Raw genomic sequence first — 56,382 nt, 5'->3', positions numbered from 1 at the left:
GCCGCTACTGCGGCGGAACCGGGAGGTGGTCGTGGAGCAGAGGCTGCTTGATGGCTTCTATGGCATCTGCCGCTTCAACCACCTGCAGCCGCCCTTCAACAATCCGGGCATCCGCCGCGCCGTCGCCATGGCGGTGGACCAGCGCGACTACATGCGCGCGGTGGCCGGCAACGAGAAGGACGGCTGGGAAGCCTGCGAGGGCGTCTTCACCTGCGGCACCCCGCTGGCCAACGAGGCGGGCAGCGAGATCCTGAAGGTGCGCAACATCGACCGCGCCCGCGCCGCGCTGAAGGAGGCCGGCTATGCGGGGGAGAAGGTGGTCCTGGTCGCCCCCGGCGACTATCCGCAGATCAATGCGCTCTCGCTGGTCACCGCCGATTTGCTGACCCGGCTCGGGATGAACCTCGAACTGGTCTCGACCGATTGGGGCACGCTGGTGCAGCGGCGGGTGAGCAAGGAGCCGGTGGAGAAGGGCGGCTGGAGCATCATCCACACAACCTCCTCCGGCCAGTCGCTGGCGCTGCCGGTCTACCACCTTTTTCTGCGCGCGAACGGCGCGAATGCCTGGTTCGGTTGGCCAAGCGACGCGGAGATTGAGCGGCTGCGCGGCGAGTGGCTGTCGGCGCCCGACCTGGCGACGCAGAAGCCGGTGGCCGAGGCGCTGAACCGCCGTGCGATGGAGGTGCTGCCCTATATCCCGCTTGGCTTTTACTGGCAGCCATCGGCCTGGCGCCGCAATGTGACCGGGGCCTTCCGTGCCCCGGCGACGGTGTTCTGGAACATGTCAAAGGCTTGATGCACGAGCTTCGGCAGCGCTAGGGACACGGTGCGCGGCGGCAGGGACCGCGGCGCTGCCGGAGATTAGAGCCATGCGCCGCCGCACCCTGCTGCAAGCCTCACCAGCCCTGCTCGCGTCGCCTGGTCTGGCTGCGGCGCAGAGCAGCGCGCGGACCCTGCGCTTCGTGCCGCAAGGCAACCTAGCGAATATCGACCCGATCTGGACCACCACGGTGATCGCGCGGAACCACGCGCTGATGGTCTACGACACGCTCTTCGGACTAGGCCAGGACTTTAAGCCGCGGCCGCAGATGGCGGCGGCGCACGAGGTCTCGGACGATGGCCTGACCCATCGCATCGCGCTGCGCGCCGACCTCCGTTTCCATGATGGCGAGCGCGTGACGGCGCGCGACTGCATCGCCTCCATCGCCCGTTGGTCGAAGCGGGACGTGCTGGGCCATCGGCTGAGCGCGCTGCTGCAGGAGATGCGCGCCACCGCCGGCGATCGCTTCGAGATCATCCTGAAGCAGCCCTGGCCCGGCTTGGTCTGGGCGCTCGGCAAGCCGTCCGCCAATCTGTGCGCCATCATGCCGGAATGGGTGGCGAAGACCGACGCGTTCCAGCAGATCACCGATTATACCGGCTCCGGCCCTTTCCGCTTCGTCGCCAAGGAATGGGTCCCGGGCAGCATCGCAGTCTACGAACGCCATGGCGCCTATGTGCCGCGCGACGAACCGGCGGATTTCCTCGCCGGCGGCAAGCAGGTGCATTTCGACCGGGTCGAGTGGCGGATCATGCCGGACCCGGCCACCGCCGCCGCGGCGCTGCAGAACAACGAAATCGATTGGTGGGAAACGCCGCTGGCGGATCTGCTGCCGGTGCTGCGCAAGCACAAGGAGATCACGGTGGCGGTGGTGAACACCGCCGGCGCGCTCGGCATGCTGCGCTTCAACCATCTGCACCCGCCCTTCGACGACCCAGCGATCCGACGCGCGCTCTTCCCGGCGATTGACCAGACAAGCTTCATGCAGGCCGCGCTCGGAGAAGACGCGGCATTGTGGCAGGTGCCGGCCGGTGCCTTCACGCCAGGCACGCCGCTGGCGAATGAGGCGGGTCTTGAGGCACTCACCAGCCCGCGCGACCTAGCGGCAGCGAAGCGCGCGCTGCGGGCGGCCGGCTACGATGGCCGCAAGGTGGTGCTGCTGGTCCCGACCGACTTCCCTCTGATCAACGGATTGGCTGAGGTCGCGGCCGATACGCTCCGTAGGATCGGCTTCAATGTCGACGCGCAGTCAATGGATTGGGGCACGCTGGTGCAGCGCCGGGCCAAGAAGGAAGCGCCGGAGCAGGGCGGCTGGAACATTTTCTGCACCACCTGGGAGGGACTCGATGTTTCCGTCCCCGGCAGCCACCAGCCGCTACGCGGCAACGGAGGGGATGGTTGGTTCGGTTGGTCCGCCAGCCCGAAGCGGGAGGCGCTGCGCGACGCCTGGTTCGCCGCGCCCGACCCGACGACTGAGAAGCAGATTGCCCGCGAGTTGCAGTCCCTGGTCTGGGAGGAGGCGCCTTTCGTCCCGCTAGGCCTGCTGCGACCGCCAATGGCCTATCGCCGGAGCCTGACCGGGGTGCTCACGGGCGGGCCGGCGCTGTTTTGGAACGTCCGCCGGGGTTGAACAGCGGGAATGCTGGCACGGGGCATGCAAGCTCGGCCACGGGATGTCGGGCCGGTCACCGCCCGGGCAGCCATGCGCCCCCGAAGGGTGCTGGCGCGCTGCCCAAAACTGAGGCAGGTTGGCCCGAAACCGGGCGCCTCAGCGGTTTGCCGGACGGGGCTGGGAGAGAGAGACCATGGATCGCAGGAACTTCTTAAGGGCCGGTACGGTGGCTGGCGGTGCGGCGATGTTCGGCGGCATGCCAGCACCCGCGCTGTCGCAGGGCGCCAGCGCCCGCACCCTGCGTTTCGTTCCGCAGGCAAACCTGGCGAATTTCGATCCGATCTGGGGGACGCAATACGTCGTCCGCAACGCAGCCGTCCTGGTCTGGGACACTCTTTATGGCTTCGACGACCAGCTTCGCCCGCAGCGCCAGATGGCCGAATCGGAGCAGGTTTCGGCCGATGGCCTGACCTGGGAGTTCCGCCTGCGGCCCGAACTGAAATTCCATGATGGCAGCCTGGTCCTGGCCAAGGACGTCGTCGCCAGCCTGACACGCTGGTCGGCGCGCGACTCGATGGGTTTGATGCTGAAGGCGCTGCAGCAGGACCTGATCGCGGTCGACGACCGCACGGTCCGCTGGGTGCTGAAGAAGCCCTACCCGAAGATGCTGATGGCGCTCGGCAAGAACTCCACGCCGATGGCTTTCATCATGCCGGAGCGGATCGCCAAGACCGATCCGTTCACGCAGATCACCGAATATGTCGGCTCCGGCCCAATGCGCTTTAAGCGCGACGAATGGGTCCCCGGCGCCAAGGCGGTGTTCGAGAAGTTTGCCGATTATGTGCCGCGCGAGGAGCCGGGCAGCTGGCTGGCCGGTGGCAAGCGCATGGGCGTCGACCGGATCGAATGGATGGTGATGCCCGATCCCGCTACCGCATCTGCAGCGCTGCAGAATGGTGAGGTTGACTGGTGGGAGAACCCTATCACCGACCTGGTCCCTCAGCTCAAGCGCAATCGGAACATCCGTGCCGATATTGCCGACCCGCTCGGCAATATCGGCACCTTCCGCATGAACCATCTGACCACGCCATTCAACAACCTGAAGGCGCGACAGGCGGTCATGGCGGCGCTGAGCCAGGAAGACTACATGCGCGCCCTGGTCGGCGACGACGACGCGATGTGGAAGAGGCTGCCGGGCTACTTCACCCCCGGCACGCCGCTCTACACCGAAAATGGCGGCGAAATCCTGAAGGGTCCGAACATGGACCTCGCCAAGCGGCTGCTGGCGGAGAGTGGCTATAGCGGCACGCCGGTCACCTGCGTCGTCGCGCAGGACCAGCCGATCACCAAGGCGCAAGGCGACGTGTCCGCCGACCTGCTGAAGCGGATCGGCTTCAACGTCGACTACGTGGCGACCGACTGGGGCACCACCGGGCAACGCCGCGCCATGAAGAACCCGGTCGGGCAGGGCGGCTGGTCCATGTTCCACAGTTGGCATGCCGGTGCCGACTGCATCAACCCGGCGGTCTACATCGCCATCCGCGGCAATGGCGACAAGGCTTGGTTCGGCTGGCCGGACGTCCCGGCGGTGGAAGCCGAGGTGACCAACTGGTTCGAGGCGCCGGACCTGGCGACGGAGAAGGCGGCGATCGCCCGGCTGAACAAGGCCGCGGTGGACAATGCGCTCTATGTGCCGACCGGCTTCTTCCTCGGCTACCAGGCCTGGCGGTCGAATGTCTCGGGGGTAGTAAAGGGACCACTGCCCTTCTTTTGGGGCGTGTCGAAGTCCTGACGGTAAGAAAGTAGCGCAATGTTCGCCTATGTGATCCGCCGCGTTCTGGCGACCATCCCGGTGATGGCGCTGGTCGCATTGTTCGTTTTCTCTCTGTTGTACATCGCGCCCGGCGACCCGGCGGCGGTGATCGCCGGCGACCAGGCGACCCCGCAGGATGTGGAGCGGATCCGGGCCTCGCTCGGCCTCGATCGTCCCTTCCTGATCCGCTTCGGCGAATGGGTCTGGAACATCCTGAACGGCGACATGGGCGTCTCGATCTTCACCAACCTGCCGGTCACGACGATGATCCAGCAGCGGATCGAGCCGACGCTGTCGCTGATGATCCTGACGCTGATCCTGGCCGTCAGCATCGCCGTGCCGATGGGCGTGGTGGCGGCCTGGAAGCAGGGCACGCTGATCGACCGTGCGGTGATGGGCTTCGCGGTGCTGGGCTTCTCCGTCCCGGTCTTCGTCGTCGGCTATCTGCTGGCCTATGTCTTCGCTCTGGAACTCGATTGGCTGCCGGTTCAGGGCTATACCGCCTTCAAGGTCGGCTTCTTCCCTTGGTTGGAGAACCTGATCCTGCCGTCGGTCGCGCTGGGCGGTGTCTATATCGCGCTGATCGCCCGCATCACGCGGGCGACCATGCTCGAGGTGCTGCAGCAAGACTACATCCGCACGGCGCGTGCCAAGGGCGCCGGACAGTCGAACATCCTCTTCCTGCATGCCCTCAAGAACGCGGCCGTGCCGATCGTCACCGTGATCGGCATTGGCATCGCGCTGCTGATTGGCGGCGCGGTAGTGACGGAGAGCGTCTTCGCCATCCCCGGCCTCGGCCGGCTGACGGTGGATGCAATCCTGCGCCGCGACTACCCGGTCATCCAGGGCGTCGTGCTGCTATTCAGCTTCGTCTACGTCCTGGTGAACCTGCTCATCGACCTCGCCTACACCCTGTTTGACCCGAGGATCCGGTACTGATGGCCTCTGCGACCGTCCTGTCCCCGATCGAGGCCGCGGCGCCCGAGGGCTACGCCGCCGCCGCCCCGCTGCCGGACGTGCTGCCGCCGGTGAAGCCGCGCAAGGGCTTCATCGGTTTCCTCCGCCGCAACCCAACCATGGCGATCGGCGGCTTTCTCCTGCTGCTGATGCTGTGCGTCGCGGTCTTCGCGCCGCTGCTCTGGACCGTCGATCCGACCGCGCTTGCCCCTGCGAAGCGGACACGGGAGCCGTCTGCGCTCTATTGGTTCGGCACCGACATGCTGGGCCGCGACGTCTATTCGCGCGTGTTGTTCGGCGCCCGCGTCTCGCTGCTGGTGGGCTTCTCGGTAGCCATCCTGGCTTCCGTCATCGGCATGGCGATTGGCATGATCTCCGGCTATGTCCGGCTGGCCGACAGCATCATCATGCGGGTGATGGACGGGCTGATGTCCATCCCGCCCATCCTGCTGGCCATCGCGCTGATGGCGCTTACCCGCGGGTCCGTGCAGAACGTCATCATCGCCATCACCATCGCCGAGATCCCCCGCGTCTCGCGGTTGGTGCGCGGCGTGGTGCTGTCGCTGCGCGAGCAGCCCTATGTCGAGGCGGCGGTCGCCGCCGGGACCCGCACGCCGATGATCATCTGGCGCCACATCCTGCCCAATACCCTCGCGCCGATCACGGTGCAGGCCACCTATATCTGTGCCGCGGCGATGATCACCGAGGCCATCCTGTCCTTCATCGGTGCCGGCACGCCACCGATCATCCCTTCCTGGGGAAACATCATGGCGGAGGGCCGGGCGCTCTGGCAGGTTAAGCCCTACATCGTCTTCTTCCCGGCGATCTTCCTGTCCATCACCGTGCTCGCGGTGAACCTGCTCGGCGATGGCTTGCGTGACGCGCTCGACCCCCGCATGGCCAAGAGGCTCTGATCCGATGGCACTTCTCGAGGTCGACAACCTGCAGACCCATTTCCGCACGCCGGACGGGGTCAATCGCGCCGTGGACGGCGTCACCTTCCACGTCAATGCCGGCGAGACGCTGGCGATCGTCGGCGAGAGCGGCTGCGGCAAGTCCGTCACCGCCATGTCGATCCTGCGGCTGATCCCGGAGCCGCCTGGCAAGATCGCCGGTGCCATTCGCTTCGAAGGCCGCGACCTGCTGAAATGCTCGGACCGCGAGATGCGCGACATCCGCGGCAACGAAATCAGCATGATCTTCCAGGAACCGATGACTTCGCTGAACCCGGTGCTGACCGTGGGGCGGCAGATCGGCGAGACGCTGCGACTGCACCAGGGCCTCTCGGCCCAGCAAGCCGAGGCGAAGGCGGTCGAGATGCTGACCCTCGTCGGCATACCGGAGCCGGGGCGTCGCGTGCGGGAATACCCGCACCAGCTCTCGGGTGGCATGCGGCAGCGGGTGATGATCGCCATCGCCCTGGCCTGCAACCCGAAGCTGCTGATCGCGGACGAGCCCACCACCGCGCTCGACGTCACCATCCAGGCGCAGATCCTGGAGCTGATGCGCGACCTGAAGCACCGCGTCGGCGCCGCCATCGTCCTCATCACTCACGACCTCGGCGTAGTGGCGGAGGTCGCGGAGCGGGTGATCGTCATGTATGCCGGCCGGAAGGTCGAGGAGGCGGCGGTCGGGCCGCTGTTCAACAGCCCGAAGCATCCCTACACCCAGGGCCTGCTCGGCTCGATGCCGAAGCTCGGCTCCTCGCTGCATGGGACCGAGACACGGCTGGCCGAAATCCCCGGCCTGGTGCCGAGCCTGAAGCAGAAGATCCCCGGCTGCGTCTTCGCCGGCCGCTGCCCCAGGGTGACCGATCTTTGCCGCCAGGTGGCGCCGGCGCTGGAGGAAAAGGCGCCCGGCCATGTGGCGGCCTGCCATTACGCCATCAAGGAAGGAGCGATCGCGGCATGAGTGCGTCGGCTGCGCGGCTTCTCGAAGTCACTGGTCTCAAGAAGCACTTTCCTCTCAAGGGTGGCCTCCTCGGGGGCACCACGGGCTATGTCTACGCCGTCGACGGCGTTTCCTTCCACATTTCCCGAGGCGAGACCCTGTCGCTGGTTGGCGAATCGGGCTGTGGCAAATCCACCGTGGGGAAGGCGGTCCTGCGGCTGTTCGACATCACCGATGGCCAGGTGGTGCTCGATGGCAAACGGATCGACGACCTCTCGCCCGCCGCGCTGCGGCCCATGCGGCGCCGCGTCCAAGTGGTGTTCCAGGATCCGTTTTCCTCGCTCAACCCGCGCATGCGGGTACGGGACATCCTGGCCGAGCCGATCCGCAATTTCGGCCTGGCCAGGGACTCGAAGGACCTGGACGAACGCGTCGCCAAGCTGATGGACACCGTCCGCCTGCCGCGCGATGCCGTGAACCGCTGGCCGCACGAGTTCAGCGGCGGCCAGCGCCAACGAATCGGCATCGCCCGGGCGCTGGCGGCTGAGCCCGACCTGATCGTCTGCGACGAGGCCGTGTCGGCGCTCGACGTCTCTGTGAAGGCGCAGATCGTCAATTTGCTGCAGGATCTGCAGACCGAACTCGGCTTGGCGATGCTCTTCATCAGCCACGACCTTGCTATCGTCGAGCACATGACGCATCGCGTGGCTGTCATGTATCTCGGCAAGATCGTCGAGGTGGCACCCAAGCGCGGCCTATTCGCCGCGCCGAAGCATCCCTACACGGAGGCGCTGCTCTCCGCCGTGCCGGTTCCCACGCCGGGTGCGGCACGAACGCGCATCATCCTGAAGGGCGATGTGCCGAGCCCGATCAACCCGCCCAAGGGTTGTCGCTTCCATACCCGTTGCCCCTATGCCTTCGACCGTTGCCGGATGGAGGAGCCGAAGCTCAACCATCTGGCGACGGCCCTGGATGCAGGCCATGTCGCGGCCTGCCACCTGCACGACCGGCCCGAGGCCGAGAACCCGCTTGCCGTGGCCAAGGGGGCGGCGCTGATCGCCGCCTGAGATGGCGGCGGGGCCGGTCCTGGTCGAGGCTCGCGAACGCCGCAGCCTGTTCGGCCGCATGGTGAAGCGCGCCTTCTGGTGGTTCCAGGCCACCATGGTGCTGGGCGGCCTGGGCACCTGCGCGGCAATCGGTCCTTTCGTGACCGGCCCGGACCCCGAGGTTGCGGCCGGCGCCGGGATGTTCGGCGCCATGGCACTCGGAACGATCTGGGTCTTCTGGCCGCTGGGCACCCTGGTGCTCGGCCTGCTGGTGCTGGCAACCCGCGGCCGCAAACGGTTGATCCCGCTGCCGGGGTCCGGGTCCGGCTAAACCTGCCGCCTTCGTATCATGGGCACCGCGGCAACGCTTGACGGAAGCCTGGGGCAAGGCAACCTTTGTGCCGATACGCGGCCCATCGGCCGCTGCCACCGGGGGAGACGCGGGATGCCGCAAGTCACACTGACCGTGAACGGGACCACCCACACGGCCGAGGTCGAAGGCCGCACGCTGCTCGTGGAGCTGCTGCGCGAGACACTGCGCCTGACCGGCACCCATGTCGGCTGCGATACCAGCCAATGCGGCGCCTGCGTGGTACACGTGGACGGGGCGAGCGTGAAGTCCTGCACCATCCTCGCGCTGCAGGCCAATGGCGCGCAGGTCACCACGATCGAGGGTCTTGCCAAGGCCGACGGCGCGCTGCACCCGATGCAGGAAGCGTTCCGCGAATACCACGCCCTGCAATGCGGCTTTTGCACGCCGGGCATGGTCATGTCTGCCATCGACTTGGTGCAGAAGCATCCCGATGGCATGTCGGAGAAGGAAATCCGCGAAGGTCTCGAGGGCAACCTCTGCCGCTGCACGGGCTACCACAACATCGTCAAGGCAATCGCCGCGGCGCAGGATGTGATGCACGGCCGCCGCGCCGAACTGGCCCCCGCAGCCGAATAGGTCCCGGCGGGCGCGCCCGACGCGCCCCGTCCGGCGAATACAAAAAAAGATTGGGAACGCCCCGGGCCGTGCGGGCTGGCCGCCCTGGCAGGGCAAATCCCACGCCTGGGAGGCATTGCAATGGACGTGGTGACACCCTTCGAAGGCATCGGTGCGAGCGTCAGGCGCAAGGAGGACCTGCGCTTCCTCTCCGGCCGCGGCCAATACACGGACGACATCAACCGCCCCAACCAGACCTACGCCTATATCCTCCGCTCTCCGCATGCGCATGCGCGGATCGCCGGCATCGACTTCGCCGCGGCAAGGTCGATGCCGGGCGTGGTGGCGATCTTCACCGGCGCGGACATGCCTGACCTCGGCGGAATCCCCTGCGGCTGGCAGATCCACAACAAGGATGGCTCGCCGATGGCCGAGCCGATGCATCCAGTTCTGGCCGTCGGGAAGGTGCGCTTCGTCGGCGATGCGGTCGCCGTAGTGATCGCCGAATCGCGGACCCAGGCCAAGGACGCCGCCGAGGCCATCAACGTCGATTACGACGTTCTGCCGGCCGTGGCCGGCGTCGAAGCGGCGATCGCCCCCGGCGCGCCGAACGTGCATGACGATGTCCCCGGCAATGTCTGCTACGACTGGCATATCGGTGACTCCGCGGTGAATGCCACGGCCTTCGCCGGTGCCAGCAAGGTCATCGAGTTCGACCTGGTGAACAACCGGCTGGTGCCGAATGCGATGGAGCCGCGCGCGGCGATCGGCGACTTCGACCGCACCACGGACGAATACACGCTCTTCACCACCAGCCAGAACCCTCATGTGATCCGGTTGCTGATGGGCGCCTTCGTGCTGCACCTGCCGGAACACAAGCTGCGCGTGGTGGCGCCCGATGTCGGCGGCGGCTTCGGCAGCAAGATCTTCCACTATGCCGAGGAGGCGATCGTCACCTGGGCCGCTGGTAAGGTCTGCCGCCCGGTGAAATGGACCGCCGACCGGACCGAGAGCTTCCTCACCGACGCGCATGGCCGCGACCACGTCACCAAGGCGCGGCTCGCGCTCGACGCGAACGGCAAGTTCCTCGCGCTGCACGTGCAGACGCTGGCGAACATGGGCGCCTACCTGTCAACTTTTGCCACCAGCGTGCCGACCTATCTCTACGCCACGCTGCTGTCCGGCGTGTACACCACGCCGACCGTCTATGCCGAGGTGAAGGCGGTCTTCACCAACACCGTTCCGGTCGATGCCTATCGTGGCGCGGGCCGGCCGGAGGCGACCTTCCTGCTGGAACGGCTGGTGGATGTCGCCGCGCGGGAGACCGGGATCGACCGGGTCGAGATCCGCCGCCGCAACTTCATCCCGGCGGATGCCTTCCCCTACCAGACGCCGGTGGCGCTGCAGTATGACAGCGGCGACTACAAGGCGACGCTGGACATGGGTCTTGAAGCGGCCGGCTGGGCGGAGTTCGAGCAGCGCCGGGCCGAGGCTAAGGCGCGCGGCAAGCTGCGCGGCATCGGGATCTCCACCTATGTCGAGGCCTGTGGCATCGCGCCGTCGGCCGTTGTCGGCTCGCTCGGCGCCCGCGCCGGACTGTACGAGGTGGGCACCATCCGCGTCCACCCGACCGGCAGCGTCACCGTGCTGACCGGTACCCACAGCCACGGCCAGGGGCATGAGACGACACTGGCGCAGCTAGTCACCGACCGGCTGGGGGTGCCCTTGGCGCAGGTGGACATCGTCCATGGCGACACCGCCAAGATCCCCTTCGGCATGGGCACCTATGGGTCCCGGTCGCTGGCGGTCGGCGGCAGCGCCATGGTCAAGGCGATGGACAAAATCGTCATGAAGGCCCGCAAGATCGCCGCTCACTTGATGGAGGCCTCGGTCGAGGATGTCGAGTTCGACCGCGGCACCTTCCGTGTCGCCGGCACCGATAAGACCAAGTCCTGGGGCGAGATCGCGCTCACGGCCTATGTTCCGCACAATTACCCGATCGAGGAGCTGGAACCTGGCCTCGACGAAACCGCTTTCTACGACCCGAAGAACTTCACCTATCCCGGTGGCTGCCACATCTGCGAGGTGGAGATCGAGCCGGAGACCGGCCAAGTCACGGTGGTCAACTTCACCGCCGTGGACGATGTCGGCCGGGTCATCAACCCGATGATCGTCGAGGGCCAGGTCCAAGGCGGCGTCTGCCAGGGCATCGGCCAGGCGTTGCTTGAATCGGCGATCTATGACGAGAATGGCCAGCTGCTCTCGGCCAGCTTCATGGACTACCAGATGCCGCGGGCGGAGGACCTGCCGCCCGTCTCGGTCGCCACTCACACCACGCTCTGCACCCACAACCCTCTCGGAGTGAAGGGCTGCGGCGAGGTCGGCGCCATCGGTTCACCGCCCGCAGTCATCAATGCCGTGGTCGATGCGCTGAAGGAATACGGCGTCCGGCATATCGAGATGCCGGCGACCCCCGCCAAGATCTGGAACATTATCAACGCTGGCCATAAGCTGGCCGCCGAATAGCGGGAGTGCCTGCCGGCCGATCGCTGGAGGGCGTGAGCCCGGAAGCGTGAACCGGCCGGCGAATGACCAAGGGGAGTTCAGAGATGTACGATTTCGCCTATCACAAGCCGACTTCTGTCGCCGATGCGGTCAAGATCCTCTCCGCGGACCCGGATGCCCGGCCGATCTCCGGTGGGCAGACCCTGCTGCCGGCGCTGAAGCACAGGCTGAACAAGCCAACCTCGGTGGTCGACCTGTCCGGCATCGCCGAGCTGAAGGGCATCAAACGCAACGGTGACACGCTCGTCATCGGCGCGCTAGCGAAGCATGTCGAAGTGTCGAACAGCCCCGAGGTGAAAGCCGCAATCCCGGCACTTGCGATGATGGCCGGCACCATTGGCGACACACAGGTGCGCAACCGCGGCACGATCGGCGGCAGCGTTGCCAACAATGACCCGGCGGCGGATTACCCCTCGGCGGTGCTTGGCCTGGGCGCCACCGTCGTCACCGACAAGCGCCGGATTGCGGCCGATGATTTCTTCCAGGGCATGTTCACCACGGCGCTCGAGCCGGGCGAGCTGCTTGTGGCGATCGAGTTTCCGATCCCCGAAAAGGCTGGCTACGCCAAGATGCGCAACCCCGCCAGCCGTTACGTCATGGCCGGCGTCTTCGTCGCCAAGACGACGTCGGGCGTGCGCGTTGTGGTCAACGGCGCCGGCCCGGGGGTGTTTCGGCAGGCCGAGATGGAAAAGGCGCTCTCGGCCAGTTGGTCGGAAGCCGCGGTTGCCGGGATAAAGCAGTCGGCCGACGGGCTGAATGGCGACATCCATGGCAGCGCCGAGTACCGCGCGCACCTCGTCACCGTGATGGCCAAGCGCGCCGTCGCCGCGGCGGGCTGAACCAGGGTCGGCGTCGGCCCTGCCGGGATTTCTCCCGGTTGGGGCGGTGCTGCCCGCCACGCACAGCGCACGGGGGCAGGCCGGCGGCCAGCCGGATCATCGGGTTGGCCGATCACTTGGCTTGCCTTGAGCGCCGGTGATCACGTGTGCCGCCGCGGCATCCGGCGTGCGGCTGGGCTTTGCTCTTGCACTGGCGGACGCCGGGAAGGATGGTGCTCGCCGTGATTCCGGCAGTGCCCATCACCCGAAGCCTTGCACCAGGCTGCCCGCCACCAACCGCCAGCCATCCACCAACACGAAGAAGATTAGCTTGAAGGGCAGTGCCACCACGTTTGGTGGCAACATCATCATGCCCAGTGACATGAGCAGGCTCGCGACCACCATGTCGAGCACGAGGAAGGGCAGGAAGAGCAGGAAGCCGATCTCGAAGGCCCGCTTCAGCTCGCTGACCAGAAAGGCAGGCAGCAGGGCGCGCCAGGGGATCTGCTCGGGTGCTGCGCCCTCCGACACCGGCGGCAGTTTTGCAAGGTCGAGGAAGAGCGACAGGTCGGCATCGGTGACCTGCGCCGCCATGAAGCGGCGGAAAGGCTCGGCGGCAGCCTGCAGCCCGTCCAGCTCGCCGGTGCGTCCCTGCATCAGCGGTTCGAGGCCGGCGGTCCAGCTCTGCTCCATCACCGGCTGCATGACGAAGAGCGTCAGGAACAGTGCCAAGCCGACCAGCGCCGGGTTCGGCGGCACCCCCTGCGCGCCGATGGCGCTCCGCAACAGGGACAGGACGATGACGATGCGGGTGAAGGCCGTGGCCATCACCAGCAGCGAGGGGGCGAGTGAGAGCAGGCCGACTAGTGCGGTGAGCTGCACCAGGCGCGATGTCGCGCCCGGCTGCCCGGCGGCGCCGAGGTCGATGCTTAAGCTCTGGGCGGCGGCAGGCAGCGCGGCCCCGAGGAGCAGCAAAGCGGCAAGCGTCAGGCGCCTCATGCTACAGGCCGCTCCGGCTGCCAGCCGAGTACCACATCCTGGCCGCCGCCGGTCAGCAGCAGCAACTCGCGCCCGTCGTATCTGACCAGCACCAGGCGGCGGCGCGCGTCGAGCGCGATGATTTCAGCTACCTCGAGGCGTCGTCCGGGCCGGCCCTGCGCCTTGCCCCGGCGTAGCGCCTGGCCACCAAGCCAAAGCGGGATCGTCAGCGCGGCCAAGGCGCCGAAGGCCTTCAGCAAACTATTTGTTTCGAGGATCAAGGAGCGGCCTCCTGCCGGCTTAGGTATGAGGTCGGGGTGATGCGAGGGCGGCGCCGAGGCTCTCCACGTCCGCCAGTAGGGCGACCAGGGCGGGCAGCAACGGCCGCGCCGTCTCGACCGGCAGCATGGCAATGGCGGCACAAAGGGCGGCCGCGCCGGCATCGAGTCCGGTAAGGTCGACCTGCCGGCCGGCTTCGACCAGGGCTCGGGCGACCAGGAGGGTGCCCCGCATGGATTCGATCGCGGCGTGGGAGGTGGCGGGGTCTGGAACAGCCATCCGCGCAGTCTGGCCGCCGAGGGATTAAGGAAGCCTCGCCGCCGAGGCGGGTTTGGCCGCGCGGGATGACAGGCTTAACCCAATCTTTGCCTGTCGCCCGCCAGGATGCGGCATGGACCCGTCGCAGAGAGCCCCCGTTGCCCTCGCCGAGCGCCGGCTGGCCTGGCTGGATGCCAGGCAGCGCGTGCTGTCGCAGAACATCGCGCATGCGGATACGCCGGGCTACCGGCCGCGCGACCTGCCGGATTTTGCCAGCTTGGTGCAGCGCGGGGGCGCTCTGTCGGTCGGCCTGGCCCGCACCGACCCGCACCACTTGGCCGCGTCGCGCGATCCACGGGCGCGGGTGGACCGCATGGCGGTGGATACCACGCCGAATGGCAATGCCGTGTCCCTGGACCGGGAGGCGATGAAGGTTGCCGATACGGACAGCGCGCATGCTCTGACAATCGGGCTGCATCGCCGCTGGCTCGGGCTGTTCCGCACCGCGCTGGGCCGGACGCAATAGGAGGGGGAACGAATGGATCTTGAAAAAGCGCTGCGCGTATCGGCCGCCGGCATGACGGCGCAGTCCACCCGGCTGCGGGTGGTGGCGGAGAACCTCGCCAACCGCGACAGCACCGGCGATGCGCCGGGTGCCGATCCCTTCCGGCGCAAGACCGTCACATTTGCCGCCAGGATGGACCGCGCTCTGGCCGCGGAAACGGTGGAGGTGCGGCGGATCGGCACCGCCGCCGGCGACTTCCCCGAGGTGTACGACCCCGGCCATCCCGCCGCCGATGCGCGGGGCTACGTCAAGCGCCCGAATGTCGACAGCTTGGTCGAGATGATGGACATGCGCGAGGCGCAGCGAAGCTACAGCGCCAACCTCTCGGTGCTGGAGGTTACCCGCGGCATGCTGACCCGGACGATTGAGGCGCTGCGCTGATGCCGCCGATTCTCGCTCCTGTGCAAGCGGCCGCCGCGTACCAAGCGGCGCAGGCACAGGCCGGCGCCGGCATGGAGGGTAGCGATTTCGGCGCCACCTTGCAGCGGGCCATGCAGGATGCAGTCGATCTCGGCCGGTCCGCGGATGCTGTCAGCACCCAGGCGTTGCTCGGTCAAGGCAGCGTCACGGATGTGGTCCTGGCAGTCTCGCGGGCGGAATTGGCGCTGCAGACCGCCACCACACTGCGCGACAAGGTTGTGGCCGCCTACCAGGATGTCATGCGCATGCCAATCTAGCGTGATGGCTGACGACCCGACCACGCTGGCGCTGCGCGAGGCGCTGTGGCTGGCCCTGCACTTGGCCTGGCCGCCGCTGCTGGCCATGCTGGCCATCGGCCTCGTCATTTCCGTGCTGCAGGCCGTCACCCAGATCCAGGAAGCGACGCTCGCCTTTCTGCCCAAGGTCGTCGTGATGGCGGCGGTGCTGCTGCTGACCGGCCCGGCTATGACGGTCGCGATGCAGGGCTACGCCGCGCAGCTCTTTACCCGAATCGTAGCCTTGGGCGGCGCGACCCGGTGATCGAGCCACTGCCCGACGTGATCTTCCAGGCGGTGCTGGTGCTGGCGCGTATCGGCGGCGCGGTGATGTTGCTGCCCGGACTCGGCGCCCCGGAGGTGCCGGGAACGATCCGCCTCGCCCTGGTGCTGGCGCTGACCGCGCTGGTGCTGCCTTTGGTGCAGACCGGTCTGCCGCCGCTGCCGGCCGAATTGCCCGAGATGCTGCGGCTACTGGCGTTGGAGACCGTGACCGGTCTCTGGCTCGGCCTGCTGGCGCGGCTAATCGAACTGGCGCTGGCCCAGGCGGGGCAGGTCATGGCACTGATGGTCGGCCTCGCCAGCCCATTGCAGGCCGATCCTGTGATCGGCGCGCAGGGCACCGCGCTGTCGCGGCTTTTCGGCTTGGCGGCGACGGTGCTGGTGCTGGCGACCGGGCTCTATGCCTTGCCGCTGCGCGCCCTGGCAGAAAGCTACGCGACGCTGCCGGTGGGCGCGGCCGCGGCCGTCGTCGGCCAGGCCGCGGCGGTGGCGCAGGCCGTGGCGGATAGCCTGTCGCTGGCGCTCCGCCTGGCGGCACCCTTGGTGCTGGCCTCAATCCTCGGCCAGTTCGCGCTCGGCCTGCTGGCGCGATTGGCGCCGCAGGTGCCGGTCTTCATGGTTGCCGCGTCGGGACAGATCCTGGCCGGGCTACTGCTGGCAGCGCTGCTGCTGCCCATCCTGCTCGGCGCCTGGATCACCGCTGCGCGGGACAGCTTCCTGGCCCTGCCGGGGTTGCCCTGAGCCGTGGCCGGGGACGGCAAGGACGCCGAGGACCGTTCGGAGGCTCCGACCGCCCGCAGGTTGGACCGGGCCCGCCAGCAGGGTCAGGTGCCGCTGTCGAGGGAAGCGGTGGGCTTCGTCACGTTGCTGGCGGCAACGCTGGCCGGCTTCCTCGCGCTGCCGTCGGTGACGCTCGCCTGGCTTCAGGCCTTACGGAACCTGCTCGAGGCACCGGATCCGGGCAGCGAGGCGGCGCTCGAGCTGTTGCGGGCCGCAGCGCATGGCGTTCTTCCGGTGCTCGGGGCGGTGGCTGTGGCGGCGATCCTAGGAAGTCTGGCCCAGACTGGGCCGCTGCTGCGCGGCGAAGCGCTGCTGCCCGACCTGTCGCGGCTGAGCCCGCTCGCCGGCCTGCGCCGGCTGCTCGGTGCCGAGGGCTGGATTGAGCTGATGCGGACGCTTCTCAAGCTCGGCGTGGTCGGTGCGGCGCTCTGGCTCGCCATCGACGTCGTGATGCTGCAGGCCGCCCTGCACCAGCCGGTCGGGGCGCTGCCCGGGCTGATCGGGCGTGAGGCGCTGCGCCTGCTGCTGGTTGCGCTCGGGGCGTTCGGCGTCATGGCGGCGCTCGACGTGCTGCTGGTCCGCTGGCGCCACCTGCGGCACTTGCGCATGAGCCGCGAGGACCTGCGCGAGGAGATGCGGGAGTCCGAGGGCGATCCGCAGGTGAAGGCCCGGCTGCGGCGGATCCGTGAAAGCCGGGCGCGGCAACGCATGATGGCGGCGATCCCAAGTGCCGCCGTTGTGATCACGAATCCGACTCATTTCGCCGTTGCTCTATCCTATCAACCGGGGGTGGCCGCCGCACCGCGACTCGTTGCCAAAGGGGCGGACGAGATGGCGGCGCGGATCCGGGCTGCGGCGGAGGAGCATGGGGTGCCGATTGTCGCCAATCCGCCGCTGGCGCGTGCCCTGTTCCGGCTGGAGGTCGAGACCGAGATCCCACCGGAGCACTGGCAGGCGGTGGCCGAGATCATCTCCTACATCTGGCGGCTGCAGGGGCGGATGGCGCGTGGCTAACCGTGGCCTGCTCCGCCGGGCGGCGCGCGCGCCCGGCTTCCTCGACAGCTTCCGGCTGCTGAGCGACCCGGCGCCCGAGGGATTGGCAGTGCTGGATGCCGAAGGGCGGGTTCTGGCCGCCAATCCGGCGTTGGCCACCCTGGCCGGGCCGCTCGCAGCACTCCGGCCCGGTACGCTGGTCGCCTTCATCCTGGCGCCGGCGGCGCGGGAGGCCTTCGCTGCGGCCTTGGCGGCGGGGCTCGTCGGAGAGATCCCGGCGCCGCTCCGGGCACTGCCCGGCGATCCCGCAGCGCCGGCGGATGCCGAATGGTTGGTGCGGCTGACGCCGTTGCCGAAGACGGCGGGGCCCGCGGCGCGGCTGTTGCTGCGGGTTGAGGACCGGACCCAGGCGCGGCGGGCGGAGTCCCGGATGGCCGAGGCGGGCCGGTTCGAGACCGTGGGGCGGCTGGCCGGCGGCGTGGCGCATGATTTCAACAACCTGCTGACCGCAATAATGAGTGGTGCCGGCGCAGTGCGCGCGGCCGGCATGCCGGAAGCGGCCGCAGCCGAGCTGGTGCTGATCGAGGATGCGGCTAAGCGCGGCGCGGCGCTGGTCCGGCAGCTGCTCGCCTTCGCCCGGCAGCAGCAATTGCAGCCGCGGTTGCTGGCGCTGAACGAGGCGGTCCTGACGATCGCGCCGCTGCTGCGTCGGCTGCTCGGCCAAGCGGTCAGGCTGGAACTGGCGCTGGATGCGCCGGGACGATGGGTGAAGGCCGACCCGACGCAGCTCGATCAGGTGATCCTGAACTTGGCGGTGAATGCCCGCGATGCCATGCCGAAAGGCGGCACGCTCCGCATCGCGACCGGCCATCGGATGGTGCTGCGGCCGGAAGGGGAGGGCGCCTTGCCGCCTGGCCGCTGGGTGGTGCTTGAGGTGGGCGATACCGGGGACGGCATTGCGCCGGAGGTACTGCCGCGGCTCTTCGAGCCTTTCTTCACCACCCGGCTGGACCAGGGCGGGACGGGCCTCGGCTTGGCCACCGTGCAGGGGATCGTCGCCCAGTCGGGCGGCCATATCTCGGTGGAGAGCCGGCTGGGGCAGGGCACGACCTTCCGCATCCATCTGCCGCGTCAGGCAGCCGCGGCGGCGCCAAAGATAGGCAAGCCTGATCCGCCGGCCGCAGCACCGGTATCTGGCGCGCCGATCCTGCTGGTGGAGGACGAGGCGCCACTGCGCCTGCTCGGCACCCGGCTGCTGGAACGTGACGGTCATACGGTGCTGGCGGCAGACAGCGCCGAAACTGCGCTCGCCATGGTCGAAGCGGGACCGGAGCCTGGCCTACTGGTCAGCGACGTCGCCATGCCCGGCGCCGATGGGGTGGAACTGGCATGCCGGCTGCGGCAGCGCTGGCCCGCCATGCCGGTCCTGCTGCTCTCGGGTTATGCCGAGACTATGCTGCACCGTGACCTGGCGGCAGACGGCTTCCGCTATCTCGGCAAGCCTTTCGGCCCGGCGGAGCTGCTCCGGGAAGTGACCGCGGCGCTCAATGGGCAGGGGGAGGAGGGAGCATGACAGGCGGCGCCGATCTGAAGCGTGTTTACCAAATGTTCTTGTTTTTTGGCACCTCCGGCGCCATAGTCTCTGGCACAGTGCCCTGACGAAGAGGGCGATTCGAATAGATTCAGAACCATCTGCTGGTTGAGATAAGGCTAGGTTGCAGGCCTCATACAATGCAGTCTTGCCATAGGCATGATGGCGACGGATCTGGGACACGATCAAGGACAAGGGCAGCCAGGATGGACAAGGGAAAGGCGCTCGACGCCGCGCTCAGCCAGATCGAGAGGTCGTTTGGCAAGGGCTCGATCATGCGCATGGGTGCGCGCCAGGCGCAGGACGGCGAAATCGAGGTGGTCTCGACCGGCTCGCTCGGCCTCGACATCGCGCTCGGCATTGGCGGCCTGCCCAAGGGCCGGATCGTCGAGATCTACGGCCCGGAAAGCTCGGGCAAAACCACGCTGGCGCTGCACGCCATCGCCGAGGCGCAGAAGAAGGGCGGCACCTGCGCCTTCATTGATGCCGAGCATGCGCTCGACCCCGGCTATGCCAAGAAGCTGGGCGTCGACCTCGACAGCCTGCTGATCAGCCAGCCGGATGCCGGTGAGCAGGCACTGGAGATCTGCGACACCCTGGTGCGATCTGGCGCGATCGACGTGCTGGTAGTGGACAGCGTGGCCGCTCTGGTACCCCGCGCCGAACTGGAAGGCGAGATGGGCGACAGCCATGTCGGGTTGCATGCCCGGCTGATGTCCCAGGCGCTGCGCAAGCTGACCGGCACCGTCTCCCGCTCCAATACGCTGCTGATCTTCCTGAACCAGATCCGCCTGAAGATCGGCGTCATGTTCGGCAACCCGGAGACGACGACGGGCGGCAACGCGCTGAAGTTCTACGCCTCCTGCCGGCTCGAGATCCGCCGCATCGGCGCGATCAAGGACCGCGACAGCGTGGTCGGCAACCAGACCCGCGTGAAGGTGGTAAAGAACAAGATGGCGCCGCCGTTCCGGGTGGTCGACTTCGATATCATGTATGGCGAGGGCATCTCCAAGCTCGGCGAGCTGATCGACCTTGGCGTCAAGGCCACCGTCGTCGAGAAGTCGGGGGCTTGGTTCAGCGCTGAGGGCCAGCGGATCGGCCAGGGACGCGAGAACGCCAAGCAGTTCCTCAAGGACAACCCACAGCTGGCAAACACCATCGAGCAGAAGGTGCGGGCCCAGTCGGGAATCGTCGCCAATGCCATGCTGGTGGCGGGCGAGAACGAGGAATCCGAGGAGGCCGCCGCGGCAGAGTAACCCGGGAAGGTACGGGGAATGTCATCCCCCGTACCTTCGTTCCGATCAGGCGGCGCCGCGGCTGCCTTTAGTCTGATCGTTGGCGGGCGGCTTGCCGAACGCCGCCGGGTTGATTTCGGACTCGGCCAGCTGGCTAAGCAGCTCGTCGGTGTCTTTTTCCTCCTTCAGGGTCTGCGCCAGCAGGTCGGCGGCCTTGGTCTCGCCCATCGCCTTCAGCATGGCGGTGAGGGTGCCATAAGCCGCTATCTCATAGTGCTCGACCTTCTGTGCGGCGCCGATCAGGGCGGCGTCGAGAACGGGACCCTCGTCGACCTCGTCGATGATCTCCTCGCTCTCCTCGACCAGCCCCTCCATCGCGTTGCAGGTCTCGCCCTCCGGCTCGATGCCGAGCTGTTTGCAGACCTGCTCCAGCCGCTCGACCTGGCGCTGGGTGACGGCCAGGTGTTCGTTGAAGGCCTGCTTCAGCTTGGGATTGGTGGCGGCTTCCTGCATCGCCGGCAGGGCCTCGACCAACTGGGTTTCGGCACTGTAGGTATCCTGCAGTCCCATCGTCAGCAGGTCGCGAATGTCGCTGGCCATGACGTCCTCCTCGGATCCAGGGCGGCTGAACCGCCACGGGGCAAGGAACGGGCCGTCCCCCGCGACGGTTGCGGTCAGCCCTCGCAACGTCATGTCCCGGGCCGGCGCGCCCCTCGACGCTTCCGGCCATGCGCGCTAGAGCGATTGTGCAGGGCAGGGGGTCGCGGGTAAGGCGGAAACCGCCCTGGACTCAGGAAGATTTCGCCCCATGGGCTGGGGCTGGAGACGGGACCCCCACCGCCTATGACCAGCAGCAACGACATCCGCGCCACCTTCCTCGATTATTTCGGCCGCAACGGCCATCAGGTGGTCGAGAGCTCGCCGCTGGTTCCGCGCAATGACCCGACGCTGATGTTCGCCAACAGCGGTATGGTACAGTTTAAGAACGTCTTCACCGGCCAGGAAAAGCGGGCCTACTCACGTGCCACCACCGCGCAGAAATGCGTCCGCGCCGGCGGCAAGCACAACGACCTCGACAATGTCGGCTATACCGCTCGGCATCACACCTTTTTCGAGATGTTGGGAAACTTCAGCTTCGGCGACTATTTTAAGGAAAAGGCGATTGAGCATGCCTGGGCCCTGCTGACCCGCGACTTCGCTTTGCCAAAGGATCGCCTGCTGGTCACGGTCTACTCCGAGGACGAGGAGGCGCCAGTATATTGGAAGAAGATCGCCGGCCTGCCGGACAGCCGGATCATCCGCATCCCGACCTCGGACAATTTTTGGCGGATGGGCGATACCGGCCCTTGCGGCCCGTGCTCGGAGATTTTTTTCGACCACGGCGACAAGATCCCCGGTGGCCCGCCCGGCTCCCCGGACGAGGATGGTGATCGCTTCATCGAGATCTGGAACCTCGTGTTCATGCAGTTCGAGGAGGGCCCGCCCGGCGTTCGCGCGCCGCTGCCGCGCCCTTCGATCGACACCGGCATGGGCCTTGAGCGTTTCGCCGCCATCCTGCAGGGCAAGCACGACAACTACGACACCGACACGCTGCGAGCGCTGATCCTGGCCTCGGCCGAGGCGACCGGGCAGGATCCGGACGGCCGCTGGAAGGTCAGCCACCGCGTGGTCGCCGATCACCTGCGCGCCGGCACCTTCCTGATCGCCGACGGCGTGCTGCCTTCCAACGAGGGCCGCGGCTACGTCCTGCGCCGCATCCTTCGCCGCGCCATGCGCCACGCGCACATGATGGGCAGCCGGGAGCCGCTGCTGCACCGTCTGGTGCCGACCCTGGTCCGCCAGATGGGTGCTGCCTATCCGGAGATCCAGCGGGCCGAGGCGCTGGTCGTCGAGACGCTGAAGCTCGAGGAGATGAAGTTCCGCACCTTGCTGGAGCGCGGCCTCGGGCTTTTGTCCGAGGAGAGCGGCCGGCTCGGCGATGGTGGCACGCTGTCCGGCGAGATCGCCTTCAAGCTCTACGACACCTATGGCTTTCCGCTCGACCTGACTCAGGATGCGCTGCGCTCCGAGGGCAAGACGGTGGACGTCGAAGGCTTCGACGCTGCCATGGCCGAGCAGCGCCGCCGCGCCCGCGCCGCCTGGGCCGGCAGTGGCGAGGCGGCGACCGACGCGGTCTGGTTCGACCTCCGCGAGAAGGTCGGGGCGAGCGAGTTCCTCGGCTATTCGACCGAAACCGCCGAGGGCCAGATCCTGGCGATCGTCCATGACGGCAAGCCGGTTGACGGCGCCCCGGTCGGCGCCGAGGTGGCGGTGGTCCTCAACCAGACGCCCTTCTATGCCGAGAGCGGCGGCCAGGTCGGTGATGCCGGCCTGATCTCGGCCGGTGAGGCTTGCCGCATCGTGGTGCGCGACACGCAGAAGAAGCTGGGCGACCTCTTCGTCCATCTCGGCACCGTGGCGCATGGCGAGGCGACGGTCGGGTTGGCGGTCCAGGCCGAGGTCGACCATGTCCGCCGCGGCGAGATCCGCGCCCATCACAGCGCCACCCACCTGCTGCACGAGGCGCTGCGCCGCCGGCTCGGCACCCATGTGGCGCAGAAGGGCTCGCTGAACGCGCCCGACCGGCTGCGCTTCGACGTCTCCCAGCCGACCCCGATGACCGACGAGGACCTGGCCTGGACCGAGGCCGAGGTGAATGCCCGGATCCGCGAGAATGCCGAGGTGGTCACCCGGCTGATGACGCCGGACGCTGCAGTGGAGATCGGCGCCATGGCGCTGTTCGGCGAGAAATACGGCGACGAGGTCCGGGTGGTCTCGATGGGCCACGATCCCGCGGCGACCGAGAAGCTCGGCGTCTATTCGCTGGAGCTTTGCGGCGGCACCCATGTGCGGCGCACCGGCGATATCGGTCTCTTCAAGATTGTCTCGGAAGGTGCCGTCTCGGCCGGCGTCCGCCGGGTAGAGGCCGTCACCGGCCAAGCCGCCTTGAAGCTGGTCGAGGCGGCCGAGGCCAAGCTGAAGGAAGCAGCGGCGGCGCTGCGGGTGCCGGCGGCGGACCTGCCGGCCCGCATTGCCGCACTGGTGGAGGAGCGTCGCAAGCTGGAACGCGATGTGGCCGAACTGCGCAAGCAGTTGGCAACCGGCGGCGGGGCGGCGGCGGCCGAAGCGGTCGGTGGGTTCCAAGTAGCATTGCGCAACTTGGGCGACACGCCGGCGCGCGACCTGAAGGGCATCGCAGAGGCGATCCTGAAGGGAGGCGGTGCCGATATCGTCGTCCTGGTCTCGACCGCAGAGGGTAAGGCCAGCATCGTCGCCGGGCTGGGCGAGGCGGCGAAGGGCAAGGCTGATGCCGTCGCCCTGGTGCGCGCGGCGGCCGCGGCCGTGGGCGGCAAGGGCGGCGGCGGCCGGCCGGACATGGCCCAGGCCGGCGGGCCGGAGGGCGACAAGGCCGACGAGGCGCTGGCTGCGGCGCGGGCGCTGCTGGCGGGGTAACGTCCCGCCTGCGCCGGGCCGACCCGGGCAGATAGCCGCGGCGGCATCGCGCTTGTTAGGCAATTGACCATCCTGGCCGGGGACAATCCCCGGCCATGGTCGAAGTTCTTGGCATCCTGCTCGCGCTGCTGATCCTGGTGCTCGGCATTGTGCTCTGGCGGCTGCTCCACTGGCTGGCGCGTGGCGTGGCCTTGCTGCTCGGCCCGCGGCGGGCTGAGCGCCGGTTGCATGCTATGCGGGGTGTCCGTCTGCGCGCATCCCGCGCCCAGAACCATCACCAAGCCGCCCGGATCACCGCCTTAGCCGCCGAGTTGGAGCGGACCCGCCGTGCCCTTCTGCTTGCCGAGGCTGCCCGTGCCCGCTCTGGCCCTCCGGAGGACCGATTCCGCCGGGCCAAGCAGGCCTTCGCCGTGCATTTCCATCCGGACCGGCTGCGCTGCGCCGAGCCGGAGCGAAGCATCCGAATAGGCATCTTTAGCCAATTCTGGCAGGTACTTCGGCGGATCGAGCGGGGCTGATCAGCGCTCCTGCAGCGCGTCCCGCACGACGCTGCGGAATTCCCGCCGGTACAGCTCCTGCAGCACGAAGAGACTGGCCACCACCAGCGCCAACGGGTGCAGGATCCAGGCGAGCGCCGCCAGGCCGAAGTAGTAGGCCCGGAGGCCGGTGTTGAAGTGCCGGGCCGCTCGGTTGGCGACCTTGGCCGCCATCTCGGCATGGGTTGCCTGGGTCGTGTCCTGCGCATCCTGCGAGATGCCGCCGATCACAATCGAACAATAGTTGAACTGTCGCAGCGCCCAGGTCAGCTCGAAGAAGGCGCGGACGAAGATCAGCAGTAGCAGCGCGATCTTCATCTCCCAGGCCGCCGCATTGGGCGGCGTAGCGAAGGGCAGGGCGCCGAAAACCCGGGCGCCGAGATCCGGGCTGCCCATCATCGCAACCAGGCCTCCCAGGATGAAGATCGCGGTATTGGCCAGGAAGCTGGTGCTGTTCATCAGGTTGCCGATGATGTTGGTGTCCATGATGCGGTTGTCCCGCGTCACGGTGGTCCGCAGCCAGCGGCGCCTGTGTTCGTCCATGGCGGCGATCACGCTGCGGGCTCGTAGCGCGGGGTGGCGATCCACCAGGGTCGCGTAGCCGATCCAGCAGCCTGCGAAGACCGCCAGGGCGATCCAGTCAAGGATGGTCAGGGAATGCATCCCGGCAGCCTAGACGGTGTTACGGACCACGTCGAAGGCGGCTGCGGCTTTGGCGAGCATGAGGGTGACGAAGGCGACGAAGTGCAGGCCGGCGAGGGTTTGCGGCAGGCGCTCGTAGTCGCGGGCGAGGCGTCGGAAGCGGGCGGCCCAGGCGAAGGAGCGCTCGACGACCCTGCGCCTGGGCAGGAGCACGAAGCCGCGCTTCGCCTTCAGTGTCCGGACGACATGCAAGGCGATGCCGTTTGCGCGGGCAGCCGCCGCTGCTGTCTCGCCTGTGTAGCCCTGATCGACATAGGCGACCTCGACCGTCTCGCCGGTCGCGTCCTGGACCGCGGCGGTGAGCTGGCCAACCTGGGCGCGATCGCCAGCATCGGCCGAGGTGACGCGCAGGGCCAGCAGGTGGCCAAGCGTGTCCGCCGCGGCGTGGAGCGCATGGTCCGGCTGTCGAGGATGGCGGCCGTCGGTGCCGCTGCCCGCCCCTCTGCCACGCGCAGGATGGCCCGCAGATCATGCGCCATCGCCTCGAACACGCCCGCGGCCAGCCAGCGCCGGGCCTGGTCGTAGACCGCGTGCCACGGCGGAAAGTCGCCGGGCAGCAGGCGCCAGGGCGCCCCAGCCCGGACCAACCAGCGCAACGCGTCATAGACGGCCCGCAGGTCGTGCCGACGCTGCCCGGCCGCCTCCGGCAGCAGCGTCAGGTAGGGCGCGGCGAACGCCCACTCCTCCTCACTCGTGTCGGTCGGGTACGAATACGCCTGGGCAGCAACGGTCATGCCCTAATCTGGGCATCGCACCACTCCGTAACACCGTCTAGCCGAAATGGCCCGGTGGTGCTCACCTGTGGCGCTCGGCGTGTGGCGCCGGCATTGTGCTAATGTGTTCCCGATATCGTCGAGCCCAGCCTGGGCCCGGCACGGCAGGCGAGGCGGTTCCATGAGCGAATCCCAGTGGTACCTGACGATCCGCCGCTACAGCGGCAATGGCGCGCCGGAGGAGATCGCCCAGCGCATCCGCGACGGCCTGCTGCCGACCCTGCGGCAGGAGCCGTCCTTCCGCGCCTACTACGTCGCCCGGATCGATGGCGGCGGCGGCATCTTCTCGGCAACCGTCTTCGACGACCAAGCGACCGCGCGGCGTATCAACGACCATGTTTTGGGCTGGGCCGGCGGCGCCTTGGCGGACCTGCTGACCGGCACGCCGCTGATCACCCGCGCGGCGGTGACCGTGCATCTGGATGCCGAGCGCAAGGGTGGCGAAAGCTACATGCTGGTCCGGATGACGGAAGGGCTTGGCCCCTCTGCCGGCACCCTCCCGGCCTTTCAGGACAAGCTGGTGCCGCTGACCTTGGAGCAGCCGGGCTTCCGTCACCTCTACACCGGGCGGGACGAAACGCAGCCGGATCGGGCCCTCGCTGTCTCCGTCTTCACCAATCGCAGTACCGCGACGGCGGCGCATGCCCAAGTAGCCGCTCTGATGGCGCAGAATCGCGACATTTGGCCGCGCTCGCCCCAGGTGCTCATGGCCGGAGAGGTGATCGTCGCCGCCCTCGCCTGAGGCGCAGCGCCGGCCGACGCGGCGGGCCGGATCGGCTCGGCCGCGATACGAGGCCGAACGCGGAAGACTGAACCGGTCGCCTCTTATGCCGGGCGTGGCATCCGCTACACTCCCGGCAAAACACGGGGAAGCGACGAATGCCGAAGGAATTCCGGGTTCAGGTCCAGGACGCCGTGCGTGACGAGGTGGCGCTCCGCGCGGCGCTGGCCGATGCCGACATTGCCCCGCAACTCATGGTGCTGGTGCAGCTGACCGGAGACTTGGCGATTCTCGACGAGGCGGCGCCGCACATCCACGGTGCCTGGAGCTTCCTCGAGTCAGTTCCGCCCGAGCTCAAGCAGAAGGTGCAGGACCGGCTGGTTGAGGCGCTGCAGGACTACGCCGTCTCCGATCGCCCGGCGCCCGCCCTGCCGCCCGCCGACACGTTGCAGCGCATGATGAGTGGCGGGGTCGGGCAGACGGTGCCGGAGGAATACATCCCCCTGCTTGTCGAGGAAACGCGCCTAGGGTCCGATGATGCGCGCGCCGTCCATTGGCGCCGGGACCCCGGCGGCCTGCCCATCGCTGCTTTCCAGGTGGTGATCATCGGCGCCGGCATTGCCGGGCTCGCCATGGCGGTGCGGCTGAAGGAGATGGGCATCCCTTTCACCATATTGGAGAAGAACGCCACCGTCGGCGGCACTTGGCTGGAAAACCAGTACCCCGGCTGCGCCGTGGACACGCCGAACCACTTCTTTTCCTACTCCTTCAACCCCAACCAGAAATGGACCCGCCACTTCTCCCAGCGGGCCGAAATTCACCGCTACATCGAGGACGGTTTCGACAAGTACGACATTCGTCGTCATGTCCGCTTCAACGTCGAGGTGACGGAGACCCGCTTCGACGAGGCCGCGGGGTGCTGGACCATCACGCTGCGCCGGGCCGACGGCGAGATCGAAGGCCTCTCCTGCAACGCGCTGGTCACCGCGGTCGGCCAGCTCAACCGGCCCGCCATCCCGCCGATCCCCGGGCTCGACGAGTTCGGCGGGCCGATGTTCCACACCGCACGCTGGGACGGCTCCGTCGACCTCAGGGGCAAGCGGGTCGCCATGATCGGCACCGGGGCGAGCGCGGTGCAGACCGGCCCGTCCATCGCGCCCGAAGTCGAGAAGCTGGTGGTCTTCCAGCGCACGCCGCATTGGGCGATGCACAACCCGAACTACCACAAGACGGTCAGCCCGGGGAATCTCTGGTGCCTCGAGCACATTCCCTATTTCGGCAAGTGGCTACGCTTCCAGCTGTTCTGGGCAGGATCGGACGGCTTCCATGCCTCGCTGCAGCGGGACCCGAGTTGGGACCAGCCGGCGCTTTCGCTGAACGAGGCGAACCACAAGATGCGGGAGCTGATCACAGATTACGTCCGGAAGGAGCTGGACGATGACGAGGCGCTGCTGGCCAAGGTGATCCCGCAATACCCGCCCTACGGCAAGCGCATGCTGCGCGACAACTATTGGTACCGTATGCTCAAGCGCCCGAACGTGGTGCTGGAGACCACCCCGATCGAGCGCGTCACCGGGCACACGATCCAGATGCGCGACGGCACGGTGCACGAGGTCGACGTCATCATCCTCGCCACCGGCTTCCAGGCGTCGAAGATGCTGGCGCCGATGGAGATCGCCGGACGCGGTGGCTACACCATCCGCCAGGCCTGGGGCGACGACGACCCACGTGCCTATCTCGGCATCACCGCGCCGGGTTTCCCAAACCTCTTCATGATTTACGGGCCCAATACCAATCTGGCGCATGGCGGCAGCATCATCTTCCACCACGAATGCCAAGTCCGCTACATCTGCCAAGCACTGCGGGAAATGATCGAGCACGGCTACAGGACGCTTGAGGTCCGCCAGGACATCCACGACGCCTACAATCACCTGCTGGACGAGAAATGTGCCGGCATGGTCTGGACGCATCCGGGCGTGACCAGCTGGTACAAGAACAAGAATAACCGGGTGACGGTAACCTCGCCCTGGCGGCTGCTCGACTACTGGAAGCTGACGCAGCATTTCGTGCCGGAGGAATTTCGCGCCGCGAAGCCTGGCCGAGCCGCGATGGTGCCGGGGCAGGAACGGGCGGCTGTGGCTTCGGCCGGGCAGTTGACCGTAAGCTGAGGCGGGCTTGCGATCGCCCGGCGCCAAAACGCGGGGCGTGAATTGCCGGCCGGAGAAAGCGACGCGCCCGCCCGGCAGAGGCGGCGCCGGAGGACAACGACCATGGCACTCCACACGCGCCTCTGTGCGCTGCTCGGCATCCAGTACCCGATTTTGCTCGCCGGTATGGGCCGCGCGAGCACGCCGGAACTGGCCGCCGCCGTCTCCAATGCCGGCGGGCTCGGCGTCATCGGTGCCGCGAGCTGCGGCGCCAACCAGCTTCGCGCCTGGATCCGCCGGACGCGTGAGCTGACCGACCGGCCGTTCGGCGTCGACACGCTGCTGCCGGCCTCGGTCCGCCGCGGCGGGAGCAATGCCGGCGGCCCCTCGGCCGAGACGCTGGTGCCGCAACATCGCGGCTTCGCCCGCGACTTCATGGCGGCGCAGGGGTTGGAGATGGTCGATGCCGAGACCCTGGACCGCCTGCTTGAGCGCGACCCGGCCGACAAGGACGGACCCGCCCCGCTGTCACGTGGCTTCTTCGAGGCACAGATGGAGGTGGTGATCGAGGAGCGTGTGCCGGTCTATGCCGCGGGCCTCGGCAATCCCGGTCCCTGGATGGAACGGCTGCACGCCAACGGGACCAAGGTGATGGCGGTGGTCGGCACCACGCGGCACGCCAGGCAAGTGGTGGAATCGGGCATCGACATCATCGTCGCTCAGGGCCATGACGGCGGCGGCCACAACTCGCCGATCGGCACCATGGCGCTGATCCCGCAGGTGGTGGATGCGGTCGGCGGCCGGGTGCCGGTGGTCGGCGCCGGCGGCATCGGCGACGGGCGAGGCATCGCCGCCGCGCTGATGCTCGGCGCCGAGGGCGCCTGGATCGGCACCGCCTTCCTGGCGACCGAGGAGGCCGGCATCAGCGGGCCGCAGAAGCAGGCGCTGGTCGAGGGCAATGACGAGGGCACCACCGTCTCGCGCTCCGTCACCGGCAAGCCGGCACGGATGGTGAAGAACCGCTGGGCCGCGGCCTATGTCGAGGCGGGGCTGGAGCCGCTGCCGATGCCCTACCAGACCATGGTCTCCACCCAGGTCACCGCGGCGGCGCTGGCGGCGGGGCGGGCGGATGTCTGGGGCGGCTTCGCCGGGCAGGGGCTCGGCATGGTGCGGGCGGTGCGGCCGGCCGCCGCGGTCATGCAGGACCTGGTCGCCGGGGCCGAACAGGTGCTGGGGCGTGCCGGCGGCTTTATCCAGGGCTGACCGTCATGGACCTGACCCTGTCCGACCGCCACCGCGCCTTACGGGCGGATTTGCGCGAGTTCATCGCCCGGCACGGCCACCGCTCCCCGCCGGTCGGCGGCGGCGGCGGGCGCAAACGGCCTGACCAGCGCGTGCTGGACTGGCAATCGCTGCTGATCGAGCACGGTTTCGCCGCCCGGTCCGTCCCGACGCGATACGGCGGCTACGGCGCCGAGCACGACGTGCTGGACGCCGCGCTTATCACCGAAGCGTTCAATGCCGCCGGGATCAGCCTGGGCATCCAGGGCCAGGGCATCCGCATGCTGGTGCCGACCCTGCTGGAAGTCGGGAACGAGGAACAGCGCCGGCGCTGGATCGGCCCGACCATCCGCGGCGAGCTCCACTGGGCGCAGGGTTATTCCGAGCCAGAAGCGGGTAGCGACCTCGCCTCGCTGCGGACGCGGGCGCATGTCGAGGACGGCAACTTCGTCATCAACGGCCAGAAGATCTGGACCAGCTCCGCCCACTACGCCGACATGATGTTCCTGCTGGTGCGGACCGAGCCGGACCGGCCGAAGCATCTCGGCATCTCCTACCTGCTCCTGCCGATGGCTACGTCGGGCATCGAGGTGCGGCCGCTGGCGACCATGACCGGGCACGCGACCTTCAACGAGGTCTTCTTCACCGATGTTCGGTTGCCAACCGACCAGATCGTGCTCGGCCGCGGCGATGGCTGGAAGGTGGCGAACGTCACCCTGAAGCACGAGCGCATGCTGCTGGGCGATTCGAGCAAGCTGGTGCACCGACTGCACCGGCTGCGCGCACTGCTGGCGGAGACGGTGGTGGATGGTGCGCCGCTGCTGTCCAGGCCGGTCTGGCGCGATCGCTTCCTGCGGCTGCAGGGCGAGGTGCTGGCCGGCAAGTACCACCAGATGCGGCTGCTGAGCGAGGCGTCGCGCGACCAGGACAGCGGTCTCGGCCTGCTGGTGGTGAAGTATTACGGCACCACCCTGGCCTGGCGGCTGGCGACGTTGGCGGTGGATGCGCTGGGCGAGGCCGGCCTGGCCTACGAGCCGCATGACGAGGTCGGCGAGGATTCGGCCGCCACTGCCTGGTACGCCGACTGGATGTACGACCTCGGCCTGATCATCGGCGGCGGCAGCTCGAACATCCAGAAGAACATCATCGCGGAGCGCGGCCTCGGCATGCCGCGCGAGCCGAAGCCTATGGGCGGGGCGTGACATGGATTTCGGCCTGAGCGAGGACCAGCGGCAGTTCGGCGAAGCGCTGCGCCGCTTCCTGTCGGACCGCGTCACGATGGAGCTGCGGCGCGCCGGCGGAGATGCGGCGCTCTGGGCCGGGCTGACGGAGCTTGGCGTGCCGGGGCTGCTGGTGCCGGAGGAGGCGGGCGGCGCCGGGCTCGGCATGCTGGACGCGGCACTGGTGGGGGAGGCCCTGGGGCGGCATGCCGCACCCACGCCTTTCCTCGGCAGTGCCGTGCTGGCGCCGGTCGCATTACGGAGCACGGCGCATCTGCCGGAGCTTGCCGCGGGCCGCATGCGCGTGGCGGTCGGCCTCGGTGCCCTGACAGGCAGCACCGGCACTTGCACCTTGCGGCGGGATGGCGGCCGCATCTCCGGCAACCTCACCGGCCTGATCGACGCGGCCGGCGCGACGCATCTGCTGCTGGCACTGCCCGACGGCGCGCTGGCGCTGGTCGCCGCCTATGCGGAGGGCGTGACGCTGCGCCCGCGACCCAGCCTCGACCGCCTGCGCCCCTTGGCCGATGTGGACCTCACCGCCGCGCCCGCCGAATGGCTTGCCGCTGACGCGGCCCGGGTGCTGGATGCCGGCCGCGTCGTCCTGGCCGCCGAGACGCTCGGAGCGGCGCAATCCATGCTCGACCAGGCCGTCGTCTATGCCGGTCAGCGCCGCCAGTTCGGCCGCAGCATCGCCAGCTTCCAGGGCGTCAAGCATGCCTGCGCCGAGATGGCTGCTTGGCTGGAACCCTGCCGCGCCTTCGTCTGGTACGCCGCCCAGGCGCAGGACGCGCCGGACGCGGAGGCGCATCTGCTCGCCTGCCAAGTCAAGGCGCATCTGGACGAGGTCGCCCGCGACGTCGCCCGCCACGCGACCGAGGTGCATGGCGGCATGGGCTTCACCGAGCTGCTCGGCCTGCCCTTCTGGTTCAAGCGCATCGCTGCCAACCGGCAAGTGCTCGGCGGGCCGGAGCGCTGCCGCGAGGAGGCCGCGGCGGCGCAGGGGCTGGCGGCCTGACCGGCAGCCAGGGGAAGGCCGCAAGCGGCGCCCCTGGCATGCGCGGCGTCAGGCGTCGCGGCGGCCCGGATTGAAGTGCTTCTGCAGCTTCGACCCATAGGCGCCGTATTCCGCCTGCCGCTCCGGCAGCTCGGCGGCATAGCGGGTGACCCGCTGCGGGAAGCGCGTCTCGAACATGAAGGCCATGGTGCCTTCCAGCTTGTGCGGCTTCAGCGGCGCCTTGCTGGCGCCCTCGAAGGCTTCCATGTCCGGGCCGTGCGGTAGCATGCAATTGTGCAGGCTGAAGCCGCCGGGGACGAAGCCCTGCGGCTTGGCGTCGTACTGGCCGTAGATCAGCCCCATGAACTCGCTCATGATGTTCATGTGGTACCAGGGCGGCCGGAAGGTGTTCTCGGCGACCAGCCAACGGTCGGGAAAGATGACGAAATCGATGTTTGCCGTGCCCGGGGTCTCGCTGGGCGAGGTCAGCACGGTGAAGATCGACGGATCGGCATGGTCGAAGAGCAGCGGCCCTACCGGGGAGAAGCGCCGCAGGTCGTATTTGTACGGCGCATAGTTGCCGTGCCAGGCGACCACGTCGAGCGGCGAGGCCTCAAGCTCCGTCGCCCAGAGCGTGCCGCCCCACTTCACCACCATGCGGGTCGGTGCGTCGCGGTCCTCATAAGCGGCGACGGGGGTCAAGACGTCGCGCGGATTGGCCAGGCAGTTGGCGCCGATCGGGCCACGTTCCGGCAGGGTGAAGGCGCCGCCGTAATTCTCGCAGAGATAGCCGCGCACCGGGCCGCCCGGCAGCTCGGCGCGGAACTTCACCCCGCGCGGGATGACGGCGATCTCGCCCGGAGTGATATCGATGACGCCGAACTCGGTCGCCAGCCGAAGCGCGCCCTGCTGCGGCACGAACAGCATCTCGGCATCGGCGTTGTAGAAGACCTCATCGACCATCGACCGCGTGGCGAGGTAGACATGCGTCGCCATGCCGGACTGCGTCGCCGCGTCCCCCGCGGTGGTGATGGTGCGGATGCCCTGCAGGAAACCGACTCCTTCGGCCGGAAAGGGGATCGGGTTCCAGCGCAGCGGCTGGATCGGCATTTCCACCTCGGCGCAGGGCGCGGTGCGCCATAGCCCGGCATCGATCTTCTGGAAGGCGCCCCAATGCGCGACGGTCGGGCGGATGCGGTACAGCCAGCTCCGTTCGTTGGACGCCCGCGGCGCGGTGAAGGGCGAGCCCGAGAGCTGCTCGGCATAAAGTCCATAGGCGCAGCGTTGCGGCGAGTTGTGGCCGACCGGCAACGCGCCGGGCAGCGCCTCCGTCTCGAACTGGTTGCCGAAGCCGGTCATGTAGCCCGGCTCGGCGGTGCCGGTGCGGGCGGTGGTCATGGGCTGGACGATGGTCATCGCACCCTCCTCGTACTGTGCTTGGCACGGCGATTCCGACCGCCGGGGCAAGCGCCCCTTCGGTCATCGGCGCGGCTCAGATCTCGCCGGACTTCGCTGCGGCCCCGTGCTCCAGCGCCTTCCACATCTCGACATCGCGCTCGGCGGTCCAGATGCGCGGGTGGTCGAGGCCCTTAGCCTCGTCATAGGCGCGGGAAACGTTGAAGGGCATGCAGTGCTCGAAGATCACCCAATGCCCGTATTTCGGCCGCATCGCGCCCATTGCCTCGTCATAGACCTGCTTGAGGCTGGCCCCTTTGGCCGCACCGGTCCTGGCGATGGCGAAGAGGTCCGCGGTGAAGGCGGCGGTGCCGGCGATGCCTTCCTCGACGTCCTTCGGGTTGAGCAGGCTGCGGCCACGGCCGGGGACCAGCTTCTCCGCGCCCAGCGCCTTCAGCGCCGTGAGCGTCGCCGGCCAGTCGGTGAAATGCGCGTCGCCGCAATAGGGCGTGGCGCCAAACTCCACCACGTCGCCGGCGAAGCAGACCTTTTCCTTCGGCAGCCAGACCACCGTGTCGCCGGCGGTGTGGCTGCGGCCGATCTGGATGATCTGCACTTCCCGCTGGCCCATCCACAGCGTCATCCGCTTGTGGAACACCACATGCGGCCAGGTCAGGCCGGGAATGCTCTCCTTGCCGCGGAACAGGCGGGGAAAGCGACCGATTTCGCTGTCCATGTCTTGTTGGCCGCGCTCGACGATCAGGTCGCGCGTGACATCGGAGGCGATGATCTCGGCGCCCTGGTAGCCCGAGGCGCCGAGCACGCGGACCGCATGATAGTGGCTGAGCACGACATGCCGGATCGGTTTGTCCGTCACGCTGCGCACCTTGGCGATGACGTCGGCCGCCATCTTCGGCGTCGCCTGCGCATCAACCACCAGCACACTGTCATCGCCGATGACGATGCCGGAATTCGGGTCACCCTCGGCAGTCCAGCCATAGAGGCCCGGGCCGAGTTCGTCGAAGGAGACCACCTTCTCGGTCAGGTCGTTGCTGCTGGCGAAGCCGGACATGGGCGTCTCCTCTCCTGCTGCATCCCACGTGACCAATTCGATGGCGGCCAGCGGAATACTTGCTACGTAATGCGTAGCTTGCTATGCTGTATGTAGCGAATCAACGGGGCTGCGTGTCAAGTGCCACGTGACCAGGACATGCCGGTGACCGAAGACGCCCGCAGCGGGGTGAAGTCGGTGGAAGTGGCCGGGCAGTTGCTGCGGCTATTGGCTGAGGCCGGCGGTCCGATGCGCTTGGCCGACCTCTCACGTGCCGCAGCCATGCCCTCGGCCAAGGCTCATCGCTACCTCGTCAGCCTCAGCCGCTCCGGGCTGGTGGAGCAGGACCCGGCGACAGCCCGCTACGAACTTGGTCCCTTGATGCTCCGCGCTGGCCTCGCGGCACTGGGGCGTTCCGACCTGCTGAAGCGGGCGGAGCGGGCGCTGGAGGCGATCGTCGCCCGTACCGGAGAGACCGCCGCAGCTGCGGTCTGGGGTACGCATGGCCCGACTCATGTGCGGCTAGTGGCGGCGCGCCACGCGCTGGCGGCCAGCGTCCCGCCCGGCCATGTCTGCCCGCTGACCTATTCGGCCTCCGGCCTAGTCTTCTGCGCCTTCGACGAGGCGGAGCGGACCATGCCCTTTGCCGAGCGCGAGATGTCGCAGAGCCGGGCCATCGGCCGCCCGGGCGCCCCGGCCGATGCCGCGGCGCTGGAGCGGGTTCTGGCCGCGGTGCGCCGGCGGGCCTTCGCCACCACAGCCAACGAAGGCGACACCGGCCTCGCCGCCGTCTCCGTGCCGGTCTTCGACGCCGCAGGCGGCCGCATCCGCTTGGCGCTGACGGTGTTCAGCCGGGTTGGCCGGCTGAATGTCGCGCCGGACGGGCCAGTGGTCGCGCTGATGCTGGAGGCAGCAGCGAGCCTTGAGGCAGAATTGCATGGCCTCCGGAGTTAGGTCGGCCAGACAGTTGCCGGAAGGCTGGCGGCGCTGCCCAGACGCCTCCGCAACCATGCCTTCGCTGTCCCATGCCGCTGCGCCGCGTGCCATAAGCGCACCGCAACCGTATCCGGCCCCGAGTTCCCATGATTCGTCTAGATAATATCAGCAAGCAGAACGGCCAGCAGCTCCTCTTCATCGAGGCCTCCGCGGCGCTCCAGAGGGGCGAGAAGATCGGCTTGGTCGGGCCCAACGGCGCCGGCAAGACCACGCTGTTCCGCATGATCACCGGCCAGGAGCCGCCGGACGAGGGGCTGGTGATGGTCGACCGTGGCGTCAGCGTCGGCTTCTTCAGCCAGGATGTCGGCGAGATGTCCGGTCGCAGCGCGGTGGCCGAGGTGATGGACGGCGCTGGCGACGTCAGCACCGTGGCGGCAGAGCTGGTGGCGCTTGAGGCCGCCATGGCCGATCCCGACCAGTTGGAGAAGCTGGACGAGATCATTGAGCGCTTCGGCGAGGTGCAGGGGCGGTTCGAGGCGCTGGGCGGCTATGCCCTCGAGGGTCGCGCGCGCGAAGTCCTCGCCGGGCTCAGCTTCAGCCAGGCGATGATGGACGGGGATGTCGGCGCGCTCTCAGGCGGCTGGAAGATGCGTGTCGCGCTCGCCCGCATCCTGCTTATGCGCCCCGACGTCATGCTGCTGGACGAGCCGAGCAACCATCTCGACCTCGAGAGCCTGATCTGGCTTGAGAATTTCCTAAAGGGCTATGACGGCGCGCTGCTCATGACCTCGCATGACCGCGAGTTCATGAACCGTATCGTCAACAAGGTGATCGAGATCGATGGCGGCGGGTTGACCAGCTATAACGGCAACTACGAATTCTACGAGCAGCAACGCGCCAACGCTGAAAAGCAGCAGCAGGCCCAGTTCGAACGCCAGCAGGCCATGCTGGCCAAGGAGATCAACTTCATCGAACGCTTCAAGGCGCGCGCCTCCCATGCCGCGCAGGTGCAGAGCCGGGTGAAGAAGCTCGACAAGATCGAACGCGTCGAGCCGCCGAAGCGCCGCCACTCCGTGACATTCGAATTCCAGCCGGCGCCGCGATCGGGTGATGACGTGGTGAACCTGAAGGGAGTCCACAAGCGCTATGGCAGCCGGGTAATCTATGAAGGCCTGGACCTGTTGGTGCGCCGCCGGGAGCGTTGCTGCGTCATGGGCATCAATGGAGCCGGCAAGTCGACGCTGCTGAAGCTGGTCACCGGCAATACCGCGCCGGATGCCGGGACCATCACGCTCGGCGGCAGCGTGAAGCTCGGCTACTTTGCGCAGCACGCCATGGAACTGCTGGATGGCGAGCGGACCGTCTTCCAGTCGCTGGAAAACCAATTTCCCCGCGCCTCACAGGGCTCGCTGCGGTCGCTGGCGGGCTGCTTCGGCTTCTCCGGCGACGAGGTGGAGAAGCGCTGCCGGGTGCTCTCCGGTGGCGAGAAGGCGCGGCTGGTGATGGCGATGATGCTCTACGATCCGCCGAACTTCCTGGTGCTGGACGAGCCGACCAATCACCTCGACATGGCGACTAAGGAGATGCTGGTCGCGGCGCTGGCGCAATATGAGGGCACGATGCTCTTCGTCTCGCATGATCGCCACTTCCTGGCAGCGCTGTCCAACCGCGTGCTGGAGCTGACGCCCGAAGGGATCCACCAGTATGACGGCGGCTATACCGAATACGTCGCGCGGACGGGCCAGGAGGCGCCGGGGCTGCGGAACTGAGGCACCGCGCGTCAGGCAATTCCCGCCTTCGCAGGAGAGCATAACCCTTCTAGGCTTTCCTCCAAGCGATAAGAGTCCGGCGCCTGACGGCCGGGCCGATGGAGGAGACCAGTCCGAATGGTCCACGCCCCCTGTCATGCGGTAGACTCCCGATGAGCCGCACCGACCTTCCCCGCCGTGCGCTGCTTGCCGTGACCGGGCAGCTTGCCGCGCCATCGCTCGCTGGCGCCCAGGCAATCGGCCCCCAGGGCACTGGCACTGCAGCAAAGGGCCTCGATGGCTGGCCAAGCAGCCGCAGCGTCAGCTTGGTGATCCCCTTTACACCGGGCGGCGGCACCGACGTCGTCGCCCGCATCCTGCAGGACGGTTTCTCCGAGAGCTTCGGCGGCAATTTTGTCATGGAGCACAAGCCCGGTGCCACCACGACGGTCGGCGCCCGCTACGTCGCCCGGGCACGGCCGGATGGCACAACGCTATTGGTCGGCAGCAATTCGGCCTTGTCCCAGGCGCCCTTCGCCTACCGCAACCTGGGCTATGATCCACTGACTGACTTCACATTCATCAGCTTGCTTTATGCCTCCGCTTATCTGCTGGTGGCGCATCCGCGCTGGACCGGTTTCGCTCAGGTGATCGAGACGGCGAAGCGCGAGCCGGGCAAGCTTTCTTACGCCACCTGGGGTGTTGGCTCGACTGCGCACATGCTGATGCTCGACCTGTGTGAGCGGGCCGGGGTCGAGATGCTGCACGTGCCCTTCGGTGGACCGGCTCCGGCGCTGACCGAGATCCTGGCCGGCCGCGTCGACCTGATGTTCACAACCTTCGCTCCGGCGCGCGGGCATGTGCTGGAAGGCCGGCTGAACGCGCTCGGCGCCCCACATGAGCAGCGATTGGCGGCGGTGCCGAAGGTGCCGACGATGGGCGAGTTGGGACTGCCGGAGTTCCTGGTCAGTGCCTGGTGGTGCCTGGCCGGGCCCGCCGGGCTTACGCCACCGCTCGCCGCGGCGCTCGATCAGGCTGTACGCGTCGCTGTATCCCGCCCGCAGGCGCAGCAACTGGCCGGGGAATTCGGCCTGCTGCCGCTGCCGCTCGGTCCTCAAGCGATGCGCGCCCGGATCACCCGCGACCTTTCGCTGAACGAGGTGCTGATGCGCAAGGCGGGGATCACGCCGGAATAGAAAGCACCGCATGCCCCATTCCCTGCGCTGCGTCATCATGCGAGGCGGCACCAGCAAGGCGGTCTTTCTGAAAGAGGCCGATATTCCGGCGGACCCGGAAGCGCGACGGCGGCTGATCCTGGCGGTCTATGGGTCACCCGACCGGCGGCAGATCGATGGCCTCGGCGGCGCCGATCCGCTGACCAGCAAACTGGCAATCATCGGTCCGCCGCGCGAGGCATTGCCGCGCGCCGCCGGCACGCATCTGACCTATACCTTCGGTCAAGTGGAGATCGACCATCCGGAGGTCGACTGGCGCAGCCTCTGCGGCAATATCAGCGCCGCCGTGGGTGTTTTTGCCGTTTACGAAGGCATGGTCACGCCGACCGCCCCGGTCACGGTCGTTCGCGCTTACAACACCAATCTAGATCGGGTTCTGCGGATCGAGGTGCCGGTCGAGAATGGCCGGCCGCTCGAGCATGGCGACTATGTGGTGCCCGGCGTACCGGGCAGCGGTGCCCGCATCATGATCGACTTCGCCGACACCGCCGGGGGCGCCACCGGCCGGCTTCTGCCGACGGGACGGCCGGTCGACCGGCTCGAAGTGCCGGGTTTCGGCCCGCTCGACGTTTCGCTGGTCGATATCGGCAATGCGCATGTCTTCCTGCGGGCGCATGATCTCGGGCTGACCGGCACTGAGACCGCTGCCGAGATCGACGCCAAGCCGGAGCTTCGCGCCTTGGTCGAGCGGATCCGCGGCATGGCCGCTGAGCGCATGGGTATGGTCGCCGATGCGGCACGCGCGCGGGAAGAGTCGCCGGCGACTCCCTTGCTCGGCATGGTCGGGCCACCTGCCGACTATCGCAATGCGCTGGCCGGCGGGATGGTGACGGAGATGGAGGTCGATCTCGTCTCCCGCCTCATGTTCATGCAGCAGATGCACAAAACCTATGCCGGCACCAGCACGGTCTGCACCGGTGTCGCCGCACGGCTCGCAGGCACGCTGGTCCATGAGGTGACTCGGCCGCACAATCGCGCCGCCATTCGCATCGGCCATCCGGCCGGAGTGATCGAGATTGAGACTGAGATCGCCCCGGATGGCACGGTGCGGCGCGCGACGCTCGGCCGTACGGCCCGGCGTATCCTTGAGGGTAGGGTCTTCGTGCCGGTCGATTGGGACGCGGTGATCCAGAAGAGAAGGACGGATGGCCATGGACGGGGCTGAGATTGCAACGGTCGTGCGGCCGGTCGCCGCCGGCACCCGCGCCGCCTGGTCGGCGCCGGAGCTTGCCGCGGATCCGTCCTGGGTCTTCGCGCTGAGCGAGGGGGCTGCCGGGGAAATGGCGCGGGCGGTCCGGCGGGCGCATCGGCCCGGCCAGCCGCTGACCGACTACCGGCGCGAGGATTTCGACTTCAGCGCGGCGCTGCCCGTGCTGGATGCGGCCTTTGCCGAGACTCGCAACGGCCGCGGCATCGCGCTGGTGCAAGGCCTGCCGCGGGAGGCGTTGTCCGAGCCGGAATTCGAACTGCTGACATGGGCAATCGGCCTGCATGCCGGCGTGCCGCGACCCCAGGGCAAGGCCACACATTACCTCTCCGCGGTGCGGGATGTTGGCACGGTCTACCGCAGCGGCACCGGCCGTGGCTATTCCTCGAATGCCGAGCTGGACTTCCACACCGATGGCGCGGATGTCGTCGCACTCACCTGCTTCAACACCGCCAAGGCAGGCGGCATGAGCATGGTCAGCAGCTCGGTTACTGCGCACAACATCATGGCGAGTGAACGCCCTGACTTGGCGGCGTTGCTGCATGGCACCTTTCATTTCAGCCGACAGGCGGAGCAGGCCCCCGACGAGGCGCCCTTCTACCCGCATCCCATCTACGCCGCGCTCGAAGGGCGCTTGCACAGCCGGTGGAACCGCAACCGCATTATCTCGGCGCAGAAGCTGCCTGGCGTGCCACCCTTGAGCGCCGCACAGCATGCGACGATCGACCTGTTGGACGAGATCCTGCGGCGGCCTTCGGTGATGTACGCGATGCATTTGGCGCCGGGCGACATGCAACTGCTCAACAGCCATGTCACGCTGCATTCCCGTACCGAATTCGAGGACCACGATGACCCGGCGGCCAAGCGATTGCTGTTCCGCTTATGGCTGACCCCGCCGGATGCGCGGGCACTGCCGGAGGCCTGGCTGCCGGGTTATCGCAGCGTCGCCGCCCGCACGGTGCGTGGCGGCATCCGTGGCCAAGCCTATGACTCGGTACGGCGGGCCTTCGAGCGGCGTCAGGCCGCGGCCTTGGCAATGCTGCTGGAACCGGAGGCCAACCAGGCTTAGTGTCAGAGTGGGGCGTGCCGGATACCGCTGGTCAACCGGCACCCCCGGCCCAAGCGCCGGTGTGGGAAATGGCTTCTATTGTGTTTGCCTGGATTGCCCCGGCGGTTGTCCGAAGCCGGCCGGAAGGAAGTACCGCAAGCTCGGCAGGCTGAGCCTTCCGTCCGGCCTTGGCCCTTAGTCCCGGAATGTTTAGGGCAGCCGATCCTATTGGGGGCATTGCTCCCGCACTGTGGCGGCGATCGCCTTCGCCGTGATGCCGAAATGTCGCCAGAGATCATCCTCCGCGCCGGAGGCCCTGAGGTCGGACATGACGATGAAGGCGCCATCATGCCCGATCCGGCGATTCCGGCTGAGCCGCATCGCGGCCTTCATCCCGATGCGCGGCGCGGTGCCGAGCACCGCCCGGCGGTAAGCGCTGTCCTGCCACTCGAGCACCGCCCAGCAGGGCATGGAGACGACGGCAACGGCAGTTCCCACCTCTGCCAGAATGGCCCGGGCCTGCATCGCCATTGCGATTTTGGTGCTGGTGACGACGATGGTGGCAACGCGCAGCCCGCGATCGGCCTTGGCCACCACGTAGGCGCCGCGGGCGCTGCATCGCTCCGCCGCGCCGCACTGCCGTCTGCGACCGCCGGGCGAAGGCCAGGCAGGCCGGGCCGGTGCGGTGGGCAACTTTACGCAGGAGGCCGGGCGACACGGCAGAGCGACGAGTGGCGGCCCGGCCGCGCTGAGCGGGGCGGATCCTGGAATGCTGGTCACCCTGGTGGCTGAGCGGGCAAATGCGACCTTGGCCTCATACGCGGGCATGCTGGCCGAGCGGGTCGGCCGGCAGTTCAGCGCGCCGGTGACCCGCCGCGCGCTGCCGCGTGCCGGCTTGCGGTGGAACGAAAAGACCCTGCACGCAAGCGAGCAGGAGCCCGCAAACGTCGCCGCCGCCCGGGCACCACGGCGAGACGAGATCGCGTGTCAGGTCTATCCCGACCACCTTCTTCCTTGACGAGAGCGGCCTGGACACCCGCCTAGCCCGCAGCCATAACCAGGCGTTGCAGGGACAGCGGACCGTCAGCCGCGTCCCGGGCGGGCATTGGCGGCGGCTGACCATCCTCGGTGCCATCGCCTGCGACGACTTGGCTGCGGGCATAACGATCGCGGTTGCCAGCAGCACCGCCGTCCTCCTCGCCTTCACCGAACAGGTGCCAATTTCAGCCCTGCACAGCCGTCCTGAGACGCTCGTCGCCATGGACAATCTCGCCCCGCACAGGGCCGCTGCGGTCCAGACGGCACTCCGACGCGCCGGCCTTCTTCATCGTCACCTGCCAGCTTACTCGATAGACTTAAGCCCGATCGAACTGGCCTGGTCCAAGCTGAAGGCCAGGCTGCGCGCCGTCGCGCCGCCGACCATCGCCACTCTTGAATACGCTCTGCCGAGTGCCCGCGACGCGATCACGTCAAATGAGGCGCGTGTTTGATTCCAACACTGCGGATGCGATTCATCGTGAAACGCAATCCGCTTCAGGCAAACATCTGACCTCGTTCGGCGACTGGGCGTACGGTAGAGCACGGGTGGTGGAACGAGCAGATTTTGAACTCGTGGCCGCATGGCCGGAGGCAAGCCGAGGTTTTTCCCTGGCCTCCTCTGCCACCCTAACTCGGCCCAGTAAACAGATGTGGACGGAGGTCGCGCCTCGGCACCCTGATGAGGCTTGCTCGGACATCCTGCAAGTTGACAGGCGAGCTGGCTGGCCTGCAGAAATCCTGCGCGTTCCGGCGCGGCCCGAACTGGGAAAGCGCCGGAATTGCAAGGGGAACTGGCGGACAGGGTGGGATTCGAACCCACGATACGCTTTTGACGTATACGCACTTTCCAGGCGCGCGCCTTCGACCGCTCGGCCACCTGTCCATAACCGGAAGGAACCGTCGAGTGGCTCCCACAGGGCGGCGGACCATAGTGGCGAGCCTCGCCCAGGGCAACCCGCCTTTGCGCAACGATTGAGGCTTTTCGAAAAGCCGCATCCGTGGTTCCTGCCGCCTCCGCACCACCCCGGAAGGGACCAGCCATCATGGACCGCCGTGTCATCCTCCGCCGCAGTGCCGCCGCTGCTGTCTCCGCGCGGCTTGCGGCGCCGGCCATCAGCAATGCCCAGGCACCGGCGATCCGCTGGCGGCTGACCAGCAGTTACCCGACCAGCCTTGATGCTATCCACGGCGCCGGCCATGTCTTTGCGAGAACCGTGGCGGAACTGACCGAGGACCGCTTTCAGATCCGCATTTTCGGCCCGGGCGAGGTGGTGCCCGCTCTGCAGGCACTCGACGCTGTACAGGCCGGTACGGTGGAGGCGGCGCATACCACCTCATCCTTCTACATCGGTAAGAGCCCAGCTTTCGCCTTCGCCACCGGCGTGCCCTTCGGCATGAACACCCGGCAGCAGAATGCCTGGATGTACGAAGGCGGCGGCATCGACCTGCTGAACGAGTTGTTCCGGCAGTATAATGCTTATAGTCTGCCGCTCGGCACTACCGGAGCGCAGATGGGCGGTTGGTTCCGCAAGGAGATCAAGACGACCGAGGACCTGAAGGGTCTGAAGATGCGCATCGCCGGGCTCGGCGGCACGGTGCTGTCGCGCGTCGGCGGCGTGCCGCAGCAGCTGGCAGGCGGCGACATCTACCCGGCGCTGGAGCGCGGCACCATCGACGCGGTCGAATGGCTCGGTCCCTATGATGACGAAAAGCTCGGTTTCAACAAGGTCGCGCCCTACTATTACTACCCCGCTTGGTGGGAAGGCGCGGCGAATACCTCGCTGGTGGTGAACCTCGAGCAGTGGAACGCCCTGCCGAAGAGCTACCAAGCCGCCATCCGCGTCGCCGCGGCCGAGGCGACGCATTGGATGGTCGCCCGCTACGATATCCGCAATCCGGATGCCCTGCGGCGCCTGCTGGCGAGCGGCACCCAGCTTCGCGCCTTCCCGCGCGAGGTGATGGACGCCTGCTACCGCGAGGCCCTGGCGCTGGAGCAGGAGCTGGCAGCGAAGAGTCCTGAGTACAAGAAGATCCACGACAACTGGGCGAAGGCCCGCGACGACATGCGGGCCTGGTTCCGCGTCGCCGAGTTGTCTTTCGACAACTACTTGGCCCAGGCCTCGCGCCGCTGAAGCTGCGGGACGGCGGGCTTCAGTCTCGGAAAGCCCGTCGCGCGGCATGGCGGATCGGCGTCCAGAAATAGCTGATCGGCGTGCGCTTCTCGCCGAGGACGTAGATTTCCACTGGCATGCCAGCGAAGAGCTTCACCTCGGGAAAGTGCTGTAGCGCGTCCGGCTCCAGCTCCGCCCGGATCGTGTAGTACTGGTTGCCGCTCTGCTGGGTGGTGATATCCGGGGCGACCAGAGTCACCCGCCCCGACAGCACCGGCAGCTCCCGCATCCGGTAGGCGGTAAGGCGCAGGTTGGCCTTTTGGCCGACCGCCACCTGCTCGATGTCGCTCGGCAGGACTTGGCCCTCCACCACCAGCCGGTCCGCCGCCGGTACCAGGTCTAGGATCGGCTGGCCGCCGGCGATGCTGCTGCCGGGCGTGAACATCTGGATATTGGTCACCCGCCCGGCCTCCGGCGCCAACAGCTCGCGCCGCGTCAGCACGTCCTGCGCCGCGCGCAGCTGCTGCACCGCCGAGGCGACCGCGGCTTCGGTCGTCTGCAGGTCGTTCGCGATGTCGGACAACCGTGTGAAGCGCAGCGTCGTGAGCTGCTGCTCGCCCTGCAGCATGGCCTGCTGGTACTGCTTCTCCTGCGCGGCGGAGGCACCGGCGACCGCCGTGAAACTGGCTTCCTGCCGCTGCAGCTCGAGCACGGTGAAGCGGGAGGCGAAGCCCTGCGCCAGCAGCCGCGCAAGGCCGGCGATCTGGTCCCGCGTCGAGCGCACCTGCTGCTCCGCTCCCTCCCGCTGGGCCCGGGCACCGGCGGCCTGTTCGCGGAACTGGATGATCTGCTTCTCCCCCACTGCGACCTGGCTGTCGTAATTCGACCAGCGGGCGGCGAAAAAGGCCTGCTCGGCCTTGAGGAAGACATCGATTGCCGGGTCGGCGGCGGCGGCCTGCCGCAGCTCCACCGGGAAATCCAGGGCACGCTGGTCGGCCTGTTCCGCCCGCAGCCGGGCGATGCGGGCGCGGCCGCTCCAGACCGCGGCGCGGGCCTGGTCGGCCAAGGCCTCCGCTTGGGTGACGTCGAGCTGCACCAGCGGCTGCCCGGCCTCGACCAGGCTGCCTTCTTTCACCAGCAGCCGACGCAGAATGCCCGGCTCCAGCAGCGTCACCGTCTTCCGTTTGCCTTCCGGAATCATCTGGCCATTGCCCAGCACCGCTTGCTCGATCGTGGTCATGGTCGCCCAGCCGCCGAGCGGCAGCAACGTCAGGCCAAGGACGAGCAGGGCGCGCCGCGTCAGCCGCGCCACCGGCGGCGTGCGGATCGCCGCCTCGAGCTGCGCCTCGAGCGAGGGACGCGGAAGTGGGGAGGGCAGAGCGATGGTCCCGCCGCGTTCAACCATGTGCTGCAAGGCCATTCTCCATGAGCGCGCTGCCGCGACGGCCGGTCTGCGTCTCCCAGCGGCCGCCGGCGTCGAGGATAAGGCGGCTGTCAGCGATATCCGCCCAGGTCTGCGGCTCATGCGTCACTACCAGCACGATGCCGCCGCGCAGCCGCACGCGCTCCACGGCGGTGCGCAACTCGGCCCGGGCGGTGCCGTCCAGGCCGACCTCCGGCTCGTCCAACACCAGCAGCGAGGGCTCGCCGAACAAGGCCCGCGCCAAGCCGACCAGCCGACGCTGGCCGGCCGAAAGACCCGCGGTCTGCCCTGCCTGGGTCTGGTAGCCGAGCGGCAGATGGCCGATCATCGCATGCGCGCCGGCCGCCCGCGCCGCGGCCACCACCGCCTCCGGCGCCGCATCCGGGCCGCGGCCGATATTGTTGAAGACGTCGGTGTCCAGCAGCTGCACGTCCTGCGGCAGGTAGCCGATGCGGGCGCCGAATTCCTCCCGCTCGCAATGGTGGCTGTCCTGGCCGTCCAGCAGCACCCGGCCCGCGGTCGGCGGCAGCAGCCCGAGAACCAGCCGCAGCAGCGTGCTCTTGCCCACCCCGTTGGCGCCCTGGACGGTGCAGACCGATCCTGGCGGCAGATGCAGCGCGATTCCACCGATGATCGGCGCCGGGAGCCCCGACGGGTGGAAGGCAAGGTGGTCGAGCAGCAAACCTGCCGGGGCGGCTGGGTCGCGCGGCAGCGGCGCGGGTGCCGAATCCTGCCGCATGGCCCGCCGCAGCCGGCCCCAGGCGGTGATGCCACCTGCCCAGCTCTCCCAGCCGGTCATCAGGTGGGAAAACGGATGCAGCGCGTTCGACATCAGGAAATAAACGCACATCAGCATGCCGGCCGTCGCCGAGCCGTCGAAGAGCAGGGTGCCCACATAGACGAAGGCGCCCATCTGCAGCAGGTTGGAGACCAGCGTCTCGATCTCGTGCAGGGCCTCGGTGCGGCGGTGCGTCGCCTCCTCCGCTGCCAGCGCGGCGCCGTAGCGGTGCTGCCAGCGGGACAGGGTTGCGGGCACCAGGCCGAGCCCACGCACCAGGTCCGGATGGGAGAGCTGGGCACTGAGTTCGATCTCGGCCTCGTCCATCGCCTGTGCGCTGCCGCGCAGCCGCCGACGGGTGGCGAGATGCATGGCGACGCCCAGGCCAGCGACCACCGCGGCGCTGCCAAGCCCGATGAAGCCGAGCTTGGTGTCGAGGGTGAACATCACCAGGATGGCGACCACGGCGCCGGCCAGCTCAAGGAAGAGCAGTGCGGCCCGGCTGGCGAACAGCGCCTGGACCTTGGTAATCTCGCGCAGCACGCTGGCCCCCTGGGCCATGTCGGTGCGGACCGCATTGCGCACCGCGGCCTGCAGCGCTTCGGCGCGCAGACTGACGCCCAGCCGTTCGGCGAGGGCGCCCAGCAGCCTGGTGCGGAGGTGTCCGTACCACCCGGACAGCGCGACGGCCAGGCTGAACAGCACGGCGAAGCCCATCGCCGTCGCGCCGTTCCGCGTATCCATCACGCCGTCGCTGAGGTGCTTCATCACCAGCAGGAAGCCGAGGAACGCCATCTGGCTGGCGAGCGTCAGCAGCACCAGGGTGACGACGAAGCCCGGCGTCACGCCAAGGTCGCGCAGCCGCAGGCCGTCGCGGGGAGCGGTCCTGCTCATGAGGTCACCATCGCCGGGCGGTGCGGCCGCGGCAGCTTCGCCGTGCGCCCGGGCAGGCGGGGGCGCTCCTCCCCTGCCGGCACCAATTGGCCCTGCCGGATCGCCAGCACGCGGTCCGCACTGGCCAGCAGGCTCGGTCGATGTGTGGTGAAAACGACCGCGGTGCCGTCCGCCTTTAGCCGGCGCAACAGCTGCACGATCTCCGCCTCGCCCTGCTGATCCAGTGCGGCGGCCAGCTCGTCGAGCACCAGCAGCCTGGGCTGGCCGTACAGTGCGCGGGCGAGGGCGATGCGATGCCGCTGGCCCATCGAGAGTTGCCAGCTGCCGGTCAGCGGGGTCGCATAGCCGCAGGGCAACCCGATGATGGTGGCGTGGGCCCCGGCACGCTGCGCGGCGTCCAGCACCTTTGGCATGTCGGGCGTCTCGAGCCGGGCGATGACCTCGGCGGCGGTGGCGCGGGACAGCAGCGCATCCTGCGGCAGATAACCGAGGTGTCTTGCCAGTTCCCGGCGGTCCCATTGGCTGGTGGCGTGGCCATCCAGGTACACGCCGCCGCCGTTCGGCCGCAGGATGCCGACCAGCAGCCGCAGCAGCGTGCTCTTGCCGCTGCCGGAAGGGCCGACGATGGCGACGATCTCGCCGGCGCCGACCTCGAGCTGGAGGTTGCGGAACAGCGCGGGCTGCGGGCCGCGAAACCCGAAGGACAGGTGTTCGGCGGTCAGCCGCAGGGCCGGCGGCGGGAAGGCGATGCCTTCGGGGATCGCCGCGGTCGCCCGCATCATGGCGCGCAGCCGCTGCCAGGCCGCTATCGCTTCGGTCAGGCTGCGCAGGTGCGCGCCGAAGCCGAGGAACGGGCCGACCACCATCCCGATCACCAGGACGGACGCTCCGAACGCAGCATTGATGGTTTGCCCGCTCAGGGTCAGCCCCGCCATGAGAAAGATGACGCTGCCACGCAGCGCTCCGGCCAGCAGCTCCAGCAGCGTCTTCAGCCGCTCGGCCCGGCGCTCACAGTCCCAGGCCTCGGCCGATCCCTCGGCCGCCACCGCGACCCACTGGCGTACCAGACGCGGCAGCATGCCCATGGCCAGCACCGCCTCGCCCGACCGCATGGCGTCCGCCGCCATGCCGAAGGCCCGGCCTCGGCTCTCCCCGGCGACCCTGGCGGACCGGTGCGCCGCCCGGGTCATCAGCAGGCTGACGACGCTGCCGGCGAGGCAAAAGATCAGCGACATGACGCCCGCCACCCAGTGCATGGCGAAGATCAGCGCCAGCAGCAACGGCGCGGTCAGCAGGGCGATGGCGATATGCGGAAGCTGGCCGGACAAAGCGCCGCGCAGCGTCTCGATGGCACCGAGTGCGGCGCTCGAGAGCACTTCCGGCCGGCCGGCCCGTTGCGCTGTGCAGAGTACGGTCGGCACTGCCAGGCGTTCGGCGATGTAGCGGGACACCGCGGCGACCGCCCGGTGCTGGACGATGCGGACAACCGCGGCGGCAACCAGGGCCATGACCCAGAAGATGCTGGCGGAGAACAACGTGTCGGCGCTCTGCGTCGAGGGCAGCAGGGTGAAGAGGCTGGTCTTGTTGAGGATCAGGGCGAAGCCGAGCAGCACGCCAACCAGGCCGAGCCCGAGCATAAGTGCAAACCAAGCGGCGACGATCCGCACGGTATCCTCGATCGCGCTGCGCAGCAGCGCATCCGCCGAAGCACCCGAACCAGAACCAGGGTTGGAGGTGGCAGCCATGCCGCTCAGCCCAGCCAGCGCAGCGTGGCGGCAGCGAGTGCCCCGGTGGAAATGCAGGCGAGCAGCGCGTAGAGCACGGCCTGCCAGGGGTCGATCCCGGCAGCGGCCGGAGGCGGAGCCAGCACGGTAAGTTCAGCCAGCCGCGTGTCGAGCCGCGTCAGCCAGAGCTCCAGGTGCTGCACGCGGGTCTGCAACGCGTCGATCGCCGGAACCTCGGCCTGCCGCTCGCCGTCCTGCTGGCCGGTCCGTTCACGCAATGCGACCAATTCACGGCGCAGGTCGCGCTGCTCGGCGATGACGCCTTCCATCGTCCGCTGCATCGCGTTGCTGGCCGGCGTCGACTGGCGCGGCAGGCGCACCGCGATCGGATATTCACGGCCGTCATCGCCGAACGCGACCACGGCGAGTTCCGCCAGCCGGTCGCGCCATTCCGGGCGCAGCGGCAGCTCGAAGGCGTGGCAGCCATCGCCAATGCCAGCCTTGGCGAGGTCGGGGCGGGCGCCATCCGCCCGCGCCTCCGCCAGGGTCTCCCCGCCGATGCGCAGCACGACCCGCACGCGGTGGGCCGGATGGCCGAAATCCCAGGCCCAGCCGTAAAGCCGGTCGGGAGTCGCATTGTCGATCACGCCGCGGACGTCGGAGGTGCGGCCCTGGCCGGACCCGGCCTCGGTCAGCCGCTCAGACTCGGGGGCGGCGGCGTCCGGTGTCTGGATCAGCATGATCTCTGCTTCCCTTGCAGCGGGCTCGTCACGCGGCGCGCGCGCCCAGGGTGTCCCGATACAGGTCGAGGTGGCGCAGCGTGGCCGCCTCGATCGTCAGCGGCGGGCGGGTATTCCCGGCCAGCGTTTCCCAGAGCCCCTCGGTCTCGATCGCTCGGCGCATTACCCGTGCCAGGCCGGCCGGGTCTCCGACCGGCGCGTGCAGCCCGTCGACACCGTCGCGCACCATCTCGGCCATTCCGCCGATCTCGCTGCAGATGACCGGTCGGCGGTGCAGGAAAGCTTCCTGGATCACTAGCGGCGCGTTCTCCCACCAGATCGAGGGCACCACGACCCAGTCGACCTGCGCCATCAGCCCAGGCAGCCCGACGGCGTCATAGGGCCCGGTGTGCCGCGCGGCGGGTGCGGCCTCGAGTGCCGTGGAGAAGCCGGCCATGAAGGCATCCGACTGGTACGCGGCGCCGCCATGCAGCGTCACGCCATGCACGATTCCTTCGGCCGAGAGCCGGCGCGAGGCGTCGAGCAGCACCAACCCGCCCTTGAAGCGGTTGACGTGGCCGAAGAAACCAAAGCGGTCGCGCCGGCCGTCGGGTGCCGCGCGACGTGGCACCGCGGGCGGCGCGGCGATGCCGTTCGGCATGACCTGGACTTGCCGCCCCGGATAACCAGCCGCAAGGTAGCGGTCCCGGGCGAAGGCGCTTGGTGTCAGGATGCGGTCGAACTCGCCCAGCACGTCGCGCATCTGCAGCTCGCGCATGACGAAATCGGCGCCGCTGCGGCCAGGGAAGCAGGCTTGGCAGCGATCAAGCGACGGGCCGGCGCAGAGCCGGCCGTCGGTCGTCAGCAGCTGGCCTTCCTGGGCGCAGAGCGGGAAGAAGTCGTGCGCGGTGAAGATGAGCCGGGCCTGCGGCGCGGCCCGGCGGATCAGGTCGACTGTCTCCACCCCAAACTGCAGCAAGTGGTGGACATGCACGATGTCCGGCCGCAGCGCCTCGATCGCCGGAGCGAGCGAAGCAAGCCCGTAGGTATCCGGCTGAGCCAAACCGAAGCGGTCGAAGTGGCCGAGCCAGACCAGCGCCTCGTCCGGCGCGTCGCCGATGCCCTGCAGCAGCGTGCCGGGCCGGCGTTCGCGGTGCGCACCGGTGACGGCGGCGAGGAACATCCCCTCCACGCCGTGCCGGTCGCGCAATTCGCGGAACAGGCCGCGGGCGAAGACCTCGGTGCCGCCCGGCTGCAGGCCGGGATGGTTGTGGCAGAGAAAGAGAACCCGCATCAGCGCCGCTCCGCCCGCGCCTGGCGGGCCATCAGCGCGGCGATCTCGGGCGCCCAGCGGCGGTGGTGCAGGGTGCGGTTGTAGGTGGAGGCAAGGCTCCTGGCGTAGCCGCCATGGTCGCGGATCGACTGCCGCTCGAAGTGGAAGAGCTCGGATTGCGGGATGTAGCCGATCTCCCCGCCGGCGGCGCGCAGGCGCAGGCAGAGGTCGGAATCCTCGTAGTCGCCGATTACATAGTCGGTGCTGATGCCGCCCACCGCCTTCCAGGCTTCGGCGCGGACGCAGAAGGCGGCGCCGGTGATGCCGGGCACCCGGCGGGCGACCTGGGCTGCCGGCCAGTGCCGCGGATGGCCCTTGAAGTAGTGGTCGTTGAACCACTCCGCCTCGCCATCCATCTGTAGGAAATAGAGCCCAGCATGCTGTAGCGAGCCGTCCTCGAACAACAGCTTTGGTCCGACCGCGGCCAACTTCCGCTGCCGCTTCAGCGCCGTGAGCATCGGTGCCAGCCAATTGCGCGTCGCAGGCACGACATCCGAGTTCAGCAGCAGCAGGACCGGCGCGCCCGCTTCCGCGACGCCGGCATGGCAGGCGGCGCCGTAGCCGTGGTTGCGTGGCTGCACGACCAGAACCAATGGCAGGCGATACAGCCGATGCATGCCGCGCAGCATCTGCTCGACCTCGTCGCGCTGCTCGGGGCTGTCCAGCACGTAGATCAGCTCTGCCTCCCGCAGCGCCGGATCGCGGGCGAAGGCGCCGAGCTGGTGCCGCAGGAAGCGCAGGTTGCGATAGAGCGGCACGACCAGGCTGGCGATCGGGGCGCGGGGCGCATCGCCCATCCGGATCACCTCCGGCGCGCCGCGGCCGGCCATGACCAGGGCATGCAGCCGCTCGACCGGCGGGGCGATCGCCCGGGCCATCAGCGCCGCCGTCGCATGCGCCGGGGCGATGGCGCCGAGGATGGCGTCGCGCGCCGCCTGCGGATGCAGCAGGCCAGGCGGGGCGACCAGCGTCATCTCGTCCCCGGTGGTCAGGCCGAGCCGCAGGCGGAACTGCGCTGCAGGGCGGGCGGCGCCCTCCGGCAGGTGCAGGGCGAATCCGGCCTGGCAATCGGCGCCGCCATGCGGGGCAGTGGCAAACTCCTTCACCAGGTCGGGGCGCGGAAAGCGTTGCAGCGCGGCGGGAGCCAATCGCTGCTCGCCATACGGGCCGACCAGGGTGAGGCTGCCGACAAGCCCGAGCGGGTCGCGCAGCCATCCGCGCAGGAAGAGCCCGCCGGCCTGGTCCGGCACCGCCAGGTCAAGGCTGGCGCCGAGGGGGAAGTCCGGCGCGGCGTGCCGGTGCATGGGGAGCGTCGGTTGCAGCAGCTGCTGGTCACGCAACAGGCGCTGCATCGCCGGCTCGACGGCGGCGCGCCGCGCCAGCTCCGCCTGCGCGGCGCGGTGCAGGGCGCGGCCGCGCAGGTCCTTGCCGCGGCCGAGCTGGCCGAGGCTGGGCAGCCGGGGCGGGGCGGGCAGGTGGATCAACGTCCCGCCGCCGGGCGGCAGCAGCCAAGCTTCGTGCGCACCGCAATCCGGCAGGATGGCAGGCCCGTCGGCCAGTACCATGCGATGCATCCGGTGCGGGGCCAGCAGGATATGGACGCCGGGCACGGCATCGCCGGGGAGCGACCAAGCCAAGGCGTCGCGGCCGCAGCGGGCGACGGCCTGCGCCGTCCGTGCGGTGGCGCTTGCCGCAGCGGCCAGGCGGCGGCAGAATTGGGCTAGCTCGGCATCTCCTGCGGCGCGGATGGCGCCCAGCGCCTTGGCGACCAGGAAGCGCAACAGCGCCAACAGAACGCCGGGCTCAGCGCTGCCGAGCAGTGCCTCGGTATCCTCGGCGGCCTCCAGCGTCAGCCGGATCGTCAGCCCCCCCGCGGCGGAGAGCTGCAGCGCGGCATTCGGCACCAGCCCCGGCTGCATTCGCGTCAGCAACACGTGGATGCGGCCTTCCGGCAGGGTGAGGCTCTGCCAGGAGAGCGGCGGCTCCAGCTGCCCGGCCGGGCCGGTCAGCACCGCCTCGACAATGCGGTCAGTGCCTGCGAAATCCGGCAGCGCGAGCAGGACCAGCCGCGGTGACAAGGCGAGCAGGCCGGCGGTTCGCGGCACCGCTTGGGGATGCGGTGCCAGCGGCGGCCTTGCGGCCGTACCGGGAAGAAGTGCTGCCGTCATGCACCTGGATTAGACGGCAGTCATTGCCGATCTCTGGATACTGTGTCCTGCGGCGCGGGCCCTCAGGTGCCGTAGTGCTCGCGGTACCAGGCGACGAAGGCGGCGATCCCGGCCTCGATGCCGGTGGACGGACAATAGCCGGTCAGCGCCTGGAGCAGCGACGTATCGGCCCAGGTCTTCAGCACCTCGCCCGGCTGCATCGGCAGGGAATTGCGGATCGCCTCGCGGCCGCAGGCGCGCTCGATCTCGGCGATGAAGTCGAGCAGCTGCACCGGTTGTGCATTGCCGATATTGACGATTCGGAAGGGACCGGCCTGGCTCAGGCTGTCGCAGGCAGCGACCGGCCGGCCGGCTTCCGGCACGCAGTCCACCAAGCGAAGGATGGCAGTGACCAGGTCGTCCACATAGGTGAAGTCGCGCTCCATCCGGCCGTGGTTGTAGATGTCGATGGTGCGGCCCCGGAGGATCGCATCGGTGAACTTGAAGAAAGCCATGTCCGGCCGGCCCCAGGGCCCGTAGACCGTGAAGAAGCGGAACATGGTGACGGGCTGCCGCCAGAGCGCGGCGTAGGCATGGCCCATCTGCTCGGTCGCCATCTTGGTGGCGGCGTAGATGTTCAGCGGCGAGGCCACTGCATCCGTTTCCTTGAACGGCATCGCGGTATTGGCGCCATAGGCCGAGCTGGTCGAGGCCATCAGCAGATGCTGGACCGGCCGCGCCTTGCAGGCCTCCAGCAGCGCGAAGCTGCCCTGGATATTAGCATGAATGTAGCTCTCGGGATGTTCGAGGGCGTAGCGCACGCCGGCCTGGGCGGCGAGATGGATGACCACCTCCGGTGGCTCGGCCGCCATGACTTCGGCCAGGCGCACGGCATCGGTCAGGTCGAAGAGATGCGAGGTGAAGCCGGGCAGGCGTTCCAGTTGGGCATGCCGCGCCTGCTTCAGCCGGACGTCGTAGTAGGGGACCATCGCATCAATGCCGGCGACGGCATGCCCGGCCTCGAGCAGCCGGCGGGAGACATGGAACCCGATGAACCCGGCGCTGCCGGTGACTAGAACCTTCATTGACCGGCGATCCAAGCTGCAGGCGCCCCAATTAGGCCAGAATGGGGCGGGACGGAATTCGCCCCAACGCATTCCGCATCTTAGCGGAAATCATTGCTTCTTACGAGAAATTTACGCACGAAGAGCCCATCCGTGATTGACGACTCGGGCCCAATGCAGGCCTAGAAAAATATGCCGAATTCAAAACGACACTTATAGAGCCGGCTTGGGTGCACTTGGATGAGTTTGCCGGTTTTACAGGTATTATCCCCGTGCGACCCGGCGCCGGCCTCAAGATGGCCCAAGCCGGCTCTATAGGTATTCAGCATCGAACGGTCGCGGAGCCATCGCCGCCGGACCTCGCCCTGAGCTGGGTCGGCGCCCTGGCGCACCGCTTCGCCACGCGCCGCGCCCAGGTAGCGGTGATAGGCCTCGGCTATGCCGGGCTGCCCATGGCGGTGGCCCTGGCAGAAGCCGGCTTCGTCACGCTCGGCCTGGACCAAGATGCGGCGAAGCTGGCGCGGCTGGAGGCGAGGGAGAGCGGCATGCGGCAGTCGGGCCGCAGGCGCTCGGCGCGGCACTCGATTCCCAGCGCTTCGCGGTCTCCGGCGCCTGGGCACGGCTGGCGGAGGCCGACGCGGTGCTGATCTGCGTGCCGACGCCGCTCGGGCCGGACCGTCACCCGGACCTCTCGGCAGTCGAGGCGGCGGCCCGCTCGCTTGCCTGGCACCTGCGGCCGGGGCAGTTGGTCGTGCTCGAATCCACCACCTGGCCCGGCACGACACGCGACGTGGTGCGGCCGATCCTGGAGTCGACCGGGCTGCGCTGCGGGGTGGACTTCTTCCTGGCCTATTCGCCGGAGCGCGAGGACCCTGGCAATCCCGATTTCCGCACCGCCGGCATCCCCCGCGTGGTCGGCGGCGCCGACGCGAATGCGCTGCACCTGGCCGAGACGCTCTATGGCGCAGCGGTGGAGCGAGTCGTCCCGGTCGGGTCGCTAGAAGCGGCGGAGGCGGTGAAGCTGACCGAGAATGCCTTCCGCGCCGTCAACATCGCCCTGGCGAACGAGCTCAAGCTGGCCTTCGGTGCCATGGGCGTCGATATCTGGGAGGTGGTGGCCGCGGCGGCCAGCAAGCCCTTCGGCTATATGCCCTTCTGGCCGGGCCCGGGGGTGGGCGGGCACTGCATCCCGGTCGATCCGCACTATCTCGCCTGGAAGGCGCGGGCCGCGGGCGTGCCGGCCCGCTTCATCGAACTGGCCGGCGAGATCAACGCGGACATGCCCTTCCACGTGGTGACGGCTATGGAGGCGGCGCTACGAGCGCGGCTGGGCCGCGGCATCGCCGGCAGCCGCATCGTGGTGCTGGGCGCCGCGTACAAACCGGGCATCGAGGACGTGCGGGAAAGCCCGGCGCTGCGGCTGATCGAGTTGATCGAAGCGCAGGGCGGCACGGCGCCCTACCACGACCCGCTGGTGCCGGAGCTGCCCGGCCTGCCGGACCATGCCACCCTGGCGGGGCGGCGGTCGCTGCCCTGGGCGGCGGTGCTGGAATGCGACGCTGCGCTGATCGTCACCGACCATGACGGCGTCGATTATGCCGGGCTTTGTGCCGCGATGCCGCTGGTGGTCGATACGCGCGATGCCTGCGCCCGCCGCGGCCTGCGTGGCCCCGGCATCGTCAAGGCCTGAACCGGGCTCCCTCCGCCGTCACTCTGGGCTTCCGCAGGCTGTAGAGGATCACCCCTGCCGGTGACGCAGCCCTGCCGGCATCCGTCCTACCGCACGATGCCGCGCAGCGCGCCTTCCACGTCGGCGAGGATGCTGGCGTCGTCGATGGTCGGCGGCACCACGTAGTCCTCGCCATCGGCGATCTTGCGCAGCGTCGCGCGCAGGATCTTGCCGCTGCGGGTCTTCGGCAGGCGCGCCACCACACGGGCATCCTTGAAGGCGGCGACGGGTCCGATCCGTTCGCGCACCAGGCCGACCAGTTCTTTGCAGATCGCGGCATCGCCCTTGGCGACGCCCGACTTCAGCACCACGAGGCCGAGCGGCACCTGGCCCTTCAGGCTGTCCTTGATGCCGACCACGGCGCATTCCGCGACGTCCGGATGGCCCGCCAGCACCTCCTCCATAGCGCCGGTGCTGAGGCGGTGGCCGGCGACGTTGATGATGTCGTCGGTGCGGGACATGACCGATACATAGCCGTCCGCATCCACCACCCCGGCGTCGGAGGTATTGTACCAGCCGGGATAGGTCTCGGTATAGGACTCGCGGAAGCGGTCGTCGGCCTGCCAGAGTGTCGGCAGACAGCCTGGCGGCAGCGGCAGGTGGATCGCCAGGGTGCCGCTCTGACCCGGAGGCAGCCGCTGCCCGGCTTCGTCCAGCGCCGCCACGTCGTAGCCGGGGGAAGCCTTGCCGCCGCTGCCGAAGCGCGCCGGGAACAGGCCGAGGCCACGGAAATTGCCGCTGATTGCCCACCCCGTCTCGGTCTGCCACCAATGGTCTATGACCGGTTTGCCGAGCATCGCCGCACACCACTCGGCAGTCGGCGGGTCG

At 68.4% G+C, this 56,382-nt stretch carries 52 protein-coding genes, 1 tRNA gene and 1 pseudogene (2 of these 54 only partly in view); 36 read left to right on the top strand and 18 right to left on the bottom strand.

Annotated features, from left to right (window positions below; translation table 11 throughout):
- The 11 genes from E2C06_RS00520 to E2C06_RS00470 all read left to right on the top strand — a co-directional run.
- Positions 1 to 796 carry the 3' portion of an ABC transporter substrate-binding protein gene (locus tag E2C06_RS00520; protein ID WP_133286619.1) on the top strand. Its footprint begins 776 nt before the window's first position, so only the last 796 of its 1,572 coding nucleotides appear in the window; the start codon falls outside the window, past its left edge; it ends in the stop codon at positions 794 to 796.
- 73 nt (positions 797 to 869) lie between these two features.
- On the top strand, positions 870 to 2,450 hold the full coding sequence (locus tag E2C06_RS00515; protein WP_133286618.1) for an ABC transporter substrate-binding protein: 1,581 nt from the start codon (positions 870 to 872) through the stop codon (positions 2,448 to 2,450).
- 175 nt (positions 2,451 to 2,625) lie between these two features.
- Positions 2,626 to 4,224: an ABC transporter substrate-binding protein gene (locus tag E2C06_RS00510; protein ID WP_133286617.1), complete on the top strand. Its 1,599-nt coding sequence runs from the start codon at positions 2,626 to 2,628 to the stop codon at positions 4,222 to 4,224.
- 18 nt (positions 4,225 to 4,242) lie between these two features.
- Positions 4,243 to 5,184, top strand: a complete 942-nt coding sequence (locus tag E2C06_RS00505; RefSeq protein WP_133286616.1) for an ABC transporter permease — start codon at positions 4,243 to 4,245, stop codon at positions 5,182 to 5,184.
- On the top strand, positions 5,184 to 6,116 hold the full coding sequence (locus tag E2C06_RS00500; RefSeq protein WP_133286615.1) for an ABC transporter permease: 933 nt from the start codon (positions 5,184 to 5,186) through the stop codon (positions 6,114 to 6,116). Before E2C06_RS00505 ends, E2C06_RS00500 begins: the two co-directional genes overlap by 1 nt.
- 4 nt (positions 6,117 to 6,120) lie before the next feature.
- A complete protein-coding gene (locus E2C06_RS00495) occupies positions 6,121 to 7,113 on the top strand; it encodes an ABC transporter ATP-binding protein (RefSeq protein WP_133286614.1) in 993 nt (330 codons plus the stop codon).
- Positions 7,110 to 8,159: an ABC transporter ATP-binding protein gene (locus E2C06_RS00490; RefSeq protein WP_133286613.1), complete on the top strand. Its 1,050-nt coding sequence runs from the start codon at positions 7,110 to 7,112 to the stop codon at positions 8,157 to 8,159. Before E2C06_RS00495 ends, E2C06_RS00490 begins: the two co-directional genes overlap by 4 nt.
- 1 nt (position 8,160) lies before the next feature.
- The gene (locus E2C06_RS00485; RefSeq protein ID WP_133286612.1) at positions 8,161 to 8,469 is read left to right on the top strand and encodes a hypothetical protein; all 309 of its coding nucleotides are present in this window, start codon (positions 8,161 to 8,163) and stop codon (positions 8,467 to 8,469) included.
- A 114-nt stretch (positions 8,470 to 8,583) separates the two neighbouring features.
- Positions 8,584 to 9,087: a (2Fe-2S)-binding protein gene (locus tag E2C06_RS00480; protein WP_133286611.1), complete on the top strand. Its 504-nt coding sequence runs from the start codon at positions 8,584 to 8,586 to the stop codon at positions 9,085 to 9,087.
- 120 nt (positions 9,088 to 9,207) lie between these two features.
- Positions 9,208 to 11,592 carry a xanthine dehydrogenase family protein molybdopterin-binding subunit gene (locus E2C06_RS00475; RefSeq protein ID WP_133286610.1) on the top strand — a complete coding sequence of 795 codons (2,385 nt, stop codon included), beginning with the start codon at positions 9,208 to 9,210 and terminating at the stop codon, positions 11,590 to 11,592.
- Between the two features lie 83 nt (positions 11,593 to 11,675).
- Entirely contained in the window at positions 11,676 to 12,470 is a 795-nt protein-coding gene (locus E2C06_RS00470; RefSeq protein WP_133286609.1) for an FAD binding domain-containing protein, read from the top strand.
- Positions 12,471 to 12,710: 240 nt separating this feature from the next.
- Here the strand turns inward: E2C06_RS00470 and fliP are convergent, their stop codons facing one another.
- Genes fliP through E2C06_RS39110 form a run of 3 tightly spaced genes read right to left on the bottom strand, consistent with a single transcriptional unit; the run spans position 12,711 to position 13,940 of the window.
- On the bottom strand, positions 12,711 to 13,448 hold the full coding sequence (gene fliP, locus E2C06_RS00465) for a flagellar type III secretion system pore protein FliP (RefSeq protein WP_133286608.1): 738 nt from the start codon (positions 13,446 to 13,448) through the stop codon (positions 12,711 to 12,713).
- Complete coding sequence (locus E2C06_RS39115) at positions 13,445 to 13,708, bottom strand: flagellar biosynthetic protein FliO (RefSeq protein ID WP_241671040.1); 264 nt, start codon at positions 13,706 to 13,708, stop codon at positions 13,445 to 13,447. Before E2C06_RS39115 ends, fliP begins: the two co-directional genes overlap by 4 nt.
- A 19-nt stretch (positions 13,709 to 13,727) precedes the next feature.
- Positions 13,728 to 13,940, bottom strand: coding sequence for a hypothetical protein (locus E2C06_RS39110; RefSeq protein WP_241671039.1), 213 nt, complete (start codon positions 13,938 to 13,940; stop codon positions 13,728 to 13,730).
- Positions 13,941 to 14,097: 157 nt separating this feature from the next.
- On the opposite strand from E2C06_RS39110, the gene E2C06_RS00455 reads away from it, so the two are divergent.
- The 8 genes from E2C06_RS00455 to recA all read left to right on the top strand — a co-directional run bounded on the left by E2C06_RS00455 (position 14,098) and on the right by recA (position 20,126).
- Complete coding sequence (locus tag E2C06_RS00455; protein ID WP_133286606.1) at positions 14,098 to 14,490, top strand: flagellar basal body rod protein FlgB; 393 nt, start codon at positions 14,098 to 14,100, stop codon at positions 14,488 to 14,490.
- A gap of 12 nt (positions 14,491 to 14,502) precedes the next feature.
- The gene (gene flgC / locus E2C06_RS00450; RefSeq protein WP_133286605.1) at positions 14,503 to 14,910 is read left to right on the top strand and encodes a flagellar basal body rod protein FlgC; all 408 of its coding nucleotides are present in this window, start codon (positions 14,503 to 14,505) and stop codon (positions 14,908 to 14,910) included.
- Entirely contained in the window at positions 14,910 to 15,206 is a 297-nt protein-coding gene (locus E2C06_RS00445; RefSeq protein WP_133286604.1) for a flagellar hook-basal body complex protein FliE, read from the top strand. Before flgC ends, E2C06_RS00445 begins: the two co-directional genes overlap by 1 nt.
- 4 nt (positions 15,207 to 15,210) lie before the next feature.
- Positions 15,211 to 15,489 (top strand): flagellar biosynthetic protein FliQ, encoded by a 279-nt coding sequence (locus E2C06_RS40175; RefSeq protein ID WP_133286603.1) that lies wholly within the window; start codon positions 15,211 to 15,213, stop codon positions 15,487 to 15,489.
- Entirely contained in the window at positions 15,486 to 16,247 is a 762-nt protein-coding gene (locus E2C06_RS00435) for a flagellar biosynthetic protein FliR (RefSeq protein WP_241671038.1), read from the top strand. Before E2C06_RS40175 ends, E2C06_RS00435 begins: the two co-directional genes overlap by 4 nt.
- Before the next feature lie 3 nt (positions 16,248 to 16,250).
- Positions 16,251 to 17,300 (top strand): EscU/YscU/HrcU family type III secretion system export apparatus switch protein, encoded by a 1,050-nt coding sequence (locus E2C06_RS00430; protein WP_133286602.1) that lies wholly within the window; start codon positions 16,251 to 16,253, stop codon positions 17,298 to 17,300.
- Positions 17,293 to 18,852, top strand: coding sequence for an ATP-binding protein (locus tag E2C06_RS00425; protein ID WP_165982124.1), 1,560 nt, complete (start codon positions 17,293 to 17,295; stop codon positions 18,850 to 18,852). Before E2C06_RS00430 ends, E2C06_RS00425 begins: the two co-directional genes overlap by 8 nt.
- Positions 18,853 to 19,076: 224 nt before the next feature.
- Positions 19,077 to 20,126 carry a recombinase RecA gene (recA, locus tag E2C06_RS00420; RefSeq protein WP_193560403.1) on the top strand — a complete coding sequence of 350 codons (1,050 nt, stop codon included), beginning with the start codon at positions 19,077 to 19,079 and terminating at the stop codon, positions 20,124 to 20,126.
- A gap of 45 nt (positions 20,127 to 20,171) precedes the next feature.
- Here recA and E2C06_RS00415 read toward each other — a convergent pair whose 3' ends face one another.
- Positions 20,172 to 20,705: a YciE/YciF ferroxidase family protein gene (locus E2C06_RS00415; protein WP_133286599.1), complete on the bottom strand. Its 534-nt coding sequence runs from the start codon at positions 20,703 to 20,705 to the stop codon at positions 20,172 to 20,174.
- 243 nt (positions 20,706 to 20,948) lie between these two features.
- On the opposite strand from E2C06_RS00415, the gene alaS reads away from it, so the two are divergent.
- The gene (gene alaS / locus E2C06_RS00410) at positions 20,949 to 23,597 is read left to right on the top strand and encodes an alanine--tRNA ligase (protein WP_133286598.1); all 2,649 of its coding nucleotides are present in this window, start codon (positions 20,949 to 20,951) and stop codon (positions 23,595 to 23,597) included.
- Positions 23,598 to 23,692: 95 nt separating this feature from the next.
- A complete protein-coding gene (locus E2C06_RS00405; protein ID WP_133286597.1) occupies positions 23,693 to 24,115 on the top strand; it encodes a hypothetical protein in 423 nt (140 codons plus the stop codon).
- Here the strand turns inward: E2C06_RS00405 and E2C06_RS00400 are convergent, their stop codons facing one another.
- Both E2C06_RS00400 and E2C06_RS00395 read right to left on the bottom strand, forming a co-directional pair.
- Positions 24,116 to 24,796 carry a DUF599 domain-containing protein gene (locus E2C06_RS00400; RefSeq protein WP_133286596.1) on the bottom strand — a complete coding sequence of 227 codons (681 nt, stop codon included), beginning with the start codon at positions 24,794 to 24,796 and terminating at the stop codon, positions 24,116 to 24,118. It lies immediately after the preceding gene.
- A gap of 9 nt (positions 24,797 to 24,805) precedes the next feature.
- Positions 24,806 to 25,569, bottom strand: a pseudogene (locus tag E2C06_RS00395) (transposase).
- A gap of 160 nt (positions 25,570 to 25,729) precedes the next feature.
- Here E2C06_RS00395 and E2C06_RS00390 point away from each other — a divergent pair.
- The 5 genes from E2C06_RS00390 (at position 25,730) to E2C06_RS00370 (ending at position 31,995) form a co-directional block, all read left to right on the top strand.
- Positions 25,730 to 26,350: a hypothetical protein gene (locus tag E2C06_RS00390; RefSeq protein WP_133286595.1), complete on the top strand. Its 621-nt coding sequence runs from the start codon at positions 25,730 to 25,732 to the stop codon at positions 26,348 to 26,350.
- Positions 26,351 to 26,487: 137 nt separating this feature from the next.
- Entirely contained in the window at positions 26,488 to 28,497 is a 2,010-nt protein-coding gene (locus tag E2C06_RS00385; protein WP_133286594.1) for a flavin-containing monooxygenase, read from the top strand.
- Positions 28,498 to 28,599: 102 nt separating this feature from the next.
- Complete coding sequence (locus E2C06_RS00380; RefSeq protein ID WP_133286593.1) at positions 28,600 to 29,739, top strand: NAD(P)H-dependent flavin oxidoreductase; 1,140 nt, start codon at positions 28,600 to 28,602, stop codon at positions 29,737 to 29,739.
- A gap of 5 nt (positions 29,740 to 29,744) precedes the next feature.
- The gene (locus E2C06_RS00375) at positions 29,745 to 30,959 is read left to right on the top strand and encodes an acyl-CoA dehydrogenase family protein (protein ID WP_133286592.1); all 1,215 of its coding nucleotides are present in this window, start codon (positions 29,745 to 29,747) and stop codon (positions 30,957 to 30,959) included.
- A 1-nt stretch (position 30,960) separates the two neighbouring features.
- On the top strand, positions 30,961 to 31,995 hold the full coding sequence (locus E2C06_RS00370; protein WP_133286591.1) for an acyl-CoA dehydrogenase family protein: 1,035 nt from the start codon (positions 30,961 to 30,963) through the stop codon (positions 31,993 to 31,995).
- Positions 31,996 to 32,043: 48 nt separating this feature from the next.
- Here E2C06_RS00370 and hmgA read toward each other — a convergent pair whose 3' ends face one another.
- Positions 32,044 to 33,390, bottom strand: coding sequence for a homogentisate 1,2-dioxygenase (gene hmgA, locus E2C06_RS00365; protein ID WP_133286590.1), 1,347 nt, complete (start codon positions 33,388 to 33,390; stop codon positions 32,044 to 32,046).
- Positions 33,391 to 33,466: 76 nt separating this feature from the next.
- Complete coding sequence (locus E2C06_RS00360; protein ID WP_133286589.1) at positions 33,467 to 34,441, bottom strand: MBL fold metallo-hydrolase; 975 nt, start codon at positions 34,439 to 34,441, stop codon at positions 33,467 to 33,469.
- 144 nt (positions 34,442 to 34,585) lie between these two features.
- Here E2C06_RS00360 and E2C06_RS00355 point away from each other — a divergent pair, with 144 nt between their 5' ends.
- The 5 genes from E2C06_RS00355 to E2C06_RS00335 all read left to right on the top strand — a co-directional run bounded on the left by E2C06_RS00355 (position 34,586) and on the right by E2C06_RS00335 (position 40,615).
- On the top strand, positions 34,586 to 35,374 hold the full coding sequence (locus tag E2C06_RS00355) for an IclR family transcriptional regulator (protein ID WP_165982123.1): 789 nt from the start codon (positions 34,586 to 34,588) through the stop codon (positions 35,372 to 35,374).
- 128 nt (positions 35,375 to 35,502) lie between these two features.
- Positions 35,503 to 37,125 (top strand): ABC-F family ATP-binding cassette domain-containing protein, encoded by a 1,623-nt coding sequence (locus tag E2C06_RS00350; protein ID WP_133286587.1) that lies wholly within the window; start codon positions 35,503 to 35,505, stop codon positions 37,123 to 37,125.
- Positions 37,126 to 37,277: 152 nt separating this feature from the next.
- On the top strand, positions 37,278 to 38,300 hold the full coding sequence (locus tag E2C06_RS00345) for a Bug family tripartite tricarboxylate transporter substrate binding protein (RefSeq protein WP_165982122.1): 1,023 nt from the start codon (positions 37,278 to 37,280) through the stop codon (positions 38,298 to 38,300).
- 10 nt (positions 38,301 to 38,310) lie between these two features.
- Positions 38,311 to 39,504 (top strand): 2-methylaconitate cis-trans isomerase PrpF family protein, encoded by a 1,194-nt coding sequence (locus tag E2C06_RS00340; protein ID WP_133286585.1) that lies wholly within the window; start codon positions 38,311 to 38,313, stop codon positions 39,502 to 39,504.
- Positions 39,491 to 40,615: a TauD/TfdA family dioxygenase gene (locus tag E2C06_RS00335; RefSeq protein WP_165982121.1), complete on the top strand. Its 1,125-nt coding sequence runs from the start codon at positions 39,491 to 39,493 to the stop codon at positions 40,613 to 40,615. The genes E2C06_RS00340 and E2C06_RS00335 overlap by 14 nt, the downstream gene beginning before the upstream one ends.
- Positions 40,616 to 40,819: 204 nt before the next feature.
- Here E2C06_RS00335 and E2C06_RS00330 read toward each other — a convergent pair whose 3' ends face one another.
- Positions 40,820 to 41,188 carry a transketolase-like TK C-terminal-containing protein gene (locus E2C06_RS00330; RefSeq protein WP_133286583.1) on the bottom strand — a complete coding sequence of 123 codons (369 nt, stop codon included), beginning with the start codon at positions 41,186 to 41,188 and terminating at the stop codon, positions 40,820 to 40,822.
- Between the two features lie 175 nt (positions 41,189 to 41,363).
- On the opposite strand from E2C06_RS00330, the gene E2C06_RS39100 reads away from it, so the two are divergent.
- The gene (locus E2C06_RS39100) at positions 41,364 to 41,612 is read left to right on the top strand and encodes a hypothetical protein (RefSeq protein WP_241671037.1); all 249 of its coding nucleotides are present in this window, start codon (positions 41,364 to 41,366) and stop codon (positions 41,610 to 41,612) included.
- Positions 41,613 to 41,658: 46 nt separating this feature from the next.
- Positions 41,659 to 42,084, top strand: coding sequence for a transposase (locus tag E2C06_RS00325; protein WP_241671036.1), 426 nt, complete (start codon positions 41,659 to 41,661; stop codon positions 42,082 to 42,084).
- 340 nt (positions 42,085 to 42,424) lie between these two features.
- On the opposite strand, the gene E2C06_RS00320 is transcribed toward E2C06_RS00325, so the two are convergent.
- Positions 42,425 to 42,515: transfer RNA gene (locus E2C06_RS00320), tRNA-Ser, on the bottom strand.
- A gap of 160 nt (positions 42,516 to 42,675) precedes the next feature.
- Here E2C06_RS00320 and E2C06_RS00315 point away from each other — a divergent pair.
- On the top strand, positions 42,676 to 43,764 hold the full coding sequence (locus tag E2C06_RS00315) for a TRAP transporter substrate-binding protein (RefSeq protein WP_133286581.1): 1,089 nt from the start codon (positions 42,676 to 42,678) through the stop codon (positions 43,762 to 43,764).
- Positions 43,765 to 43,783: 19 nt separating this feature from the next.
- Here E2C06_RS00315 and E2C06_RS00310 read toward each other — a convergent pair whose 3' ends face one another.
- From E2C06_RS00310 to E2C06_RS00280, 7 genes are all read right to left on the bottom strand, one after another.
- Positions 43,784 to 45,148 carry an HlyD family type I secretion periplasmic adaptor subunit gene (locus tag E2C06_RS00310; RefSeq protein WP_241671073.1) on the bottom strand — a complete coding sequence of 455 codons (1,365 nt, stop codon included), beginning with the start codon at positions 45,146 to 45,148 and terminating at the stop codon, positions 43,784 to 43,786.
- A complete protein-coding gene (locus E2C06_RS00305) occupies positions 45,141 to 46,838 on the bottom strand; it encodes an ATP-binding cassette domain-containing protein (RefSeq protein ID WP_133286579.1) in 1,698 nt (565 codons plus the stop codon). Before E2C06_RS00305 ends, E2C06_RS00310 begins: the two co-directional genes overlap by 8 nt.
- A complete protein-coding gene (locus E2C06_RS00300) occupies positions 46,835 to 48,583 on the bottom strand; it encodes an ATP-binding cassette domain-containing protein (RefSeq protein ID WP_133286578.1) in 1,749 nt (582 codons plus the stop codon). The genes E2C06_RS00305 and E2C06_RS00300 overlap by 4 nt, the downstream gene beginning before the upstream one ends.
- Positions 48,584 to 48,588: 5 nt before the next feature.
- A complete protein-coding gene (locus E2C06_RS00295; protein WP_133286577.1) occupies positions 48,589 to 49,302 on the bottom strand; it encodes a hypothetical protein in 714 nt (237 codons plus the stop codon).
- 28 nt (positions 49,303 to 49,330) lie between these two features.
- A complete protein-coding gene (locus E2C06_RS00290) occupies positions 49,331 to 50,575 on the bottom strand; it encodes a glycosyltransferase family 4 protein (RefSeq protein WP_133286576.1) in 1,245 nt (414 codons plus the stop codon).
- On the bottom strand, positions 50,575 to 52,719 hold the full coding sequence (locus tag E2C06_RS00285) for a glycosyltransferase family 2 protein (RefSeq protein ID WP_133286575.1): 2,145 nt from the start codon (positions 52,717 to 52,719) through the stop codon (positions 50,575 to 50,577). Before E2C06_RS00285 ends, E2C06_RS00290 begins: the two co-directional genes overlap by 1 nt.
- Positions 52,720 to 52,844: 125 nt before the next feature.
- A complete protein-coding gene (locus tag E2C06_RS00280) occupies positions 52,845 to 53,846 on the bottom strand; it encodes an NAD-dependent epimerase/dehydratase family protein (protein WP_133286574.1) in 1,002 nt (333 codons plus the stop codon).
- Positions 53,847 to 54,097: 251 nt separating this feature from the next.
- On the opposite strand from E2C06_RS00280, the gene E2C06_RS40170 reads away from it, so the two are divergent.
- Both E2C06_RS40170 and E2C06_RS00275 read left to right on the top strand, forming a co-directional pair.
- A complete protein-coding gene (locus E2C06_RS40170) occupies positions 54,098 to 54,472 on the top strand; it encodes an NAD(P)-binding domain-containing protein (RefSeq protein WP_277751771.1) in 375 nt (124 codons plus the stop codon).
- Positions 54,448 to 55,515 carry a nucleotide sugar dehydrogenase gene (locus tag E2C06_RS00275; RefSeq protein ID WP_277751776.1) on the top strand — a complete coding sequence of 356 codons (1,068 nt, stop codon included), beginning with the start codon at positions 54,448 to 54,450 and terminating at the stop codon, positions 55,513 to 55,515. Before E2C06_RS40170 ends, E2C06_RS00275 begins: the two co-directional genes overlap by 25 nt.
- Positions 55,516 to 55,601: 86 nt before the next feature.
- Here the strand turns inward: E2C06_RS00275 and E2C06_RS00270 are convergent, their stop codons facing one another.
- Positions 55,602 to 56,382 carry the final stretch of an AMP-binding protein gene (locus E2C06_RS00270; RefSeq protein WP_133286573.1) on the bottom strand. 1,124 nt of this gene lie beyond the right edge of the window, so the window shows 781 of its 1,905 coding nt (coding positions 1,125-1,905); its start codon lies beyond the right edge, outside the window — the gene reads right to left on this strand; the stop codon is at positions 55,602 to 55,604.

The sequence above is a fragment of the Dankookia rubra genome, from assembly GCF_004355005.1.
Taxonomy (GTDB): Bacteria; Pseudomonadota; Alphaproteobacteria; order Acetobacterales; family Acetobacteraceae; genus Paracraurococcus; species Paracraurococcus ruber_A.
Note: the sequence above shows the minus strand (reverse complement) of the source record. Positions and strands in the feature narration are given on the sequence as shown.

Coding starts and splice junctions, on each gene's coding strand:
- E2C06_RS00515 (WP_133286618.1), top strand. CDS start 870: ATGCGCCGCCGCACCCTGCTGCAAGCCTCACCAGCCCTGCTCGCGTCG.
- E2C06_RS00510 (WP_133286617.1), top strand. CDS start 2,626: ATGGATCGCAGGAACTTCTTAAGGGCCGGTACGGTGGCTGGCGGTGCG.
- E2C06_RS00505 (WP_133286616.1), top strand. CDS start 4,243: ATGTTCGCCTATGTGATCCGCCGCGTTCTGGCGACCATCCCGGTGATG.
- E2C06_RS00500 (WP_133286615.1), top strand. CDS start 5,184: ATGGCCTCTGCGACCGTCCTGTCCCCGATCGAGGCCGCGGCGCCCGAG.
- E2C06_RS00495 (WP_133286614.1), top strand. CDS start 6,121: ATGGCACTTCTCGAGGTCGACAACCTGCAGACCCATTTCCGCACGCCG.
- E2C06_RS00490 (WP_133286613.1), top strand. CDS start 7,110: ATGAGTGCGTCGGCTGCGCGGCTTCTCGAAGTCACTGGTCTCAAGAAG.
- E2C06_RS00485 (WP_133286612.1), top strand. CDS start 8,161: ATGGCGGCGGGGCCGGTCCTGGTCGAGGCTCGCGAACGCCGCAGCCTG.
- E2C06_RS00480 (WP_133286611.1), top strand. CDS start 8,584: ATGCCGCAAGTCACACTGACCGTGAACGGGACCACCCACACGGCCGAG.
- E2C06_RS00475 (WP_133286610.1), top strand. CDS start 9,208: ATGGACGTGGTGACACCCTTCGAAGGCATCGGTGCGAGCGTCAGGCGC.
- E2C06_RS00470 (WP_133286609.1), top strand. CDS start 11,676: ATGTACGATTTCGCCTATCACAAGCCGACTTCTGTCGCCGATGCGGTC.
- fliP (WP_133286608.1), bottom strand. CDS start 13,448: ATGAGGCGCCTGACGCTTGCCGCTTTGCTGCTCCTCGGGGCCGCGCTG.
- E2C06_RS39110 (WP_241671039.1), bottom strand. CDS start 13,940: ATGCGGGGCACCCTCCTGGTCGCCCGAGCCCTGGTCGAAGCCGGCCGG.
- E2C06_RS00455 (WP_133286606.1), top strand. CDS start 14,098: ATGGACCCGTCGCAGAGAGCCCCCGTTGCCCTCGCCGAGCGCCGGCTG.
- flgC (WP_133286605.1), top strand. CDS start 14,503: ATGGATCTTGAAAAAGCGCTGCGCGTATCGGCCGCCGGCATGACGGCG.
- E2C06_RS00445 (WP_133286604.1), top strand. CDS start 14,910: ATGCCGCCGATTCTCGCTCCTGTGCAAGCGGCCGCCGCGTACCAAGCG.
- E2C06_RS40175 (WP_133286603.1), top strand. CDS start 15,211: ATGGCTGACGACCCGACCACGCTGGCGCTGCGCGAGGCGCTGTGGCTG.
- recA (WP_193560403.1), top strand. CDS start 19,077: ATGGACAAGGGAAAGGCGCTCGACGCCGCGCTCAGCCAGATCGAGAGG.
- E2C06_RS00415 (WP_133286599.1), bottom strand. CDS start 20,705: ATGGCCAGCGACATTCGCGACCTGCTGACGATGGGACTGCAGGATACC.
- alaS (WP_133286598.1), top strand. CDS start 20,949: ATGACCAGCAGCAACGACATCCGCGCCACCTTCCTCGATTATTTCGGC.
- E2C06_RS00405 (WP_133286597.1), top strand. CDS start 23,693: ATGGTCGAAGTTCTTGGCATCCTGCTCGCGCTGCTGATCCTGGTGCTC.
- E2C06_RS00400 (WP_133286596.1), bottom strand. CDS start 24,796: ATGCATTCCCTGACCATCCTTGACTGGATCGCCCTGGCGGTCTTCGCA.
- E2C06_RS00390 (WP_133286595.1), top strand. CDS start 25,730: ATGAGCGAATCCCAGTGGTACCTGACGATCCGCCGCTACAGCGGCAAT.
- E2C06_RS00385 (WP_133286594.1), top strand. CDS start 26,488: ATGCCGAAGGAATTCCGGGTTCAGGTCCAGGACGCCGTGCGTGACGAG.
- E2C06_RS00380 (WP_133286593.1), top strand. CDS start 28,600: ATGGCACTCCACACGCGCCTCTGTGCGCTGCTCGGCATCCAGTACCCG.
- E2C06_RS00375 (WP_133286592.1), top strand. CDS start 29,745: ATGGACCTGACCCTGTCCGACCGCCACCGCGCCTTACGGGCGGATTTG.
- E2C06_RS00370 (WP_133286591.1), top strand. CDS start 30,961: ATGGATTTCGGCCTGAGCGAGGACCAGCGGCAGTTCGGCGAAGCGCTG.
- hmgA (WP_133286590.1), bottom strand. CDS start 33,390: ATGACCATCGTCCAGCCCATGACCACCGCCCGCACCGGCACCGCCGAG.
- E2C06_RS00360 (WP_133286589.1), bottom strand. CDS start 34,441: ATGTCCGGCTTCGCCAGCAGCAACGACCTGACCGAGAAGGTGGTCTCC.
- E2C06_RS00350 (WP_133286587.1), top strand. CDS start 35,503: ATGATTCGTCTAGATAATATCAGCAAGCAGAACGGCCAGCAGCTCCTC.
- E2C06_RS00345 (WP_165982122.1), top strand. CDS start 37,278: ATGAGCCGCACCGACCTTCCCCGCCGTGCGCTGCTTGCCGTGACCGGG.
- E2C06_RS00340 (WP_133286585.1), top strand. CDS start 38,311: ATGCCCCATTCCCTGCGCTGCGTCATCATGCGAGGCGGCACCAGCAAG.
- E2C06_RS00335 (WP_165982121.1), top strand. CDS start 39,491: ATGGACGGGGCTGAGATTGCAACGGTCGTGCGGCCGGTCGCCGCCGGC.
- E2C06_RS39100 (WP_241671037.1), top strand. CDS start 41,364: ATGCTGGTCACCCTGGTGGCTGAGCGGGCAAATGCGACCTTGGCCTCA.
- E2C06_RS00315 (WP_133286581.1), top strand. CDS start 42,676: ATGGACCGCCGTGTCATCCTCCGCCGCAGTGCCGCCGCTGCTGTCTCC.
- E2C06_RS00310 (WP_241671073.1), bottom strand. CDS start 45,148: ATGGTTGAACGCGGCGGGACCATCGCTCTGCCCTCCCCACTTCCGCGT.
- E2C06_RS00305 (WP_133286579.1), bottom strand. CDS start 46,838: ATGAGCAGGACCGCTCCCCGCGACGGCCTGCGGCTGCGCGACCTTGGC.
- E2C06_RS00300 (WP_133286578.1), bottom strand. CDS start 48,583: ATGGCTGCCACCTCCAACCCTGGTTCTGGTTCGGGTGCTTCGGCGGAT.
- E2C06_RS00295 (WP_133286577.1), bottom strand. CDS start 49,302: ATGCTGATCCAGACACCGGACGCCGCCGCCCCCGAGTCTGAGCGGCTG.
- E2C06_RS00290 (WP_133286576.1), bottom strand. CDS start 50,575: ATGCGGGTTCTCTTTCTCTGCCACAACCATCCCGGCCTGCAGCCGGGC.
- E2C06_RS00280 (WP_133286574.1), bottom strand. CDS start 53,846: ATGAAGGTTCTAGTCACCGGCAGCGCCGGGTTCATCGGGTTCCATGTC.